Source organism: Rhizobium chutanense (assembly GCF_002531935.1).
Lineage (GTDB): Bacteria > Pseudomonadota > Alphaproteobacteria > Rhizobiales > Rhizobiaceae > Rhizobium > Rhizobium chutanense.
Window position 1 is genome coordinate 56,539 of record NZ_NWSV01000004.1, and the last position, 56,562, is coordinate 113,100.

52 protein-coding genes and 1 pseudogene (2 of these 53 cut by a window edge) are annotated in these 56,562 nt (G+C 62.0%); 29 read left to right on the top strand and 24 right to left on the bottom strand.

Annotated features, from left to right (window positions below; translation table 11 throughout):
- Positions 1–105, top strand: partial view of an IclR family transcriptional regulator gene (locus CO666_RS07590; RefSeq protein WP_097611469.1) — the 3' end only. Its footprint begins 735 nt before the window's first position; 105 of the gene's 840 nt are visible here — the last part of the coding sequence; its start codon lies beyond the left edge, outside the window; its stop codon occupies positions 103–105.
- Between the two features lie 22 nt (positions 106–127).
- Here the strand turns inward: CO666_RS07590 and CO666_RS07595 are convergent, their stop codons facing one another.
- The 4 genes from CO666_RS07595 to CO666_RS07610 all read right to left on the bottom strand — a co-directional run bounded on the left by CO666_RS07595 (position 128) and on the right by CO666_RS07610 (position 5,409).
- Entirely contained in the window at positions 128–1,336 is a 1,209-nt protein-coding gene (locus CO666_RS07595) for an amidohydrolase/deacetylase family metallohydrolase (RefSeq protein WP_097611800.1), read from the bottom strand.
- A gap of 128 nt (positions 1,337–1,464) precedes the next feature.
- Entirely contained in the window at positions 1,465–1,818 is a 354-nt protein-coding gene (locus CO666_RS07600; RefSeq protein WP_143540260.1) for a hypothetical protein, read from the bottom strand.
- Complete coding sequence (gene rhaI / locus CO666_RS07605) at positions 1,793–3,085, bottom strand: L-rhamnose catabolism isomerase (protein WP_097611471.1); 1,293 nt, start codon at positions 3,083–3,085, stop codon at positions 1,793–1,795. Before rhaI ends, CO666_RS07600 begins: the two co-directional genes overlap by 26 nt.
- A 227-nt stretch (positions 3,086–3,312) precedes the next feature.
- Positions 3,313–5,409, bottom strand: a complete 2,097-nt coding sequence (locus CO666_RS07610) for a bifunctional rhamnulose-1-phosphate aldolase/short-chain dehydrogenase (RefSeq protein WP_097611472.1) — start codon at positions 5,407–5,409, stop codon at positions 3,313–3,315.
- A 197-nt stretch (positions 5,410–5,606) separates the two neighbouring features.
- Here CO666_RS07610 and CO666_RS07615 point away from each other — a divergent pair, with 197 nt between their 5' ends.
- The 9 genes from CO666_RS07615 (at position 5,607) to CO666_RS07655 (ending at position 14,577) form a co-directional block, all read left to right on the top strand.
- Complete coding sequence (locus CO666_RS07615) at positions 5,607–6,419, top strand: DeoR/GlpR family DNA-binding transcription regulator (RefSeq protein ID WP_097611473.1); 813 nt, start codon at positions 5,607–5,609, stop codon at positions 6,417–6,419.
- A gap of 48 nt (positions 6,420–6,467) precedes the next feature.
- Complete coding sequence (rhaS, locus tag CO666_RS07620) at positions 6,468–7,463, top strand: rhamnose ABC transporter substrate-binding protein (RefSeq protein ID WP_097611474.1); 996 nt, start codon at positions 6,468–6,470, stop codon at positions 7,461–7,463.
- Between the two features lie 160 nt (positions 7,464–7,623).
- Positions 7,624–9,156 carry a sugar ABC transporter ATP-binding protein gene (locus CO666_RS07625; RefSeq protein ID WP_097611475.1) on the top strand — a complete coding sequence of 511 codons (1,533 nt, stop codon included), beginning with the start codon at positions 7,624–7,626 and terminating at the stop codon, positions 9,154–9,156.
- 10 nt (positions 9,157–9,166) lie between these two features.
- Positions 9,167–10,156, top strand: coding sequence for an ABC transporter permease (locus CO666_RS07630; protein ID WP_097611801.1), 990 nt, complete (start codon positions 9,167–9,169; stop codon positions 10,154–10,156).
- Complete coding sequence (locus tag CO666_RS07635; protein WP_097611476.1) at positions 10,153–11,163, top strand: ABC transporter permease; 1,011 nt, start codon at positions 10,153–10,155, stop codon at positions 11,161–11,163. The genes CO666_RS07630 and CO666_RS07635 overlap by 4 nt, the downstream gene beginning before the upstream one ends.
- Complete coding sequence (gene rhaM, locus CO666_RS07640; RefSeq protein ID WP_097611477.1) at positions 11,160–11,480, top strand: L-rhamnose mutarotase; 321 nt, start codon at positions 11,160–11,162, stop codon at positions 11,478–11,480. The genes CO666_RS07635 and rhaM overlap by 4 nt, the downstream gene beginning before the upstream one ends.
- Entirely contained in the window at positions 11,477–12,856 is a 1,380-nt protein-coding gene (locus tag CO666_RS07645) for an FGGY-family carbohydrate kinase (protein ID WP_097611478.1), read from the top strand. The genes rhaM and CO666_RS07645 overlap by 4 nt, the downstream gene beginning before the upstream one ends.
- A 78-nt stretch (positions 12,857–12,934) precedes the next feature.
- On the top strand, positions 12,935–13,693 hold the full coding sequence (locus tag CO666_RS07650; protein WP_097611479.1) for a fumarylacetoacetate hydrolase family protein: 759 nt from the start codon (positions 12,935–12,937) through the stop codon (positions 13,691–13,693).
- Positions 13,694–13,797: 104 nt separating this feature from the next.
- Positions 13,798–14,577, top strand: a complete 780-nt coding sequence (locus CO666_RS07655; RefSeq protein WP_097611802.1) for an ABC transporter ATP-binding protein — start codon at positions 13,798–13,800, stop codon at positions 14,575–14,577.
- A gap of 7 nt (positions 14,578–14,584) precedes the next feature.
- Here CO666_RS07655 and mmsB read toward each other — a convergent pair whose 3' ends face one another.
- From mmsB to CO666_RS07690, 7 genes are all read right to left on the bottom strand, one after another.
- Positions 14,585–15,466 (bottom strand): 3-hydroxyisobutyrate dehydrogenase, encoded by an 882-nt coding sequence (gene mmsB / locus CO666_RS07660; protein ID WP_097611480.1) that lies wholly within the window; start codon positions 15,464–15,466, stop codon positions 14,585–14,587.
- Positions 15,467–15,475: 9 nt separating this feature from the next.
- Positions 15,476–17,071, bottom strand: a complete 1,596-nt coding sequence (locus CO666_RS07665) for a GMC family oxidoreductase (protein WP_097611481.1) — start codon at positions 17,069–17,071, stop codon at positions 15,476–15,478.
- Positions 17,072–17,143: 72 nt separating this feature from the next.
- Positions 17,144–18,133 (bottom strand): branched-chain amino acid ABC transporter permease, encoded by a 990-nt coding sequence (locus tag CO666_RS07670; protein WP_097611482.1) that lies wholly within the window; start codon positions 18,131–18,133, stop codon positions 17,144–17,146.
- A 1-nt stretch (position 18,134) separates the two neighbouring features.
- Entirely contained in the window at positions 18,135–19,022 is an 888-nt protein-coding gene (locus CO666_RS07675; RefSeq protein WP_097611483.1) for a branched-chain amino acid ABC transporter permease, read from the bottom strand.
- Positions 19,023–19,026: 4 nt separating this feature from the next.
- Positions 19,027–19,728: an ABC transporter ATP-binding protein gene (locus tag CO666_RS07680; RefSeq protein ID WP_097611484.1), complete on the bottom strand. Its 702-nt coding sequence runs from the start codon at positions 19,726–19,728 to the stop codon at positions 19,027–19,029.
- Positions 19,728–20,510 (bottom strand): ABC transporter ATP-binding protein, encoded by a 783-nt coding sequence (locus tag CO666_RS07685; protein WP_097611485.1) that lies wholly within the window; start codon positions 20,508–20,510, stop codon positions 19,728–19,730. The genes CO666_RS07680 and CO666_RS07685 overlap by 1 nt, the downstream gene beginning before the upstream one ends.
- A 5-nt stretch (positions 20,511–20,515) precedes the next feature.
- Positions 20,516–21,721 carry an ABC transporter substrate-binding protein gene (locus tag CO666_RS07690; protein ID WP_097611486.1) on the bottom strand — a complete coding sequence of 402 codons (1,206 nt, stop codon included), beginning with the start codon at positions 21,719–21,721 and terminating at the stop codon, positions 20,516–20,518.
- 175 nt (positions 21,722–21,896) lie between these two features.
- Here CO666_RS07690 and CO666_RS07695 point away from each other — a divergent pair, with 175 nt between their 5' ends.
- Positions 21,897–22,850 (top strand): LysR family transcriptional regulator, encoded by a 954-nt coding sequence (locus tag CO666_RS07695; protein WP_097611803.1) that lies wholly within the window; start codon positions 21,897–21,899, stop codon positions 22,848–22,850.
- On the opposite strand, the gene CO666_RS07700 is transcribed toward CO666_RS07695, so the two are convergent.
- Positions 22,851–23,189: a cupin domain-containing protein gene (locus CO666_RS07700; protein WP_097611804.1), complete on the bottom strand. Its 339-nt coding sequence runs from the start codon at positions 23,187–23,189 to the stop codon at positions 22,851–22,853.
- Between the two features lie 190 nt (positions 23,190–23,379).
- Between CO666_RS07700 and CO666_RS07705 the strand changes: the two genes are divergently transcribed.
- Entirely contained in the window at positions 23,380–24,567 is a 1,188-nt protein-coding gene (locus CO666_RS07705; protein WP_097611487.1) for an acyl-CoA dehydrogenase, read from the top strand.
- A 41-nt stretch (positions 24,568–24,608) separates the two neighbouring features.
- Here the strand turns inward: CO666_RS07705 and CO666_RS07710 are convergent, their stop codons facing one another.
- On the bottom strand, positions 24,609–25,313 hold the full coding sequence (locus tag CO666_RS07710; protein ID WP_097611488.1) for a hypothetical protein: 705 nt from the start codon (positions 25,311–25,313) through the stop codon (positions 24,609–24,611).
- 206 nt (positions 25,314–25,519) lie between these two features.
- Here CO666_RS07710 and CO666_RS07715 point away from each other — a divergent pair, with 206 nt between their 5' ends.
- From CO666_RS07715 to CO666_RS07725, 3 genes are read left to right on the top strand one after another with little or no spacing between them, the layout of a single operon-like run.
- Positions 25,520–25,981 (top strand): DUF4126 domain-containing protein, encoded by a 462-nt coding sequence (locus CO666_RS07715; protein WP_097611489.1) that lies wholly within the window; start codon positions 25,520–25,522, stop codon positions 25,979–25,981.
- Positions 25,978–27,339 (top strand): FAD-containing oxidoreductase, encoded by a 1,362-nt coding sequence (locus CO666_RS07720; protein WP_097611490.1) that lies wholly within the window; start codon positions 25,978–25,980, stop codon positions 27,337–27,339. The genes CO666_RS07715 and CO666_RS07720 overlap by 4 nt, the downstream gene beginning before the upstream one ends.
- Before the next feature lie 41 nt (positions 27,340–27,380).
- A complete protein-coding gene (locus CO666_RS07725) occupies positions 27,381–27,944 on the top strand; it encodes a DedA family protein (RefSeq protein ID WP_097611491.1) in 564 nt (187 codons plus the stop codon).
- 11 nt (positions 27,945–27,955) lie between these two features.
- On the opposite strand, the gene CO666_RS07730 is transcribed toward CO666_RS07725, so the two are convergent.
- Positions 27,956–28,999 (bottom strand): NAD(P)-dependent alcohol dehydrogenase, encoded by a 1,044-nt coding sequence (locus CO666_RS07730; RefSeq protein WP_097611492.1) that lies wholly within the window; start codon positions 28,997–28,999, stop codon positions 27,956–27,958.
- Between the two features lie 501 nt (positions 29,000–29,500).
- Between CO666_RS07730 and CO666_RS07740 the strand changes: the two genes are divergently transcribed.
- The 8 genes from CO666_RS07740 (at position 29,501) to CO666_RS07780 (ending at position 38,852) form a co-directional block, all read left to right on the top strand.
- Entirely contained in the window at positions 29,501–29,860 is a 360-nt protein-coding gene (locus CO666_RS07740; protein ID WP_097611805.1) for a copper resistance CopC family protein, read from the top strand.
- Between the two features lie 307 nt (positions 29,861–30,167).
- On the top strand, positions 30,168–30,257 hold the full coding sequence (locus CO666_RS07750) for a K(+)-transporting ATPase subunit F (RefSeq protein WP_003547774.1): 90 nt from the start codon (positions 30,168–30,170) through the stop codon (positions 30,255–30,257).
- Between the two features lie 69 nt (positions 30,258–30,326).
- Positions 30,327–32,030: a potassium-transporting ATPase subunit KdpA gene (gene kdpA / locus CO666_RS07755; RefSeq protein ID WP_097611495.1), complete on the top strand. Its 1,704-nt coding sequence runs from the start codon at positions 30,327–30,329 to the stop codon at positions 32,028–32,030.
- Positions 32,031–32,095: 65 nt separating this feature from the next.
- On the top strand, positions 32,096–34,156 hold the full coding sequence (gene kdpB / locus CO666_RS07760) for a potassium-transporting ATPase subunit KdpB (protein WP_097611496.1): 2,061 nt from the start codon (positions 32,096–32,098) through the stop codon (positions 34,154–34,156).
- A 22-nt stretch (positions 34,157–34,178) separates the two neighbouring features.
- On the top strand, positions 34,179–34,748 hold the full coding sequence (gene kdpC, locus CO666_RS07765) for a potassium-transporting ATPase subunit KdpC (RefSeq protein ID WP_097611497.1): 570 nt from the start codon (positions 34,179–34,181) through the stop codon (positions 34,746–34,748).
- Between the two features lie 179 nt (positions 34,749–34,927).
- Entirely contained in the window at positions 34,928–37,636 is a 2,709-nt protein-coding gene (locus CO666_RS07770) for a sensor histidine kinase (RefSeq protein WP_097611498.1), read from the top strand.
- Complete coding sequence (locus CO666_RS07775; RefSeq protein WP_097611499.1) at positions 37,633–38,325, top strand: response regulator transcription factor; 693 nt, start codon at positions 37,633–37,635, stop codon at positions 38,323–38,325. Before CO666_RS07770 ends, CO666_RS07775 begins: the two co-directional genes overlap by 4 nt.
- A gap of 71 nt (positions 38,326–38,396) precedes the next feature.
- Positions 38,397–38,852 (top strand): PTS sugar transporter subunit IIA, encoded by a 456-nt coding sequence (locus CO666_RS07780; RefSeq protein WP_097611500.1) that lies wholly within the window; start codon positions 38,397–38,399, stop codon positions 38,850–38,852.
- A 57-nt stretch (positions 38,853–38,909) separates the two neighbouring features.
- On the opposite strand, the gene CO666_RS07785 is transcribed toward CO666_RS07780, so the two are convergent.
- Complete coding sequence (locus CO666_RS07785) at positions 38,910–39,926, bottom strand: porin (protein WP_097611501.1); 1,017 nt, start codon at positions 39,924–39,926, stop codon at positions 38,910–38,912.
- A 358-nt stretch (positions 39,927–40,284) separates the two neighbouring features.
- Here CO666_RS07785 and CO666_RS07790 point away from each other — a divergent pair, with 358 nt between their 5' ends.
- The 5 genes from CO666_RS07790 to CO666_RS07810 all read left to right on the top strand — a co-directional run bounded on the left by CO666_RS07790 (position 40,285) and on the right by CO666_RS07810 (position 45,208).
- Positions 40,285–41,310: a sulfate ABC transporter substrate-binding protein gene (locus CO666_RS07790; protein WP_085739890.1), complete on the top strand. Its 1,026-nt coding sequence runs from the start codon at positions 40,285–40,287 to the stop codon at positions 41,308–41,310.
- A gap of 8 nt (positions 41,311–41,318) precedes the next feature.
- Positions 41,319–42,176 (top strand): sulfate ABC transporter permease subunit CysT, encoded by an 858-nt coding sequence (gene cysT, locus CO666_RS07795; protein ID WP_085739889.1) that lies wholly within the window; start codon positions 41,319–41,321, stop codon positions 42,174–42,176.
- Positions 42,166–43,038 (top strand): sulfate ABC transporter permease subunit CysW, encoded by an 873-nt coding sequence (cysW, locus tag CO666_RS07800; RefSeq protein ID WP_097611502.1) that lies wholly within the window; start codon positions 42,166–42,168, stop codon positions 43,036–43,038. Before cysT ends, cysW begins: the two co-directional genes overlap by 11 nt.
- A gap of 10 nt (positions 43,039–43,048) precedes the next feature.
- Positions 43,049–44,089, top strand: coding sequence for a sulfate/molybdate ABC transporter ATP-binding protein (locus CO666_RS07805; protein WP_085739887.1), 1,041 nt, complete (start codon positions 43,049–43,051; stop codon positions 44,087–44,089).
- A 222-nt stretch (positions 44,090–44,311) separates the two neighbouring features.
- Positions 44,312–45,208 carry a cell wall hydrolase gene (locus CO666_RS07810; RefSeq protein ID WP_097611503.1) on the top strand — a complete coding sequence of 299 codons (897 nt, stop codon included), beginning with the start codon at positions 44,312–44,314 and terminating at the stop codon, positions 45,206–45,208.
- A gap of 31 nt (positions 45,209–45,239) precedes the next feature.
- Here CO666_RS07810 and pepT read toward each other — a convergent pair whose 3' ends face one another.
- The 9 genes and pseudogenes from pepT to CO666_RS35130 all read right to left on the bottom strand — a co-directional run.
- Positions 45,240–46,472 (bottom strand): peptidase T, encoded by a 1,233-nt coding sequence (gene pepT, locus CO666_RS07815; RefSeq protein WP_097611504.1) that lies wholly within the window; start codon positions 46,470–46,472, stop codon positions 45,240–45,242.
- A 92-nt stretch (positions 46,473–46,564) separates the two neighbouring features.
- On the bottom strand, positions 46,565–47,623 hold the full coding sequence (locus CO666_RS07820; RefSeq protein ID WP_097611505.1) for an ABC transporter ATP-binding protein: 1,059 nt from the start codon (positions 47,621–47,623) through the stop codon (positions 46,565–46,567).
- 6 nt (positions 47,624–47,629) lie between these two features.
- Entirely contained in the window at positions 47,630–48,460 is an 831-nt protein-coding gene (locus CO666_RS07825) for a carbohydrate ABC transporter permease (protein WP_097611506.1), read from the bottom strand.
- 4 nt (positions 48,461–48,464) lie between these two features.
- Entirely contained in the window at positions 48,465–49,400 is a 936-nt protein-coding gene (locus CO666_RS07830) for a carbohydrate ABC transporter permease (RefSeq protein ID WP_097611507.1), read from the bottom strand.
- Between the two features lie 247 nt (positions 49,401–49,647).
- Entirely contained in the window at positions 49,648–50,907 is a 1,260-nt protein-coding gene (locus CO666_RS07835) for an ABC transporter substrate-binding protein (protein WP_097611508.1), read from the bottom strand.
- Positions 50,908–50,942: 35 nt separating this feature from the next.
- Positions 50,943–52,115: a PLP-dependent transferase gene (locus CO666_RS07840; RefSeq protein WP_097611509.1), complete on the bottom strand. Its 1,173-nt coding sequence runs from the start codon at positions 52,113–52,115 to the stop codon at positions 50,943–50,945.
- Positions 52,112–52,834 carry a FadR/GntR family transcriptional regulator gene (locus tag CO666_RS07845; RefSeq protein WP_097611510.1) on the bottom strand — a complete coding sequence of 241 codons (723 nt, stop codon included), beginning with the start codon at positions 52,832–52,834 and terminating at the stop codon, positions 52,112–52,114. Before CO666_RS07845 ends, CO666_RS07840 begins: the two co-directional genes overlap by 4 nt.
- Before the next feature lie 377 nt (positions 52,835–53,211).
- Positions 53,212–54,363 (bottom strand): hypothetical protein, encoded by a 1,152-nt coding sequence (locus tag CO666_RS07850; protein WP_425352403.1) that lies wholly within the window; start codon positions 54,361–54,363, stop codon positions 53,212–53,214.
- Between the two features lie 571 nt (positions 54,364–54,934).
- Positions 54,935–55,762, bottom strand: a pseudogene (locus tag CO666_RS35130) (calcium-binding protein); the annotation flags it as partial.
- A gap of 668 nt (positions 55,763–56,430) precedes the next feature.
- Here CO666_RS35130 and CO666_RS07855 point away from each other — a divergent pair.
- On the top strand, positions 56,431–56,562 hold the beginning of the coding sequence (locus CO666_RS07855) for a PDZ domain-containing protein (protein ID WP_097611511.1). It continues 561 nt past the right edge of the window; 132 of the gene's 693 nt are visible here — the first part of the coding sequence; it begins with the start codon at positions 56,431–56,433; the stop codon falls past the right edge of the window.

Sequence of the window (56,562 nt, forward strand, 5' to 3'; positions counted from 1 at the left end):
GTGCTGCCGGAGCAGAAGGCCTTTTCCGACGAGAACCACTATACGGCGCATGTGCGCAGTTCGGCGGAGCGGATCGAAAAGCTGATGGGTTGGCGCAACCGCTGACCCCAGCCCTCTTCAGCGGAACCTATCTGTAGGAATAGCCGTGGCTGTGGCGCACGAGCTTACGCGCCCGCGGCACGTAGCGGCTGGCGGTGAAGGCATCGGCACCGATCACCGCAAAGCGCGGCTCGAACAGCTTGGTGAGCACCGAGACGTCGCCGTTGGAATCCGTTGCCTCGACCTCGGAATCGACAAGGTCGAAAATTGTGAATTCGGCCGGCGCGCCGACCGAAAGCCGGTTCTCCATCGCCAGCTTGATGACAGAGGCCGGCGCATGGGTGACGGCTTCCACCACCTTGTCGAAGGGCATGCCGACGCTGAGCAGCTTCGACATCGTCGTGGCGAGATCCCAGACCGGGAAGTTCATCGAATGGCCGTGCAGGTCGGTCGAGATCGAGAACGGCAGCAGCCCGCGCGCGATCGCCGCTTCGGCCACCTTGAAGGAGAAGGAGGCGCCGCCATGGCCGATGTCGAGGCGGATGCCCTCCGAGGCGCAGCGCTCGGCGAGATAGAAGAGATCCTCGTCCTCCATGATGCTCGAGCCGGCCTTGCCGTTGAAGCAGTGGGTGACGACATCGCCGGGACCGAGGATCTCCAGCACCTCGTCGTAGAGCGCCGGCGGCTCGCCGACATGGACCATCATCGGCACTTTCAGGATCTTTGCGATCTTCTTGCCGAGCTTGACGGGGGTGACACCCCAGGAGCCGGTGATGACGTGGCTGGCGCGCACCTTGATGCCGACGATATGGTCGCTGTTTTCGGCATAGACTTCGAGGATGCGGTCGAGATCGATATCTCTGATGTCCCTGAGTTCGGCGACGCGATTGCAGGCGACGAGGCCGATCGAGCCGAGGTTCAGGAAGGCCTTGATGCGCTCGCGCGCGGGCTCGATGATATATTCGCGGAAACCGTGGAAATTCGCCTCACCCGCCGAACCGGCATCGACCAGCGTGGTGACGCCGCGCTCGACGCCGCATTCGGAGGGGCGGATGGAAATATCGGTCCCGCCGTGCCAGATATGCACATGCAGGTCGATCCAGCCGGGTGAGACGAAAGCGCCCTTGCCGTCGATGCGCGTCACATCCTGGGAAACCGCGAGCGAAGCCCCGATCTCCGCGATCCTGCCGTCGCCATCGACGAGAATGTCGACCGTTCCATCAGGCGCACCGGCGCCGAAAGCCACAGGTCTGACATTGGCGAGCAGGAGCGGTTTCTTCGCCTGGTCCCCGGGCATGATATGCATTCCTTTCGAACTCTCGGATATGAATCGCTTCGCATTGCGGTGATCCGTCTGCTGGTCGTTGTGGAGGATGATGGAATCCTGGCGGTTCCGGGAATTCCATAATTATGGGATTCAAATCTTTATAGGAGAATATAGGCAGCAGCGTCTGTGTCAAGAAAAATGACGTATGATGACTGCGCAATAATGCCTGCGGGCGCGCTGTTTTCGGCAGCGCGCCCTCGTGCAAAGCAGTTGTTTTCGGTCGAGAAAACGGAACGGTCGAGGCAGACGAGATGGTCCGCATCGGCGAAGGCGTCGATCGCCAGGATCGTACCGTCGGCGTTGGCGAGCGCGACAACGACACGCTCTTCCGCTGGCGCCGGGCTGACTATCGCCCGCCGGATCGCCGTCGCCTGAAAGCCGTAAAGGGCAATTGCCGGCAGCACCCTGCGCTGCCGGCATTTAAATTCAGATGATGCCGCCGCCGCCGGCAACCGAAGCCGGGCGCTCGGCCGCCACTTTGTTGCGATAGCCGCTGGCGCGGTAGGCGGCGATCGGATCGATCGCGCCGCCCGCCCGGCGGCGGGCCTCGGCCAGGATCGGCTCGACATCGGCGCGATAGGCGCGCTTCAGCGTTTCCGATGCCATCAGCGCGTCATTGTCCTGCTGATAACCCTCGAGCGCCTTGCGGTCGACGAGCAGCGCCTGCGCGTAAGCGCGACGGATTTCGTTGGCGCTGTTGATCAGGCTTTCGATCGGGTCGGTGACATTGTGCGACTGGTCGATCATATGGGCCGGGTTGAAGTCGTTGACGCCACGCTGCTCGGCATCGACGAGCTCATTGAAGACCAGGAACAGACGGTAGGGATCGATCGCGCCGGCGTCGAGATCGTCGTCGCCATATTTCGAATCGTTGAAATGGAAGCCGCCGAGCTTGCCGAACTGGATCAGGCGGGCGACGATCATCTCGATATTGGTGTTCGGCGCATGGTGGCCGAGATCGACGAGGCAATGGGCCTTGGGGCCGAGCGTCTGGGCAATCAGGTAATTGGTGCCCCAGTCCTGGACGATCGTCGAATAGAAGGCCGGCTCGTACATCTTGTGTTCGGAGAACAGCTTCCAATCGTCGGGCAGCGCCTTGTAAATGTCCGCCATCGAGGCGAGGTAACGCTCGAATGCCTTGGTGAAATTGCTCTGGCCGGGGAAGTTCGAGCCATCGCCGATCCAGACCGTCAGCGCCTTCGAGCCGATCGCCTTGCCGATCTCGATGCATTCGAGATTGTGCTCCACCGCCTGGGCGCGTGTTGCCGCGTCGGTATGGCTGAGCGAGCCGTATTTGTAGGAATGGGCCTGGCCCGGTGCATCGGAAAAGGTGTTGGAGTTCATCGCATCGAAGCCGAGCCCGAGCGCATCGCCCTTGGCCCTCAACTCCCGCGCATCCGCCTTGTCCCAGGGAATATGCAGCGAGACACTCGGCGTCGCCTGCGTCAGCTGGTTGATGACGGCGCAATCGTCGAGCTTGTCGAAAATGCCGCGCGGCTCGCCGCTGCCCGGGAAACGGGCAAAGCGCGTGCCGCCGGTGCCGACACCCCAGGAGGGAACGGCGACGAAGAATTCGCCGACCCTGCGGGTGATAACCTCGATATCGACGCCGCGGCGCGCAAGTGTGGCGCCCAGCGCCTCGTAATCGGCTTTCAGCGCCGCTGCCCGCTTGTCGTTTTCGCTCGCGACCAGATCCTGCGCGATCCTCAGTTCAACCATGTCTTCCTCCCGACCTACATCGCGGTCCTGGACGCCCGCTGTTGCATTCCTCATTCCTGTGCTTGTCACAGGAATCCAGCCACGGCGCGTCTGCGCCGTGAATGACTCACATGTCGCGAGGATGATGTTCTCCCGCGCCCAAAGACTTGGGCGCACTGGATTCCTGTGACAAGCACAGGAATGAGGGAGGAGAGTAGCGTCCCCGCATCACTCCAAAGGCACGGTCGCTACCGTGTAAAACTCTGCACGTTGCCGGCGTCGACATTGATGATGTTGCCGGTCGATTTTGCCGAGAGGTCCGATGCGAGGAAATAGATCGCCTCGGCGATATCCTCCGGAAACACGTTGAGTTTCAGCATCGAACGCTTGCGGTAATGTTCCTCGAGATCGTCAACCTCGATCTTCGACGACGCCGCGCGCTGCTCGCGCCATTCGCCGCTCCAGATCTTCGAACCGCGCAGCACCGCATCGGGGTTGACGGTGTTGACGCGGATGCCGACATCCGCGCCTTCGAGCGCCAGGCAGCGGGCGAGATGGATCTCGGCGGCCTTGGCCGTGCAATAGGCAGAGGCGTTCGGCGAAGCGGCAAGACCGTTTTTCGAGGCGACGAAGACGATGTTGCCGCCGAGCGCCTGGCGGCGGAACAGGCGGAAGGCTTCGCGCGAGACGAGGAAATAGCCGGTCGCCAGAATATCGATATTGCGGTTCCAGGTCGAAAGCTCGGTGGCTTCGATCGGCGCGGAGGAGGCAATGCCGGCATTCGAGACGAGGATATCGACGCCGCCGAATTCGACCGACGCTTCCGTGAAGGAGGCGATCACCGCATCTTCCTTGGTGACGTCGAGCCGGACGCTGCGCACGGCGTCGGCGCCATATTTCTTGACGAAATCGGCTTCGGTGGCTTCGAGCGCCGCCTGGTCGATATCGGCAAGCACCACGCAGGCGCCCTCGCCGACGAGGCGGGCGGCCGTCGCCCGGCCGATGCCGCCGGCGCCGCCGGTGACGAAGGCGACGCGGCCGGCCAGGCTCTTCGGCTTCGGCATGCGCTGCAGCTTCGCCTCTTCGAGCAGCCAGTATTCGATGTCGAAGGCTTCCTGCTCCGGCAGGCCCTGATATTGCGAAACCGTCGAGGCGCCGCGCATGACGTTGATGGCATTGACGTAGAATTCGCTGGCGATGCGGGCCGTTGCCTTGTCGCGGGCAAAGGACAGCATGCCGACGCCGGGAACGAGGAAGATGACGGGATTGGCATCGCGCATGGCGGGCGAATTGTCATGCTTGCAGTCGTTGTAATAGCGGGCGTAATCGGCGCGGTAATCCTCCAGCGCCTGGTCGAGGCCGGCGACGATCGCGTCGACATCGGGCTTGGCCGGATCGAAATCGACGATCAGCGGGCGGATCTTGGTGCGCAGGAAATGATCCGGGCAGCTGGTGCCGAGCGCGCCGAGCGGGCGCAGATCCTTGGAATTGACGAATTCGAGCACGGCGTCCTGATCGTCGAAATGACCGAGCTTGCGTTCCTGCTTGCCGATCCGGCCGCGAATCTCCGGCATCAGCCGGGCGGCGATGGCGCGGCGTTCGGCAACGGGCAGGCTCTGCGTCAGCGCACCGCCGAAAATCGTCTTGCCTTCGGTCTTTTCGGCAAACCAGACGATCGCCTTGTTGATGATATCGAGCGTCAGCTCGTAGCAGGCCTTGGCGTCGTCAGCCCAGGTGAAGAGACCGTGGCTTTCGAGCACAACGCCCTTGGCGCTCGGGTTCGCCTTGACGAAGGCTTCGAGGTCGAGGCCGAGCTGGAAGCCCGGACGGCGCCAGGGCAGCCAGCCGATCTCGTTGCCGAAGATCTGCTGCGTCAATTCCCGGGAATTCTTCGAGGCGGCAATGGCGATGATCGCGTCGGGATGCATGTGATCGACATGGGTGAACGGCACGAAACCGTGCAGCGGCGTGTCGATCGAGGCAGCGCGGCCATTCAGGTTGAAGGTGCAATGCGGCAGGAAACCGACCATGCGGTCTTCATCCTCGACACCCCGGTAGATGCCCCTCAGCGATTCCAGCTTGTCCTGGTAAAGCGTCGCAAAACCGTCCAGCTTGATGGTGCCGACGTCGCCGCCCGAGCCCTTGACCCAGAGCACCTTGACCTTGCCGCCGGTCAACGGATCGGTTTCCATCACCTTCGCCGAGGTGTTGCCGCCGCCATAATTGGTGATGCGCTTGTCGGCGCCGAGCAGATTGGAGCGATAGAGCAGCTTGCCGGGCTCATCGAGGCCCGCCGCGTAACCATCATCCCACCGGTTTTCCAGAAGCCGGACGTTCGCCGCCATGTCATCCTCCCATATAGGCTTGTAAGGCGCAGCGATCAGCGCGCCCTTTCGCTCACGATATCGCGCATCAAAACGGCGCTTGTCAATCGAAAACGATCAAATTCGATTATTGTGCAGCGCAATATGAAAATTTATGATCGTTTGTGATTGACAGTCTTTAACGGATACGAAATAAATATGACAAGAGGAGGAGCCCAATGCACGAACGCGAACGTCATCGCATTATCTTGAGCGCCGTTCAGGAAAAGTCCGTCGTCACGATCCAGGACATTTCCGAATTGACGGAAGCTTCTGAAGCGACAATCAGGCGCGACATTGCGGCTCTTCACGTGCAGGGCAAGATCCGCCGTGTCCGCGGCGGCGCCGAAGCGGTGCATCCGCCCCAGCTCGGCAATCTCGCCGGCCGGCCCTTCCGGGTTTCAGAATCAGTCAATATCGATAAAAAGCGCGCAATTGCGCGTGCCGCCGTCGATCTCTGCGAGGCCGGCGACGCCATCATCATCAATGGCGGCACCACGACCTTCCAGATGGTGCATTACATGGCCGGCCACCGCCTGCAGGTGATGACCAACTCTTTCGCCATTGCCGAACATCTGGTGAAGCATTCCAAAAACACCGTGACGGTGCCGGGCGGCGCGATCTATCGCGAGCAGAGCCTGATCCTGTCGCCTTTCGACAATGACGCGATCCGCAATTTTTATGCGCGGCGCATGTTCATCGGCGCGCAGGGCATCGGCCCGCTCGGGATCATGGAGGCGGACGCCCTCATCATCCAGAGCGAGCAGAAGCTGATGCACCAGGCCGACGAACTCGTCGTCATGGTCGATTCAAGCAAATTCAATCGCCGGTCGAGCCTCATTCTCTGCGCGCTCGACCGTGTTTCTGCGATCATCACCGATGACGGGATTTCGGAAGAGGCGGCTCGCATGGTCGAGAATGCCGGCGTCCGGCTGATTGTCGCGAACCCGGTGGCGCAGATCGCGAAGGAGGATTCCTCGTCGGTCGCATGAGGCGCCGCCGAGGTGTGGAAGTCTAAATCTTAATGGGAGGAAAGTGACATGAAATTCGCAAAGACACTGGCGCTCGGCGCAGCGCTCGCCGTCGCCATGATGGCCGGCACTGCCAGCGCCAAGGACATCAAGATCGGCCTCGTCGTCAAGTCGCTCGGCAACGGCTTCTTCGACGCCGCCAACAAGGGCGCCCAGGAAGCCGCCAAGGAACTCGGCGGCGTCGAGGTGATCTACACCGGCCCGACCTCGACGACGGCCGAAGGCCAGATCGAAGTGATCAACTCGCTGATCGCCCAGGGCGTCGATGCCATCGCCGTTTCGGCCAACGACCCCGACGCGCTCGTTCCGGCGCTGAAGAAGGCGACCCAGCGCGGCATCAAGGTGATCTCCTGGGATTCCGGTGTCGCACCGGAAGGCCGTATCCTGCAGCTCAACCCGTCCTCCAACGAGCTGATCGGCAAGATGTGCCTGACGCTCGTCAAGGACCATCTCGACGGTGGCAAGGGCGACTTCGCCATCCTGTCGGCAACGACCACCTCGACCAACCAGAACATCTGGATCGACCAGATGAAGAAGCAGCTCAAGGATTTTGCCGGCCTCAACCTCGTCACCACGGTCTATGGCGACGACCTCTCCGACAAGTCCTATCGTGAAGCCGAAGGCCTGCTGAAGTCGAACCCGAACGTCAAGGTCATCGTCGCTCCGACGACGGTCGGCGTTCTCGCCGCTTCCAAGGTCGTCGAAGACAAGGGTCTCGTCGGCAAGGTCTACGTCACCGGTCTCGGCCTGCCGTCCGAAATGGCCGGCGCGATCAAGTCGGGCGCGACGAAGGAATTCGCCATCTGGAACCCGATCGACCTCGGCTACTCCGCCACCCAGATCGCCTATCGCCTCGTCAAGGGCGAGACCGACGGCAAGCCGGGCAGCGAAATCGCCGCCGGCCGCATGGGCAAGATCAAGGTCGGCGACAACGGCGAAGCCGCCATGGCCGATCCCTTCGTCTACAATGCTTCGAACATCGACCAGTTCTCCAAGGTCTTCTGATCGTTAAGACCCCCTCTGGCCTGCCGGCCATCTCCCCCACAAGGGGGGAGATAATCTGACGCAACGCCCCCGCCCATCGCGAGCCTCGGCATCGCGATGGGTCAAGCCCCTCCCCCTTGTGGGGAGGGGTTGGGGAGGGGTTTTCAAGGTGAAACGAACAATGCACGCCGCAACGCAAAAGCACGATGTCAGCCCCATGCCCGATACACCGGCCATTCTGGAAATGCGCGGCATCTCCCAGATCTTTCCGGGCGTGAAGGCGCTCGACAATGTCAGCATCGCCCTTCACCCCGGCACGGTCACCGCGCTGATCGGCGAAAACGGCGCCGGAAAATCGACGCTCGTCAAGATCCTGACCGGCATCTACCGGCCGAACGAAGGCGAGATCCTGGTCGACGGCCGGACAGTGACCTTCGCCAGCGCCCAGGCCGCGATCGATGCCGGCGTCACCGCCATCCATCAGGAAACCGTGCTGTTCGACGAACTGACGGTTGCCGAAAACATCTTCCTCGGCCATGCGCCGCGCACGCGCTTTCGCACCATCGACTGGCAGGTGATGAACAGCCGCTCGAAGACGCTTCTGACCGCGCTTGAAAGCAATATCGATCCGACGATCCGGCTGAAAGACCTCTCAATCGCACAGCGCCACCTGGTGGCGATTGCCCGCGCTTTGTCGATCGAGGCCCGCATCGTCATCATGGACGAGCCGACGGCCGCCCTCTCCCGCAAGGAGATCGACGACCTCTTCCGCATCATCAAGGGCCTGAAGGAGCAGGGCAAGGCGATCCTGTTCATCAGCCACAAGTTCGACGAGCTTTACGAAATCGCCGACGATTTCGTCGTCTTCCGCGACGGCCGCGCCATCGGCCAGGGCCGGCTCAAGGAAACGCCGCAGGATGAGATCGTCCGCATGATGGTCGGCCGCGACGTCGAGAACGCCTTTCCGAAGATCGACGTGGCGATCGGCGCTCCGGTGCTCGCGGTCGAAAAATACAGCCACCGCACCGAATTCCGCGATATTTCGCTGACGCTGCGCAAGGGCGAAATCCTCGGCATCTACGGCCTGATCGGCGCCGGACGGTCGGAACTGGCGCAGTCGCTCTTCGGCATCACCAGGCCGCTCTCCGGCCGGCTGACGCTCGAAGGCCGGGACATTTCGATCAACTCGCCGCACGACGCGATCAGAGCCGGCATCGTCTATGTGCCGGAGGAGCGCGGCCGCCACGGTCTGGCGCTGCCGATGCCGATCTATCAGAACATGACCCTGCCGTCCTTGGCGCGCACTTCGCGCAAGGGCTTCCTGCAGGCAGCGCAAGAATTCGCGCTCGCCCGCAAATATGCCGAGCGGCTCGACCTGCGCGCCGCCGCCCTCTCCGTGCCGGTCGGCACGCTCTCGGGCGGCAACCAGCAGAAGGTTGTCATCGGCAAGTGGCTTGCCACCATGCCCAAGGTCATCATTCTCGATGAACCGACGAAGGGCATCGACATCGGCTCGAAGGCGGCCGTCCACGGCTTCATCAGCGAGCTTGCCGCCGAGGGCCTCTCGATCATCATGATCTCTTCCGAACTGCCCGAAATCATCGGCATGTCGGACCGGGTGCTGGTGATGAAGGAAGGCCTGTCGGCCGGGCTTTTCGAGCGCGATCAGCTTTCGCCGGAAGCGCTGGTGCGCGCGGCGACCGGAAATGCGTGAGGTGATGAGCATGGCCAGACTGATCAGAAAACGTGAAACCCTGCTCTTTGCCATCATCGTGCTGATGATCGGCATCTTCTCGACACGGGCGGCCGATTTCGCCACACCGGATAATCTCGCCGGCATCTTCAACGACACGGCGATCCTGATCATTCTGGCGCTCGCCCAGATGACGGTCATCCTGACGAAATCGATCGATCTCTCGGTTGCCGCCAACCTCGCCTTTACCGGCATGGCGATCGCGATGATGAATGCCGCATTTCCCGGCCTGCCGCTGATCGTGCTGATCCTTGCAGCGATCGCAATCGGCGCCGCCCTCGGCACCATCAACGGCTTCCTCGTCTGGCGCCTCGAAATCCCGCCGATCGTCGTCACCCTCGGCACCCTGACCATCTATCGCGGCATGGCCTTCGTACTCTCGGGCGGGGCCTGGGTGAACGCTCACCAGATGACGCCGACCTTCCTCGCCGTCCCTCGTACGCCGATCCTCGGCCTGCCGGTGCTGGGCTGGGTTGCGATCGTCATCGTCGCGCTGATGTACATGCTGCTGCGCTACAGCCCGTTCGGCCGCTCCGCCTATGCGACCGGCGGCAATCCGACGGCGGCCGTCTATGCCGGCATCGATACCGGCCGGACGAAATTCCTGGCCTTCGTGCTGTCGGGCGCGCTTGCCGGCCTTTCCAGCTATCTCTGGGTCTCGCGTTACGCCGTCGCCTATGTCGATATCGCCAACGGCTTCGAGCTCGACAGCGTCGCGGCCTGCGTCATCGGCGGCATTTCCATTGCCGGCGGCGTCGGCTCGGTCGCCGGCACCGTGCTCGGCGCGCTGTTCCTCGGCGTCATCAAGAATGCCCTGCCGGTCATCGGCATTTCGCCCTTCACGCAGATGGCGATTTCCGGCACCGTCATCATCCTCGCCGTCGTCTTCAACGCAAGGCGCGAGCGCAATCGAGGCCGCATCATCCTGCGTGACCGCGCAGCAGCGGAGGTCGCAGCATGAGCACCCTTTCGTCAACACCCGAAAAACGGGTCATTCCCGATCGGCTCGGCACGCCGTTCAAGCGCATCATGTCGAGTTGGGAAGTGCTGCTCTTCGGTGTCGCCGTCCTGATCTTCATCTTCAATTCCGTGGCCTCGCCCTACTTCCTCGATGCCTGGAACCTCTCGGACGCGACTTTCAACTTCACCGAAAAGGCGATGATCGCCTTCGCCATGGCGCTGCTCGTCATCTCGGGCGAGATCGACCTCTCGGTCGCCGCGATCATCGCGCTCGCCTCGACGGCGATGGGCGCGGCAGCGCAGCTCGGTATCGGCACGCCGGGCCTGGTCGCGATCGGCATCGGCACCGGTCTTGCCTGCGGCATCTTCAACGGCGTGCTGGTCTCGGTGCTGAAACTGCCGTCGATCGTCGTCACCATCGGCACGATGAGCCTGTTCCGCGGCATTTCCTATATCGTGCTCGGCGACCAGGCCTACGGCAAGTACCCCGCCGACTTCGCCTATTTCGGCCAGGGTTATGTGTTCTGGGTGTTCTCCTTCGAATTCGTGCTGTTCTTCGTGCTGGCGATCGCCTTCGCCGTGCTGCTGCATGCGACGAATTTCGGCCGGCAGGTCTATGCGATCGGCAACAATGATTTCGCCGCCCGCTTCTCCGGCATTCCGGTCGAGCGTGTCAAATTCATCCTCTTCCTGCTGACCGGCGTGATGAGCGGTATTGCCGCCGTCTGCCTGACCTCGCGCCTCGGCTCGACCCGGCCGTCGATCGCGCAAGGCTGGGAACTCGAGGTCGTCACCATGGTCGTGCTCGGCGGCATCTCGATCCTCGGCGGCTCCGGCACGATCGGCGGCGTCGTCATCGCCGCCTTCGTCATGGGCCTCGTCACCTTCGGCCTCGGCCTGTTGAACGTGCCCGGCATCGTCATGTCGATCTTCATCGGCCTGCTTCTGATCATCACCATCGCCATCCCGATCATCGCCCGCCGCATCAAGCTCATGAGCTCCCGATGACCCTGGAAAAACACGCCTTCAAGATGCAGCTTCATCCCGGCATGGAAGCCGAATACCGCAAGCGGCATGACGAAATCTGGCCGGAACTGGTCGATCTCCTGCATCAGTCGGGCGCCAGCGACTATTCCATCCATCTCGACCGCGAGACCAACACGCTATTCGGCGTGCTGACGCGGCCGGCCGGTCACACGATGGCGAGCCTGCCGGACCATCCGGTGATGAAGAAATGGTGGGCGCATATGGCCGATATCATGGCGACCAATCCGGACAATTCGCCGGTGCAGAGCGACCTCGTCACCCTCTTCCATATGCCATGAGCACCGTCTCCTATCGCCGCATCGCCGTTCTCGACATCGGCAAGACCAATGCCAAGGTCGTCGTGCTCGACAGCGGGACCGGCGCCGAAATCGCCGTCCTGAAGCGGCCGAACGTGACGATCAAGACCGGTCCCTATCCGCATTACGATATCAAGGCGCTGTGGTCCTTCGCGCTCGATGCGCTGAAGAGCCTGGCGCGGGAACCGGGTTTCGACGCCATCTCGATCACCACCCATGGCGCCGCCGCCGCGCTGCTCGACCGGGACGGCGCGCTCGCCATGCCCGTGATCGACTACGAGCATGAATATCCTGAGGAAATCCGCGACGCCTATACGGCCTTGCGTCCCGCCTTCGGCGAGACATTCTCGCCGCGCCTGGCGATGGGCCTCAATGTCGGCGCGCAGCTGCACTACCAAAAGACCGCCTTTCCCGAGGAATTCGCAGGGGTTGCGACTATCCTCACCTATGCGCAATATTGGACGGCACGACTGACGGGTGTCGCCGCCAATGAGCTGACCTCGCTCGGCTGCCACACCGACCTCTGGAACCCGAAAACATCACGCTATTCCTCGCTCGTCGACCGGCTCGGCATCCGTGACCGGATGGCGCCGATCCGCCCCGCCTTCGATGCGCTCGGCCCGGTCCTGCCCGAGATCGCCGCCGAGATCGGGCTTTCAGCACCGGTGCCGGTCTATTGCGGCATCCACGATTCCAACGCCTCGCTGCTGCCGCATCTGGTTCATCGCGAAGCGCCCTTCGCCGTCGTCTCCACAGGCACATGGGTGATCAATTTCGGCGTCGGCGGCGATCTCGATCATCTCGATCCCAGCCGCGATGCGCTCGCCAATGTCGATGCCTATGGTCGCGCCGTTCCCTCCTCGCGTTTCATGGGCGGGCGGGAATTCGAGATCCTTTCGGCCGAAATCGGCCAAGTCGACGAGAAGGCCGCGCAGGCAGCGATCGGCGCCGTCATTGACAAGGGCATCATGCTGCTCGCCAATATCGCCCCCGGTTCGGGCCCCTTTCCCGGAAAGGCAAGCCGCTGGATCAATGCCGAAGAGGCAAGCCGCGAGGAGCGTTTTGCCGCCGCCTGCCTCTATCTGGCGCTGATGACCGATGCCTGTCTCGGGCTGATCGGCGCCAAGGGCCCGATCGTCGTCGAAGGTCCCTTCGCCCTGAACGGAACCTATCTCAAGCTGCTCGCCGCCCTCACCGGCCGCGAGGTCATGGCCGTTCCCGGCTCGACCGGCACCAGCCAGGGCGCCGCCCTGCTCACCGGCATCCGGCCGGTGTCGGGCGTAGAGACGCATGTCGCGCCGGCCGATATCCCGGCCCTGGCCGCCTATCGCACCCGATGGTTCGCGGCGATGGAATAGGAGCTTTTCCAAGAACGGCCCTTGTTCATGCCGGGCTTGCCGTTAGTGTGTCCTCGAAAATCAGCTCAAGGACACAGCATGACAGAAGCATTCGATCCGCGCGCGCTTGCAGCCAGGCTTCACAGCCTGCACCGGGCCGGCCGACAGGAGGAAACCGGCTCTTTCCCGTTGCCGGTCGATCTCCATCAGGCGATGGAAGCGCAGAATTTCCTCACGGCGGCCGACGGCGTGTCCAGCAATGCCTGGAAGGTGACGGTCTCGCCGCAGGGCCAGGCGGTCGCCGCGCCGCTGCATCCCTATGCCGAAGCCGTCTCCGGTGCTGATATTCCCTGGTATCCCGGCCTGAAATTCGAGACCGAAATCGCCGTGCGCCTCGGCAAGGACCTGCCGGTGCGCGTGAGCGCACCCTACAGCCGCGCCGACGTGGTGGAGGCGATCTCCGCCGTTTATCTCGGCGCCGAGCTGCTGGTCAGCGCCGTCAGGGAAGGCGGCAGCGTTTCCTTCCTGCTGTTTCTCGCCGACCGCCTCGGCAATAGTGGCTATGCGCTCGGCCCGCAGCTCGACACCAGCGTTGTCGACAGTGCCGGCGGCACGCCGCTCAAGGTCACCCATGCCGGCCGCACCATCTATGATGGTCCGGCCCAGCATCCGAAGGGCGACGTTCTCACCTGGCTGGTCGATTACGCCAATGACGGCTTGCGCCCCGAAACATCGCTGAAGGCAGGCGCGCTGATCACGACGGGCACGTTGAGCGGCGCGATCGAACTGGCCGAGCCCGGCGCGATCGACATCCTGTTCGGCGATGCCAGACTGAGTTTTTCGCTGTCGAAGGCATGATCGACGCCGGCTCTGGCAGAAAATGTTAAGTTGACAATCCAGGTTTAGTTTTGCAGGAACCGGATGCGGCAGGGAAGCCTGCCGCGCCGAACCGGGAGCAGACCATGCCTTCGCCTTTCCTTGCCCTGTCAGGAATCACCTATGCCATCGGGCCGAAGCCCATCCTGCATGGTATCGACCTGAGCCTCGAAAAGGGCCGTATCTACGGCCTGGTGGGGCCGAACGGTTCCGGCAAGAGCACGCTTTTGAAGATCATCGCCCGCCAGGTCGCGCCGCAATCCGGCGCTATCGCCTTCGCCGGCAAACCGGCGGCGGATTGGGGCGCCCGGGAATTTGCCCGGCACGTCGCCTATATGCCGCAATTCACGCCGGCGACCGAGGGGATGACCGTGCGCGAACTCGTGGCACTCGGCCGTTTCCCCTGGCACGGCACGCTCGGCCGCTTCACCGCGACGGACCGCGACAAGGTCGAGGAGGCCATTGCCCGCACCGAGCTCGAGGATTTTGCCGATCGTCTCGTTGCCCACATGTCCGGCGGCGAGCGCCAGCGCGCCTGGATTGCCATGATGCTCGCCCAGGACGCCCGCTGCCTGCTGCTCGACGAGCCGACATCGGCACTCGACCTTGCCCATCAGGCAAGCGTTCTCTCCCTGGTGCAGGAACTCAGCCACGAACGCGGGCTGACCGTCGTCATCGTGCTGCACGATATCAATCTTGCCGCGCGCTACTGCGACGCGATCGTCGCGCTGAGCCGCGGCCGGATCAAGGCCGAAGGCACGCCCGCCGAGATCATGCAGGCCGACACGTTGCACTCGATTTTCGGCGTCGGCATGGGCGTCTTCCCGCATCCGGTGCGAAACGAGCCGGTCAGTTACCTCTTATAGGCATCGCTCACGCCTTTTCGCGGAACATCTCGATGATGGCCGAAAAATCCCTTCCGCCATTCCCCAGCTTTTCGAAGAGCGCGAAAAGCTGGGCCGCCTCCGCGCCGAGCGGTGTCGAAGCGCCACTTGCGAGTGCCGCTTCCTGCGAGAGCCTGAGGTCCTTCAGCATCAGCGCCGCGGCAAAACCCGGCTTATAGCCGTTATTGGCCGGCGAGGTCGGCACGGGTCCCGGCACCGGGCAATAGCTATTGATCGCCCAGCATTGGCCCGATGAGGTGGAGGCGACATCGAACAGCGCCTGATGTGAGAGGCCGAGTTTCTCGGCGAGCACGAAGCCTTCGCAGACGCCGATCATCGAAATACCGAGGATCATGTTGTTGCAGATCTTCGCCGCCTGGCCGGCGCCGGCCTCGCCGCAATGGACGATCTTCTTGCCCATCGCCTCGAGGATCGGCTTCGCCTTGGCGAAAGCTTCGGCCGAGCCGCCGGCCATGAAGGTCAGCGTGCCGGCGCTCGCCCCGCCCGTGCCGCCGGAGACGGGCGCATCGAGCGACAGGCAACTGGCAGCCTTGGCCATCTCATGCGCCTTGCGGCTGCTTTCGACATCGATGGTCGAGCAATCGATGACAAGCGTGTCCTGCGCCGCCGTCTGGAGGATGTCGGTCCAGGCCGTCAGCACGTGTCTGCCCTGCGGCAGCATTGATATGACGATCTCCGCGTCCTTGACTGCCTGGCTCGCATGGCTTGCCGGCTTGACGCCGCTTTGCTCGGCCGCCTTCAGCACGGGAGCGGCGAGATCGAAGCCAAGAACGTCGTGACCTGCTTTGACGAGATTGGCCGCCATCGGCCCGCCCATGTTGCCCAATCCGATGAATGCGATCCTTGCCATGGTCTTCTCCTATCGATTGTCTTCGAGGATCATCGTGGCCGCCTTTTCGGCGATCATGATCGTCGGCGAATTGGTGTTGCCCGAGGTGATCGACGGCATCACCGAGGCATCGGCGATCCTGAGTTTGCCGAGCGCCCTAAGTTTCAGCCGGGGATCGACGACGCTGTCCCGGTCGGCGCCCATGCGGCAGGTGCCGACGGGATGGAAGATCGTCGTGCCGATATCGCCCGCCGCCCGCTCCAGATCGGCCTCCGTCTGATAGGAAGGCCCCGGCTTGAATTCCTCCGGCCGGAAACGGGCAAAGGAAGGCTGCGCGACGATCCTGCGCGTCAACCGTATGGAACGGACAGCTATGTCACGATCGCGCTGCGTCGAGAGGTATTTCGGGCTGATCGTCGGCTGGGCGGCGAAATCCGGGCTCGAAATATGCACCGAGCCCCGGCTTTCCGGCCGCAGATTGCAGACGCTCGCGGTGATCGCCGGGAAGGGGTGGACGGGATCGCCGAACTTATCCAGCGACACCGGCTGCACATGATATTGCAGATCAGGCGTTTCCCGGTCGGGGCCCGATCGGGTGAAGATGCCGAGCTGGCTCGGTGCCATCGCCATCGGCCCGGAGCGGCGCACGAGATATTCGAGCCCGATCGCCGCCTTGCCGATCAGCTTCGTCGCTTTCTCGTTCAGCGTCGGAACGCCCGTCACCTTATAGGCGAGACGCAGCTGCAGATGATCCTGCAGGTTCTCGCCGATACCCTTCACCTCGGTGACGACATCGACGCCGGCTTGGCTGAGAACCTCGCCCCTGCCGATACCGGACAGTTCCAGGATATGCGGCGAGCCGATCGAGCCGGCCGAAAGGATGGTTTCTTTCGCGGCATAGGCGCGTTTCGCCACGCCCTCGTGCTGGAATTCGACCCCGGCAACGGCCCCCTCCTCCACCAGCAGCCGCCGGACCTGCGCCTTGGTGAGCACCGTCAGGTTGGAGCGCTTCATCGCCGGGCGCAGGAAGGCTTTCGAGGTGTTCCAGCGAATGCCGGAACGCTGGTTGACGTCGAAATAACCGGACCCTTCATTGCTGCCGCGGTTGAAATCGGCGGTCTCCGGAATGCCCGCTTCTTTCGCCGCCTGCTGGAAGGCGTCGAGCACGGCCCAGCGCACCCGCGCCTTCTCGATGCGCCATTCGCCGCCGGCGCCATGCATGTCGTCTTCGCCGCGATAAAAATCCTCGGACTTGCGAAAGAAGGGCAGAACATCGTCCCAGCCCCAGCCGCTGCAGCCCATCTGCCGCCAGAGGTCGTAATCGCGGGCCTGGCCGCGCATATAGATCATGCCGTTGATCGACGAACAGCCGCCGAGCACCTTGCCGCGGGGATAGCTCAGCGCCCGGCCGTTCAGCCCCGCTTCCGGCGCGGTGGTGAAACACCAGTCGGTGCGCGGATTGTTGATGCAATAGAGATAACCCACAGGGATGTGGATCCAGTGGTAGTTGTCGCTACCGCCGGCTTCGAGCAGCAACACCCGGCTCCTGCCATCGGCGGATAAGCGATTGGCAAGCACGCAGCCGGCACTGCCTGCCCCGATGATGATGTAGTCGTAACGATCCATGTGCGCCCTGCACGAAACTCCAGATGCTTCCATTCCCCTCCCCGCAGCGCGGGGAAGGGAGAGGCCCGCCCGTTAGCGGCGATAGACGAAGCCCAGCTTCCGCCCCAGCCGCGACGCGTAGAATTCGCCGATGATGCCGCGGCGGAAGATCAGCACGCAGACCATGAAGACGATGCCGGTGATGATCGTTACCGGGAATTCCGAGGTAGCGAGGTAATTTTCCAGCGCCACCACCAGCCCGGCGCCGAAGAGCGGGCCGATCAGCGTGCCGATGCCGCCGAGCAGCGTCATCAGGATCACCTCGCCCGACATCTGCCAGGCGACGTCGGTCAGCGTCGCGAACTGGAAGACGATCGATTTCACCGCGCCCGCCAGCCCGGCAAGTGCTGCCGACATGACGAAGGCGCCGAGCTTGTAGCGCGCCACGGAATAACCGAGCGAGATCGCCCGTTGCTCGTTCTCGCGGATCGATTTCAGGATCATGCCGAAAGGCGAATTGATGAAGCGCCAGATGATCAGCACGCCGACGAGGAAAACCGCCAGCACGAAATAATACATGTTGGTCGAGCTGCTGAGATCGATGACGCCGAAGAGATGGCCGCGCGGCACCGATTGGATGCCGTCCTCGCCTTCGGTAAACTTCGCCTGCAGGCAGAAGAAGAAGAACATCTGCGACAAGGCGAGCGTGATCATCGCGAAATAGATGCCCTGGCGACGAATGGCGAAGAAACCCATGACCAGGCCGAGAAAGGCCGCACCCGCCACGCCGATCAGGATGCCGAATTCCGGCGGCAGGCCCCATGCCTTCACCGTATAGGCGGTGAAATAGGCCGCACCGCCGAAGAAGGTGGCATGGCCGAAGGACAGCAGGCCGGTATAACCGAGCAACAGGTTGAAGGCGCAGGCAAAGAGCGCGAAGCACAGCAGCTTCATCAGGAAGATCGGATAGAAGAAGAACGGCGCCAAGAGCAGGAGCAGCAGCCCCACCAGCAGGAAGCCTGCCTGCACCGAAAGGGCGGTTCGGCCTTTTTCCGTTCGGATGGTGTCGGTGATGTCAGCCATGTCAAGCATCCCGGCCGAAGAGGCCCGCGGGCCTGATGAGAAGCACGATCGCCATGATGACGAAGATCACGATGTTGGACGCCTCGGGATAGAAGACCTTGGTCAGGCCCTCGGCAATGCCGAGCACATAGCCGGTGATGATCGCGCCCATGATCGATCCCATCCCGCCGACCACGACCACGGCGAAGACGACGATGATCATGTTCGAGCCCATCAGCGGCGAGACCTGATAGATCGGCGCCGCCAGCACGCCGGCAAAGGCGGCAAGGGCCGCGCCGAGCGCGTAGGTGAACGTCAAGAGCACCGGGACATTGACGCCGAAGACCTGCACCAGCACGGCGTTTTCGGTGGCGGCTCTGAGATAGGCGCCGAGCTTGGTCCTCTCGATCAGCAGCCATGTGCCGAGACAGACGACGAGCGAGACGACGACCACCCAGCCGCGATAGATCGGCAGGAACATGAAGCCGATATTTGCCGCTCCTCCAAGAACGGCCGGTCCTGCATAGGGCTGGCCGGAAGAGCCGTAGAGATAGCGGAAGGTGCCTTCGACGGCGAGCGCTAGGCCGAAGGTGAAGAGGAGGCCGTAGAGCGGATCGAGATCGTAGAGCCGGCGCAGGAACAGCCGCTCGATGACGGCGCCGACAAGACCGACGATGACGGGCGCCAGGATCAGCGACGGCCAGTAACCGATGCCGGCATAGGTCAAGAGCAGATAGGCCACGAAGGCGCCGAGCATATATTGCGCGCCATGGGCGAAGTTGATCACCCGGAGCAGACCGAAGATAATGGCGAGGCCGAGGCTGAGCAGCGCGTAGAAGGAACCGTTGATCAGCCCGATCAATAACTGGCTGAGCAGCTTGTTTAGGGGAATGTCGAAGATCATCGTCATCTGGTCACACTCCCAGAACCCTATGCAGCGTATCCATGCGCTGCGGCAGTTCGCCGACCGGGAATTCCGACACCATCTGCCCATGATCCATCAGATAGAAGCGATCGGCAATACGGCTGGCGAAACGGAAATTCTGCTCGACGAGCAGGATCGTCATGCCGCGCTCCTTGAGTTTCTTCAGCACCTCGCCGATGCGCTGGACGATCACCGGGGCTAGCCCCTCTGTCGGTTCGTCGAGGATGAGCAGTCGGACGCCGGTGCGCAGGATCCGGGCGATCGCCAGCATCTGCTGCTCGCCGCCTGACAGTTTGGTGCCCGGGCTGCCGCGGCGCTCGTAGAGATTGGGGAAGAGCTCATAGATCTCGTCGAGCGTCATGCCGCCCTTCGCCACGACGGGCGGCAGCAGCAGGTTTTCCGAGACGGTGAGCGTGGAAAAGATGCCGCGCTCCTCCGGCACGAAGCCGATGCCGCGATGCGCCGTCTTGTGCAGCGGCACCTGCATCATGTCGCTGCCGGCAAAGCTGATCCTGCCCTTGCGGGCGCGCACGATGCCGGTGATGGTGCGCAGCGTCGTCGTCTTGCCGACACCGTTGCGGCCAAGAATGGTGATCGTCTCGCCTTCGCCCACCCGCATGTCGACGCCGTGCAGGACGTGGCTTTCGCCATACCATGCGTTCAGTCCCTGAACTTCGAGCAGAGCGGCCATCAATGCTCCTCCGTGCCCATGTAAGCCACGCGGACGCGCTCGTCCTGGCTGACAGTGGCATAATCGCCCTCGGCGAGGATCTCGCCGCGCTGCAGCACCGTCACATGCTGGCAGATATTGGCGACGACGGAGAGATTGTGCTCGACCATCAGCACTGCCCGGTCGCGGGCGACGTCACGGATGATCGCCGAGACGACGCCGACATCCTCCAGCCCCATGCCGGCCATCGGCTCGTCGAGCAACAGCACCTTCGGGTCGAGCGCCAGCGTCGTGGCGATCTCCAGCACCCGCTTGCGGCCATAAGAAAGGTCGGCGGCGATATGATCGCGCTCCTTGGATAGGCCGACGCTGGCAAGCAGCTGCTCGGCGCGCTCGTTCAGCCGGTCGAGGGCCGAAAGCGGCCGCCAGAACTGCGTGGAGAGATTGTTCGGCCGCTGCAGCGCCACGCGCACATTGTCGAGAACGGAGAGGTGCGGGAAGACCGCCGAGATCTGGAAGGAGCGCACCAGCCCCATCCGCGCCACCTTGTCAGGCGGCGTGTCGGTGATGTCGGTATCCAACAGGGTGATCGAGCCCGCCGTCGGCTGCAGGAACTTCGTCAGCAGGTTGAAGACCGTCGTCTTGCCGGCGCCGTTCGGGCCGATCAGCGCATGCACGCTGGCATCATGCACGTCGAGATCGACGTTCTTGACGGCGGTGAAGCCGCCGAAATCACGGCGCAGGCCGCGGGCGGATAGCACCACCCGCGGCTTTGCCTGAGTTTCAATCGCGGAAACCGCCATCGCGCTTACTTCACCAGATCGCAGCCGCTCTTGGCGGGATCGATATAGGCTTCCTTGCCGGGAATGGTGGCGAGAACGTTGAAGTAATCCCACGGCTCCTTGCTGTCGGAAGGCTTTTTGACCTGCAGCAGGTACATGTCGTGGATCATGCGGCCATTGGCGCCGACCGTGCCGCCGCGCCCGAAGACGTCGTCGACCGGCATGTCATGCAGCAGCTTGGCGACGGCATCGGTGTCGTCCGTGCCGGCCTTCTGCACCGCCTTCAGATATTGCGTCACCGCCGAATAGGTGCCGGTATGGATCATGTTCGGCATCTTGCCGGTGCGGGCGAAGAACTTCTTGGCGAAGGCGCGGCTTTCGTCGTCGCGGTTCCAGTAGAAGCCTTCCGTCAGCGTCAGCCCCTGCGCCGCCTCGAGACCGAGACCATGGACTTCGGCGAGCGTGAAGAGCAGTGCCGCCAGATGCTGGCCGCCCTGGGTGATGCCGAATTCGGCCGCCTGCTTGATGGCGTTCGAGGTGTCGAGGCCGGCATTGGCAAGGCCGATCACCTTGGCGCCGGATGATTGCGCCTGCAGCAGGAAGGAGGAGAAATCCTGGGTCGACAGCGGATGGCGGACGGCGCCGACGACCGTGCCGCCGCTCGCCTTGACATAGTCGGTCGTCTGCTGCTCCAGCGAATAGCCGAAGGCATAGTCGGCGGTCAGGAAGAACCAGCTGTCGCCGCCCTGCTTGACGAGGGCGCCGCCGGTGCCGACGGCGAGCGCATGGGTGTCGTAGGCCCAGTGGAAGCCGTAGGGCGAGCAGGCCTTGCCGGTCAGATCGGTCGTCGCGGCACCGGTGACGATGTCGATCTTCTTCTTTTCCTTGGCGATCGCCTGTACCGCGAGCGCCACCGACGAGGTCGTCAATTCCATGATCGCGTCGACCTGCTCGGTGTCATACCACTGACGAGCAATGTTGGAGGCGATATCCGGCTTGTTCTGGTGGTCGGCATCGACGATCTCGATCGGAACACCCAGCACCTTGCCGCCGAAATCCTCGACCGCCATCTTGGCGGCCTCGACGGAAGACTTGCCGCCAAAATCGGCATAGACGCCCGACTGGTCGTTCAGGATGCCGATCTTGACCTTGCCGTCAGTCGCGCTCTGCGCGAGCACCGCCGTGCTGCTCGCAAGCAGAAATGCTACCGATGCAATGAGATTCTTACGCATATTCTCTCCTCCCAGAGATGAGCCAAATTGCGGATCTGTTCAGATTTGGCCAGCCGCACTCCTCAGAACGGCCGACCCTCGCCTTACGATCACGGAAATTCCGCGTTGAAGCAACGGGTGGTTTACAACTAATTCCAAACAGTATCTGTTCGTTTTTGAACAGATGGGGACGGCGATGACCAATCCACCGCAGTTTACTTGGGATGATCTTCAGTTTTTTCTAGCCGTCGCCCGCACCGGACAGTTGTCGACGGCGGCCCGCCAGCTGCGTTCCAGCCATGCCACGGTTTCCAGGCGCATCGATCGCCTGGAATTCACCCTCAAGGTCAAACTGTTCGAGCGCAATCCGCGCGGCTATGTGCTGACATCAATGGGCACGCGCTTCGTCGAGACGGCCGAGCGGATGGAGCAGGAGACCGAGCGACTGCGCGCCGACCTTGCCGACGGCTCGATGGCGCAGCGCGGCCTGGTGCGCCTCAGCGCGCCGGAAGGTTTTGCCAATTTCTTCTTCGCGCCCCTGCTGCCGCGCTTTGCCGCCCAGCATCCGCATCTGTCGCTCGAACTGGTGACGATCCAGCAGATCATGTCGCTGTCGCGCAAGGAAGCCGATCTTTCCGTCGTGCTCGACGAGCCGAAGGGCGGGCCTTATTTCGCCGAGAAGCTGACCGACTACCACCTCTATGTCTACGGCGCGCGCGACTATCTGGCAAAGGCGCCCGACATCGCCAGCCGCGAAGACCTGCTCAACCATCCCTTCGTCAGCTATATCGAGGAGATGATTTTCGCGCCCGGCCTGGATTACCTCAGCGACGTGCACCCGCGCATCAAGCCGCAATTCCAGAGCTCCAGCATCTTCGCCCAGCTCACCGCCACGCGAAACGGTCTCGGCCTCTGCATCCTGCCCTATTTCTTCGCCAGCCGTTATCCCGAACTGCTGCGCGTACTGCCGGAAGAAATCGACCTCAAGCGCCACTACTGGATCACCTGTCACCGCGACCTGAAACAGGCGCCGCGGGTGCGCGCCGTCATCGACTTCCTGCGCGAGGCGGTGCGCGGCGAGGATGCTCGCTTCATGCCGCCCTATGTCACCGCCGCCGGTCCGGCGCGCCGGCCGGAAGCCGAAGGCTGACTATTTGAGGAACTCGGCCCGGTGCGGCGTGAAGCTATCGATCAGCCGGCCCTTTTCCAGCGCCTTGACGCCGTGGACGAGATTGGGAGGCACGATGAAGCTGCCGCCTTGGCGCAGCACCTCGGTGCGGCCATCGATCGTCACTTCGAAGCTGCCTTCGGCGACATAACTGGCCTGAATGTGCGGATGCGAGTGGGCCGCGCCGACGGCGCCGCTTTCGAAGGCGACTTCCACCAACATCATCTCGGGCAGATAGGTCATGATGCGCCTGGTAACGCCGGGCTCGGGATTGACCCATTCGGCGCCTTCGGCCGATACGAACAGATCGCTTGACGACATTTCCGTCTCCTCGTTCCAGAATCGATCGCGGGCAAAGTGGATCATGCGGATACATTTGAAAAGCCGCGCATTTGAAAAGATGGCGCGCCCCGCCTTTTCGATCGGATCGCCTTTGGTTGACGCGCTCGGCTGGCGGGTCTATGCGACCTTGATGAGGCAAGCCTGAATGCAGAGGTGAGGAGACGCCGATATGCAGCATACGCGCGAGGTTTTCGACTGGGCCGACCCGTTCCGGCTGGTGGAGCAGCTGACCGACGAGGAGCGCATGGTGCAGGATACGGCCCATGCCTATGCGCAGGAGAAGCTTGCGCCGCGGGTTCTCGACGCCTTCCGCCATGAAAAGACCGATCCCGAAATCTTCCGCGAAATGGGCGCACTCGGCCTGCTCGGTCCGACGATCTCCCCCGATTACGGCGGCGCCGGCCTCGGTTATGTCGCCTACGGCCTGATCGCCCGCGAGGTCGAACGGGTCGACAGCGGTTATCGTTCGATGATGAGCGTTCAGTCCTCGCTGGTCATGGTGCCGATCGAAACCTTCGGGTCGCAGGCGCAGAAGCTGAAATACCTGCCGAAACTTGCCACCGGCGAATGGATCGGCTGCTTCGGCCTGACCGAACCCGATCACGGTTCCGATCCCGGCTCGATGGCGACACGCGCCAGGAAGGTCGACGGCGGCTACAGCCTGACCGGCTCGAAGACCTGGATCTCCAACGCGCCGATCGCCGATGTCTTCGTCGTCTGGGCCAAGACCGAGGACGGCCTCATCCGCGGCTTCATCCTGGAAAAGGGCTGGAAGGGGCTTTCGGCCCCCGCCATCCACGGCAAGGTGGGCTTGCGCGCCTCGATCACCGGCGAAGTGGTGATGGACGGGGTCTTCGTGCCCGAGGAAAATCTTCTGCCCGGCGTGACCGGTCTCAAGGGACCGTTCACCTGCCTCAACTCGGCGCGTTTCGGCATCGCCTGGGGCGCACTCGGCGCCGCCGAGGATTGTTATGCCAGAGCCCGGCAATACACGCTGGAGCGCAAGCAGTTCGGCCGGCCGCTGGCCGCCAACCAGCTGATTCAGAAGAAGCTCGCCGATATGGCGGCGGAAATCTCGCTCGGCCTCCAGGGCTGCCTGCGGCTCGGCCGCATGAAGGAGGAAGGCCATCCGCCGGTGGAGCTGACCTCGATCCTCAAGCGCAACAGCTGCGGCAAGGCGCTCGATATCGCGCGGGCCGCCCGCGACATGCTCGGCGGCAACGGCATCTCCGACGAATTCGGCATCGCCCGTCATCTCGTCAACCTCGAAGTGGTCAACACCTATGAGGGCACGCACGACATCCACGCGCTGATCATCGGCCGCGCGATCACCGGCATCGCCGCCTTTGCGAATTAGGGTCTGTTGAGTTGTGAAACATTCGTTGGTCTGGCCTCACATCATCGGGCGGAGGCAGCGCCAGCTTTTGCGGCTCTGCGTTCAAGGGCGCGTTTTATTGCGTGATCACGACGGACCAAACTATCGAAGCTGAAATTGTCTTCCTCAGGCATGCTTTCACGAATGCTCGCAACCGATTCTCCGGCGCGAAGGCGCCGAGCGATTTCGATACCTCGTGCTGCACGCTTGCGCTCCGACTCCCGCCAAAATGCGATAGTTCCGGGATGCCTGCACTCATTCAGCATCGTACCGGCGCCGGCAAGGACTGCTTCCGAAAAGTGAGCAAACTTCTTGTCGTTGGCCACGACCGCCCAGAAGATCGTTTGCGCTCTGACGTAGAGATCGAGGTCCAGGAGGCAAGCGGCAAGACGATCGGCAATGGCATCGCTATAGAGCCCGGAGTTTGTCACATAAGCCACAAACCGCCATCGGCAGTTGCTCACCGGGTCATCGGCCAGCTTGATAACGACGTCCGCCATACGGTCCGCCGGCGGGTCAGCTTCATCAAGATACCACGCCCCGCACTCACGCTCGCTCGATTTCTCCGAGAGGAGAAGTTCGATGAGCGGTTCCAGGTCAATCCCCTTGCGCCATCGTTTAAACACGGCCCATAGCGCATTGTAAGCAAAGTCTTCCCCACGATCCTCTCCATCATTTCTCATTCGGAGCAAATCGCTGGTGGCGTATGCAGAAAAATCGGAACTCATCGAGAAAGCGGTGGTCGCGCCACACGCATTTTGGTTGATGCAGGTGATCTGCTTTGCTCAACAGCGACCCCTATGTCAATCCCGAGCGCGAAAATTCGACTGCCCTTGGGATCAACACGCTGTCTCCTGGCGACGAATTGCCACGCGCCTGACAATGTGCAACCTTCCCTGATTGCGGCGCGAAAGCCGGCAAAGAGGGGGATCGCATGTTTCTGCTTCTTGCATTGCTGATCGGTGTCATCTCGGGCCTTCGCACCATGACCGCGCCGGCCGCCGTCGCCTGGGGCGCAGCACTCGGCTGGTTCGACGTGTCGCAGACGCCGCTTGCCTTCATGGGCTATCGATGGACGCCGTGGATCTTCACGGCGCTTGCCATCGTCGAACTGATCGCCGACCAGTTGCCGTCGACGCCGTCACGCAAGGTGCCGATGCAGTTTTCCGCCCGCATCGTCTCGGGCGCGCTCTCGGGTGCCGCGATCGGTGCCGCCAGCGGCCTGCTGTTCGGCGGACTGATCGCCGGGGTGATCGGCGCCGTCATCGGCACCTACGGGGGCGCTGCCGTCCGCGGCCGGCTTGCCGGCGCCTTCGGCAGGGATTTGCCGGCCGCTCTCATCGAAGATGCCGTCGCCGTCATCGGCGCGGTGCTGATCGCGGGGGCCGTGTCATGAAGAGCTTCGACGCCATCGTCATCGGCGCCGGCCAGGCCGGCCCGTCGCTTGCCGCCCGCATGGTCGAAAAGGGCATGAAAGTGGCGCTGATCGAGCGCAAATTCCTTGGCGGCACCTGCGTCAATGCCGGTTGCATGCCGACGAAGACGCTGGTTGCCAGCGCCCGCGCCGCTTATGTCGCGAGAACCGGCGCCGCCTATGGGGTCAATATCCCCGGCGAGATCGCCGTCGACATGAAGGTGGTCAGGGCGCGGGCCGAAACGGTGACGATGAATGCCCGCAACGGCCTGATCGGCTGGCTCGGCGGCATGGACGGCATGAGCGTGATCTACGGCCATGCCCGTTTCGAAGGCCCGAAGACCGTCAGCGTCAACGGCGAGACGCTGACCGCGCCGCGTATCTTCCTCAATGTCGGGGCGCGGCCCGTCATTCCCGAGCTGCCTGGTATCGATGAGATCGACTACCTCACCAGCACCTCGATCATCCAGCTCGACACGCTGCCGCGGCATCTCGCCGTGATCGGCGGCAGCTATATCGGGCTGGAATTCGCGCAGATGTATCGCCGCTTCGGCGCCGAGGTCAGCGTCATCGAACACGGTCCGAAGCTCGCATCGCGCGAGGACGAGGATATATCGGATGCGATTGCCGATATCCTGCGCGCCGAAGGCATTGGCGTCCATACCGACGCCGGCAACATCGCCTTCGCCAGAAACGGCAGCGGGATCAGTGTCACCGCCGGCTCGGCGAAGATCGATGCGAGCCACGTGCTGATCGCCACCGGCCGCAAGCCGAACACCGACGATCTCGGCCTCGATGCTGCCGGCGTCGCCACCGATCAACGCGGCTACATCACCGTCGACGACCGGCTCGCCACCAATGTCGAGGGCATCTTTGCCCTCGGCGACTGCAACGGCCACGGCGCCTTCACCCACACCTCCTACAATGATTTCGAGATCGCCGCCGCCAACCTCATCGACGGCGGCGACCGCAAGCTGTCGAGCCGCATCCCGGCCTATGCGCTCTACATCGATCCGCCGCTCGGCCGCGTCGGCGTGACGGAGAAGCAGGCGCGCGCCTCCGGCCGCAAGATCATGGTCTCGACCCGGCCGATGAGCCGCGTCGGCCGGGCCAACGAGCGCGGCGAGACCAAGGGCTTCATGAAGGTGATTGCCGATGCCGAGACCCGGGAAATCCTCGGTGCGGCGATCCTCGGCATTGAAGGCGACGAAGCGATCCATGGCCTCATCGACGCGATGAATGCGGGCACGACCTATCCCGCATTGCAATGGTCGGTGCCGATCCACCCGACGGTGTCGGAACTGATCCCGACGCTGCTCGGCGATTTAAAGCCGGTTTAAGTACGAATGGAGGCTTCGAGAGTCGAGGCCGGAGACTGCTGGTGTCTATCGAACTGCTGATCGAGAATTACGGCCTGGTGGCGATCTTTCTGGGTGCGGCCTTCGAAGGCGAAACCGCCGCCTTCCTCGGCGGCGTGGTTGCCCATCGCGGGCTGCTGACCTATTGGTCGGCCGCGCTCGCGGCGACCGCCGGCTCCTTCGCCGGCGATCAGATGTGGTTCTTTGCCGGTCGTTATGCCGCTCAATGGGGCTTTGTCCGCCGGCTGATGGAAAAGCCGGCGCTGGCACGCGTCACCCACCTTCTGGAAAACTATCCCACAGGCTTCATCCTGGCCTTTCGTTTTCTGGTCGGGCTGCGGACGATCAGCCCCGTCGTCATCGGAACGACGCGCATACCGACCGGAAAATTCGTCGTCCTGAACGCCGTCGCCGCGCTGGTCTGGGGGCAATTGTTCACGGCGCTTGGTTATCTCTTCGGGCATGGAATCCAGCAGATGTTGGGCCACCTTCCCCTTCACCGCCACCTGCTGATCGCCGTTGCAGCCGCGGCTGTCGTCGCCGCAGCAGCCCTTGCCTTTCGCAAGATGAGACCGAGTGCTTCGTAGAAGCGGGCGCCCTACTCCATGACGATCTGCAGCTTCACATCGCTCGGCCGCGCCTCGACGGCGCGGTCGAACGCCTTGATCGAATCTTCGAATTTGAAGGTCTCGGATATCAGCGGTTTCAGATCCACTCTTCCGGAACCCAGTAGTGCGATCGAGCGCTCATACTGATGCGCGTAGCGGAACACCGTCTCGATGCGGATCTCCTTGGTGGACGCCGTCGAGACGTCGAAGCCGACCGGATTGACCGGCAGGCCGACGGCGACGATGACGCCGCCCGGGCACGGCAGCGCCATGATCGTTTCCCAGGCCTTCGGCGAACCGGAGCATTCGAAGACGACATCGGCGCCCCAGCCCTCGGTCAGCCGGCCGACTTCCTCGATCAGGTTCTTCTCGCGGATGTTGACCGGGATCACCCCCTGATACTGCGCTGATATATCGAGCTTCGGCTGGGCGAGATCGGCAACGATCGCCCGGGCGCAGCCGCCAGCAAGGGCCGCAATCGCCACCATCGTGCCGATCGGCCCGGCGCCGAGGACGACGGCGGTATCGCCGGGCGTTATCTTCGCCTTGGCTGCCGCCTGCATGCCGACGGCGAAGGGCTCCACCATCGCGCCTTCGGCGAAGCTGACATTGTCGGGCAGCTTGAAGGTATAATTGGCCGGATGCACGACCTCTGATGTCAGCACGCCATGGATCGGCGGCGTCGCCCAGAAAGTCACGGCTGGATCGATATTGTAGAGGCCAAGCCGGCTTGCCTTGGAATTCGGATCGGGAATGCCGGGCTCCATGCAGACGCGGTCGCCGACCTTCAGATGGGTGACGCCGGCCCCGACCTCGACCACCGTGCCCGCCGCCTCATGGCCGAGCACCATCGGCGCGTTGACGATGAAGGGGCCGATCTTGCCGTGCGTGTAATAATGCACGTCGGAACCGCAGACACCGACCGTATGGATCTTGATCTTCACTTGGCCAGGGCCGGTTTCGAGCGGCAGATCGATATCGCGAAGCGCAAGCTCATGCTGGCGTTCCAGCACCAGCGCACGGACTGTGGTCATGATCGGTTTCCTTCCCTATGGCCCCCGTAATTCATCGAGCGCCGTTGACGGGACTATAAGACCGTAAGGGGCAGCAATTCAATCGCATCAATCAAGCTTTTGCCCACAATCCGATGAAATGCCCGTTTTCCATAACCCGAAAGATTCCCGTCTCAAGACCTCTGGATGATTTCAGCCGAGGCCACGGAGGAGTACATTATCAAGTCTAGATCGCCATCAATGAAGAAAGATAAAGAGATGAACCACGATAACGATAATATCGTCAGTAATATCTCTCGCGGTGCGACGATATCAAAGCAACTCCGGCATCTCTGGCGCCGGTTCGTGGACAACTGTATCGCAGCGCTCGACGAAGACCGCTCGCCGAAGCCGGTGCGCGTTATTGTCAAGCCAATGGATCGAAATCGTCCCATACAGCGTTAATAGCAGGCGGCGGCTTGGCGTCGCGGGGACATGACGGCTCCCGGCACCACGCGGATCGGCAAGAGAAGGAAGACCATCATGACGTTGATCGTGTCAGCTTGCCTGTTCACATCCCTTCTCTTTGCCGCAAATGGAGCGTCCGCGGCGATCGAGCAAGCATCGCTGCCGCCGCAGCAAGAAGAAAAGCTGGTACCGGCCAATCTCGAACTCACCTTCCCCGGCCCCGTCGATCTCGCCCGCTCAACGGCCATTCTGCTGGATGCCCAGGGAACGGCGCTTCCCACAGGCCAGCCATTTCTCTCCGGTCCCGAAGGATCGATCTTCAAGATTCCGCTCGACCCCTCCATGGCGCCCGGCCTCTACACCCTCGACTGGCGCGTGCTCTCGATGGACGGCCGTAGCGCCGAAGGCCAATACAAGTTCCGGGTCGATCCTTAGCCTTGGCGCTTCGGCGGCATAAAAGCATTTATAAGATTTTTATATTGATGCCGCTCCGGCCGTCTCGAACCTTTATGCGCTTCGGCTCCATAGTGATCTTCGAGAGATCGAAAAGATTATCTCCACGCCAGAAAGCATGAAAGGCGGCCACCGAGGTGGCGCGCCCTTTATCTTGTCTGACTCCAACAAGAACAACAGGAGTCACGATCATGATGGATATTATTCTACTCGCCACGGCGATCCTATTCTTCGCCCTGTGCTTTGCCTACACCAGAGCCTGCGACAGGCTTTGACCGGAGAACCGACGATGACCCTCGACTATGTCCTGAGCGGTGCCGTGACCGTGTTTCTCACCGTCTATCTCACCTACGCTCTCCTTCGCCCAGAACGCTTTTGAAGAGAACCGGCGCTTGTAGGGCCGCGCAGGCGCGGCGGACAAGCGGCCGGCTATTGAAAGTCTACCCCCATGACCCTCAACGGATGGCTTCAGATCCTGCTCTATTGCGGGATCGTCCTCGCGCTCGTCAAACCGCTCGGCGGCTACATGACGCGTGTCTATAACGGCGAGCGCACACTCCTGTCGCCGGTCCTCGTTCCGATCGAACGGGGACTTTACCGCATGGCCGGCACCAGCGAAGGCGAGGAGCAGCACTGGACCTCCTATGCCTTCGCCATGCTGATGTTCAACCTGCTCGGCGTCCTTGTCCTCTACGCGCTGATGCGCCTGCAAGGCGTTCTGCCCTACAATCCGGCCGGCATGGCTGCCGTCCCGCCGGAACTTTCCTTCAACACCGCCGTCAGCTTTCCCACAAACACCAACTGGCAGAACTACGGCGGCGAAAGCACGATGTCGTATCTGACGCAGATGGCCGGCTTCACGGTGCAGAATTTCCTCTCCGCCGCCACCGGCATGGCCATCGCCGTCGCCTTCATCCGTGCCTTCGCACGGGCGTCCGGCAAGGCGATCGGCAATTTCTGGGTCGATATGATCCGCGGCACGCTCTACATCCTGCTGCCGATCTGCATCGTGCTGACACTGGTCTTCGTCTATCTCGGCGTCCCGCAGACGCTCGGACCCTATGTCGATGCCACGACGCTGGAAGGCGCCAAGCAGACGATCGCGGTCGGCCCCGTCGCCTCGCAGCTTGCCATCAAGATGCTCGGCACCAATGGCGGCGGCTTCTTCAACGCCAATTCCGCCCATCCCTTCGAAAACCCCGATGCGATCTCCAACCTCATCCAGATGGTCTCGATCTTCGCGATCGGCGCCGCTTTGACCAACGTTTTCGGCCGCATGGTCGGCAATCAGCGCCAGGGCTGGGCGATCCTTGCCACGATGGGCATTCTCTTCATCGTCGGTGTCGGCATCACCTATTGGGCTGAAGCGGCCGGCAACCCGCTGATGCATGCCTTCGGCCTTGGCGGCGGCAACATGGAAGGCAAGGAAGTCCGCTTCGGCGTCGCCCTGTCGTCGCTGTTTGCGGTCATCACCACGGCCGCCTCCTGCGGCGCAGTCAATGCCATGCATGGCAGCTTCACCGCGCTCGGCGGTCTCATTCCGCTGATCAACATGCAGCTCGGTGAAATCATCGTCGGCGGTGTCGGCGCCGGTTTCTACGGCATCCTGCTGTTCATCATCGTCGCCGTCTTCGTCGCCGGCCTGATGGTCGGCCGCACGCCGGAATATCTCGGCAAGAAGATCGAGGCCAAGGAAATGAAGATGGCCGTTCTCGCCATCCTCTGCCTACCGCTCGCCATGCTGGTCTTTACCGCAATCGCAAGCGTGCTTCCGAGTGCCGTCGCTTCGGTCGGCACTTCGGGCCCGCACGGCTTCTCCGAAATCCTCTATGCCTATACCTCGGCTGCGGCCAATAACGGCTCGGCTTTCGGCGGCCTCACCGGCAATACGCCCTGGTACAACGTGACGCTCGGCATCGGCATGCTGATGGGCCGCTTCCTGGTGATCATCCCGGCCCTTGCCATCGCCGGCTCGCTGATCGCCAAGAAGACGGTTCCGGCCTCGGCCGGCACCTTCCCGACCGACGGCCCGCTCTTCGTCGGCCTGCTCATCGGCACGATCCTGATCGTCGGCGGCCTGACCTTCTTCCCGGCGCTGGCCCTCGGTCCGATCGTCGAGCATCTGGTCATGATCGCCGGCCAGACCTTCTGAGGTGATGTCGTGACGCTCCGTCATAGGTTTCCATCACCATCCTCGTTTCAAAGCTGGAGTCTCTTATGAGCCAGGCAAAATCCGCGAGTATCATGGATTCTCGCATCCTCATTCCGGCGATCGGTGCCGCCTTCCGTAAACTCGACCCGCGCGCCCTTGCCAGAAACCCGGTCATGTTTGTCGTAGCCACCGTTTCCGTGCTGACCACCGTGCTTTTTCTGCGCGACCTCGCGGTGGGCAACGGCAATCTCGGCTTCTCCTTCCAGATCAATCTCTGGCTCTGGTTCACCGTGCTCTTTGCCAATTTCGCCGAAGCCGTCGCCGAAGGCCGCGGCAAGGCGCAGGCGGATTCGCTGCGCAAGGCGCGCACCGAAACCCAGGCCAAACTGCTGACCGCCAATAATGGCAGCGACTATCGCCTGGTGCCGGGCACCAGCCTCAAGGTCGGTGATATCGTGCTCGTCGAGGCCGGCGACATCATCCCCTCGGACGGCGAAGTCATCGAAGGTGTCGCCTCCGTCAACGAGGCTGCAATCACAGGCGAATCCGCCCCGGTCATCCGCGAATCCGGCGGCGACCGTTCGGCGGTCACCGGCGGCACGCAGGTGCTCTCCGACTGGATCCGCGTGCGCATCACCGCGGCCGCCGGCTCCACCTTCCTCGACCGGATGATCTCGCTCGTCGAAGGGGCGCAACGCCAGAAGACGCCGAACGAGATCGCGCTCAACATCCTGCTCGCCGGCATGACGCTGATCTTCGTGCTGGCGACGGCGACGATCCCGAGCTTTGCCATCTATGCCGGCGGCTCGATCCCGATCATCGTGCTCGTCGCGCTTTTCGTCACGCTGATCCCGACGACGATCGGCGCGCTCTTGTCGGCGATCGGCATTGCCGGCATGGACCGCCTCGTCCGCTTCAATGTGCTCGCCATGTCCGGCCGCGCCGTGGAAGCTGCCGGCGACGTCGACACGCTGCTGCTCGACAAGACGGGCACGATTACCCTCGGCAACCGCCAGGCGACGGCCTTCCGGCCGGTGCGCGGCATCTCCGAACAGGATCTCGCCGATGCCGCCCAGCTCGCCTCGCTGGCCGACGAAACGCCGGAAGGCCGCTCCATCGTCGTGCTTGCCAAGGAAAAATATGCGATCCGCGGCCGCGACATGGCAAGCCTCAGGGCGACTTTCGTGCCCTTCGCCGCCCAGACCCGCATGAGCGGCGTCGATCTCGAAGGCTCTTCGATCCGCAAGGGTGCGGTCGATGCGGTGCTCGCCTATGTCAATGGCGACGCCTCCTCGAAAAACGGCAGCGAGGTCGTACGCGAACTGCAGTCGATATCGGACGAGGTCGCCAAATCCGGCGGCACGCCGCTGGCGGTTGCCCGCGACGGCAGGCTGCTCGGCGTCATCCAGCTGAAGGATATCGTCAAGGGCGGCATCCGCGAACGCTTCACCGAGCTGCGCCGCATGGGCATCCGCACCGTGATGATCACCGGCGACAACCCGCTGACGGCCGCCGCCATCGCCGCCGAAGCCGGGGTCGACGACTTCCTCGCCCAGGCGACGCCGGAGATGAAGCTGGCGCTGATGCGCGAGGAACAGTCGAAGGGCAAGCTCGTCGCCATGTGCGGCGACGGCACCAACGACGCGCCCGCACTTGCCCAGGCCGATGTCGGCGTCGCCATGAACACCGGCACGGTCGCCGCCCGCGAGGCCGGCAACATGGTCGATCTCGACTCGGACCCGACGAAGCTCATCGAGATCGTCGAGATCGGCAAGCAACTCTTGATGACGCGCGGCGCGCTGACGACGTTTTCGATCGCCAACGACATCGCCAAATACTTCGCCATCATCCCGGCGATGTTCCTGACCTTCTATCCGCAGCTGGGCGTCTTGAACGTCATGGGGCTGTCGACGCCGCAAAGCGCCATCCTCTCGGCGATCATCTTCAACGCACTGATCATCATCGCGCTGATCCCGCTGTCGCTGAAGGGCGTGCGTTACCGGCCGATCGGCGCCGGCGCGCTTCTGTCGCGCAACCTGCTGATCTACGGCCTTGGCGGCATCATCGTCCCCTTCATCGGCATCAAGGCGATCGACATGACCGTCGCAGCCCTCGGTCTCGCCTGAAACGCTCCAAGGAGTAAGAACAATGTTGAAAGAATTTCGTCCCGCAGTCGTCATGATCGTCGCCACCACGGCCATCACCGGCCTTCTCTACCCGCTCGCCATGACGGGTGCGGCACAGGCCCTCTTCCCGGCCCAGGCGAACGGCAGCCTGATCGAGAAGAACGGCCAGGTGATCGGCTCGGCACTGATCGGCCAGGCCTTTACCAGCGACAAATATTTCCACGGCCGCCCGTCGGCTGCCGGCGACGGCTATAATGCCAGCGCCTCCAGCGGCTCGAACCTCGGTCCGACCAGCCAGAAGCTGATCGACCGCGTCAAGGGCGACTACGAGGCCGCCAAGGCTGCAAATCCAACGGCTGACGTGCCCGCCGACCTCGTCACCGCTTCGGGCAGCGGCCTCGATCCCGATATTTCGCCAGAGGCCGCCTACTTCCAGGTGGCCCGCGTCGCCAAGGCACGCAACATCGACGAGGCGAAGATCAAGGCGCTGGTCGACGGCGCCGTCCAGGACCGCGAACTCGGCATTCTCGGCGAGCCCACCGTCAATGTTCTGGCGTTGAATCAGAGCCTTGATGCTTCTATGACTGAGTGAAGGTTGCGGGCTACAACCTCTCCCTCATTCCTGTGCTCGTCACAGGAATCCAGCCACGCGAAGTCCTTCGCGTGAAAGGAGTCCTAAGCGTCGCAGACGCGACGCTGCTGGATCCCTGTGACGAGCACAGGGATGAGGGAAGGTGGAGCAAGCCTCCCCGACAGGAAAGACCGAACCGCATGCCAGACGACAATCGCGACCAGGCCGGCAGGCCCTCGCCCGATGCGCTTCTTGAAAAAGCCCGGGCGGAGACGCGCGGCCGTCTGAAGATCTTTCTCGGCGCCGCCCCCGGCGTCGGCAAGACCTATGAGATGCTGATCTCCGGCCGTGCCAAGATCGCCGACGGTCTCGATGTCGTCATCGGCGTCGTCGAGACCCACGGCCGCAAGGAGACCGAGGCGCTCGTTGCCGGTTTCGAGATCATTCCCCGTGTCGAAATCGACTACAAGGGCCGGCCGCTCGCGGAAATGGACCTCGACGGCATCCTCGCCCGCCAGCCCGATCTCGTGCTGGTCGACGAACTCGCCCACACCAATGCCGAGGGCAGCCGTCACCCGAAACGCTATCTCGACGTCAAGGAACTGCTCGATCGCGGCATCGACGTCTATACGACGCTGAACATCCAGCATGTCGAAAGCCTGAACGACGTCGTCTCGCAGATCACCCGCATCCGCGTGCGCGAGACGGTGCCGGACTCGATCATCGACCTTGCCGACGATGTCGAGATCATCGACCTGACGCCCGACGACCTGATCAAGCGGCTGCATGACGGCAAGGTCTACATGCCGCGCACCGCCGAGCGGGCGCTGACCAATTATTTCACGCCGGGCAACCTGACGGCGCTGCGGGAGCTGGCGCTGCGCAAGACCGCCCAGCGTGTCGACGACCAGCTGCTCACCCACATGCAGGCCCACGCCATTTCAGGTCCCTGGGCGGCGGGCGAGCGCGTCCTCGTCTCGGTCGACCATCATCCGCGTTCCGCCTCGCTGGTCCGTTACGCCGCCCGCATGGCCTCGCGGCTGCGCGCGCCCTGGGCTGCCGTCTATATCGAGACCAACCGCTCGATCAATCTGAGCGAGGCCGAGCGCGACACGGTCGCAGCGACCTTGCGGCTGGCCGAACAGCTCGGCGGCGAAGCATTGACCATTCCCGGCCGCGAAGTAGCCGAAGAGCTCGTCCGCCATGCCAGCGCCAACAACGTCACCCACATCGTCATCGGCGCCCCGAAGAAGCCGACATGGCGCGACTGGTGGAGCCGTTCGGTCACCGACGAGCTGATCCGCAGGACCGGCGAGATCAGCGTCCACGTCATATCGGGCAATGAGAAGGACGGCACCGTCGCGCGCGGCGTCAGGGCTGCGGCCACCGCACCGCCGCTGGATTTCAGGGCCTATCTGCTGGCGACCGGTTATGTCGCCATCGCGCTCGCCGTCGGCGTCGTGCTCGATCAGGTGCTCGACGTGCGCAACCTCGCCCTCGTCTTTCTGATGGCGGTGCTGACCTCGGCGGTCATTCATGGCCTGCGGCCGGCGCTCTACAGCTGCATTCTCGGCGCGCTCTCCTTCAATTTCTTCTTCCTGCCGCCGCGCTACACGCTGACGATCAGCGATCCGGAAAGCGTGCTGGCGCTGTTCTTCTTCCTCGGCGTCGCCATCATCGCCAGCAACCTGACCGCAACCGTGCAGCGCCAGGCCGCCGCCGCCCGGCAGCGGGCGCGCACGACCGAGGATCTCTATCTCTTCTCCAAGAAACTCGCCGGCACCGGCACGCTGGACGACGTGCTCTGGGCGACCGCCTTCCAGCTCGCCTCGATGCTGAAGGTTCGCGTCGTGCTGCTGCTGCCGGAGGAAGGCAGCATCGCCGTCAAAGCCGGTTATCCCCCCGACGACACGCTCGACGATGCCGATATCGCCGCCGCCCGCTGGGCCTGGGAGCACAATCATGCCGCCGGCCGCGGCGCCGATACGCTGCCCGGCGCCAAACGCCTCTATGTGCCGCTCAGAACCGGGCGCACCGCCGTCGGCGTCATCGGTCTCGACAGCGACCGCCGCGACGGACCGCTGCTGACGCCGGAGCAGCAGCGGCTGCTCGATGCGCTGGCCGACCAGGCGGCCCTTGCCATCGAACGCGTCCAGCTTGTCGCCGATGTCGACCGGGCAAGGCTCGCGGCCGAAGCCGACCGGCTGCGCTCGGCCCTGCTGACGTCGATCTCGCATGATCTGAAGACGCCGCTTGCCGCCATTCTCGGCGCCGCCGGCACGCTGCGCGACTATTTCACCGCCATGCCGGAGGAGGATCGCAGCGACCTGCTTTCAACGGTCGTCGACGAATCCGAGCGCCTCAACCGCTTCATCGCCAACCTGCTCGACATGACCAAGATCGAATCCGGGGCGATGGAGCCGAATTCTGCGCTGCATTATGCCGGCGATATCGTCGGCAGCGCGCTGGCCCGCGCCGCCAAGATTCTCGAGCACCACAAGACCGAGATGAGGATTCCCGCCGACCTGCCGATGGTGCGCGTCGATCCGGTCCTGTTCGAGCAGGTGATCTTCAACCTGCTCGACAATGCCGCGAAATACGCGCCAGAGGGATCGGTGGTTCAGATCGAGGGCTGGGCCGATGCCGACTACGTCGTCGTGCAGGTCTCGGATGAAGGTCCGGGCATTCCGCCAGCCGATCTCGCCCGCGTCTTCGACACCTTCTACCGGGTGCGCAAGGGCGACCAGGTGCGCGCCGGCACCGGCCTCGGCCTTTCCATCTGCCGCGGCTTCATCGAGGCGATGGGCGGCACGATCACCGCCGGAAACCGGATGGCCGGCCAGGGCGCCGTCTTCACCATCCGCATGCCGAAACCCAACGACATTCCGAAACTGGACGAACTTCCATGACCGGTTCAGCCGTCACAATCCTCGTCGTCGACGACGAGCCGCCGATCCGCAAGCTGCTCCGCGTCGGCCTGACCGCGCAGGGCTATGAGGTGCGGGAAGCGCCGAACGCGAGCGCCGCCCGTCAGTCGGTCGCAGACGGCATGCCCGATCTCATCGTGCTCGACCTCGGCCTGCCCGACACATCGGGCCATGACCTGCTTCAGGAGTGGCGTGAAGAAGGGCTTTCCACACCCGTCATCATCCTCTCCAGCCGCACCGACGAGGCCGGCATCGTCACGGCGCTGGAAAGCGGCGCCGACGACTACGTCACCAAGCCCTTCGGCGTCAACGAACTCGGCGCCCGCATCCGCGTGGCGCTGCGCCACCGCCTGCAGCAGCAGGGCGAAAAGGCGATCTTCCAGACCGGTGGGCTGTCGATCGATCTCGTCAAGCGCATCGTCAAGGTCGACGGGAGCGAGATAAAATTGTCGCCGAAGGAATACGATATCCTGCGTGTCCTCGCCCAGCACGCCGGCAAGGTGCTGACACATCAGTTTCTTTTGAAGCAGATATGGGGACCGGCCGCCGATGTGCAGTATCTGCGCGTCTACGTCAGGCAGCTGCGACAAAAAGTCGAGAAAATTCCCGACCAGCCGCACTATATCACCACCGAGACCGGCGTCGGCTACCGGCTCAGGGAACCGGACTGACTCCCCTCGCGCTGCCCGAACGCACCAGCGTCCCGCCCAACAGCATCGAACCAGATAATATTGAGAATGACATGAACCTTCCCAACATCATCCGGCCGGAACACACTTTCATCGGTGTGTCGGCGCCGACGAAATGGCGCGCGCTGCAGCTTATAGCGGACAAGGCCGCCAAGGCTTTCTCCGCCGACGGCCAGGCCATTCTGAAGGCGCTGGAAGAGCGTGAGAAGCTCGGCTCCACCGGCATCGGCAACGGCATCGCCATTCCACACGCGGCGATCGACGGCATGAGCAGCCCGCGCGGCCTTCTGCTGCGCTTTGCCCAGCCGCTGGATTTCGAAGCGATCGACGATATCCCGACCGACATCGCCTTCGTGCTGCTTTTCGGCGAAAACAATCGCGGCGAATATCTGAACGTACTGTCCGCCATCGCACGGCGCCTGCAATCGGACGGCACGCTTGCCGCCATGCGCAAGGCACGGACGGTCGACGAATTTTATTCCGATTTCATCGCCGATTCCCGGGTATGAAAAAGGCGCGGCCCAAAGGCCGCGCCCGCTCGTCTGCGTTCACGCGCTCAGGCGATCTTAGAAATCGCGCTGGAAGCGGAGGAAGCCGAACACTTCGTCGTCGCCTTCGTCCTCATCGTGATATTGCACGCTGAGCTTGGTGCGGAGGTCGTCGACGATGCGGTAATCGATCGTGACGCCTGTGGTGTAGGCGCTGCCGCCGCTGAAGCCGTTGCCGTCAGCGTCGAGCGAGATGTTTTCGAAGTACTGGAAGCCGGGGGTGACCGACCACTTGTCGTTGATCTTCAAGGCGTATTCTGCTGCGATCGTCCATTCGGACTCTTCGTAGTAGTAGTTGGCGCCGCTTGCCCAGACGCCGGCAATGCCGAGCGTGCCCGGGCCGATGTCGGCATAGACGATGCCGCGGACAGCGACTTCGCTGGTGTCGGTGTCATAACCGGCCAGCAGGTAGGCGCTGATGGCGCCGGCCTTGTAGGAGACCTGGCCTGCGACACCGTAGTTGTTCGGGCCTTCGCCCGGCTTGGTGGCGTAGTCGTCTTCCAGTTCGTCGACCGAAAGGCCGGCCGTGAAAGCACCCGACTCGTACTGATAACGGATCGAGTTATGGGTCGTTTCGTTGCTGGCGAGCGTATCGGTCTCGCCGCTCATGTCGTCATCCCACCAGCTGTAGAGCTTACCGACGCGGAAACCGGCAATGTCGATATAGCCTTCGTCAAGCAGCGCTTCCTGGTCGGAGGCGCTGTCGGCATTGTAGCGCAGCGTGATGACGCCGGTCAGTGTACCGTACTCGGTGTCGTTCTTGGCCTGGAAGGTGACCTGACCGCGAGTCCAGAAGTTTACGTCGGAATCGCCGGAGATCTGATCACCGAAGCGCACCTCGGTACGGATGTAACCGCCGATCGAAAGGCATGTTTCCGTCCCCGGAATATAAAAATAGCCGGTCCCGTAGGCGTCGCAAACGCGAACATATTCCACGGGCTCGGGTTCCGCCGCCACGATGGCATCGGCGGCACGGGCTCCGGAGGCCGCGGCAAGGGCGGCAACGGAGGCAAAAAGGATCGTTCTGATATTCATTTTGAATTGCCCTAACAGGTTTGGAATGCGAGGCGCATTTCAAGGGATGCCCCCGCGTAGCGGCCGGTGAATACGACCGCACGGGAGGCGATATAGGAATCCGCAAGTGTCATCGTGGCAAAAACCCGGCAAAAATCCGCATGACCGTGTCCCTTTCATGGAGGAACTGTGGCCAAAAAAACACAACCCTGCGGCGGGGGCGCGGTTGGCCGATTGGCCGCGGCCAACTCCGGCACGTCCATTTCAAAATCGGCCATCAAATGGAATGACATTCTAACGACCCCGGCGGAACCGGAAGAACCTTCGTTTCATTATACGACTGACTTGATAGAGTTAAGACAGAAAACAGGAGGGTTCCATGCAGACACAACGGCTCACCAGGCTCATCGCAGCGGCGGTCATGGCAGGCAGCTTCGCGATCGGGGGCATCGCTCCGGCATTCGCCGATCAGACGCTTCTCAACGTTTCCTATGATCCGACTCGCGAATTGTATAAGGATTTCAACGCCGCCTTTGCCGCCAAGTGGCAAAAGGATACCGGTGAAGCCGTGACGATCCAGGCATCGCATGGCGGCTCCGGCGCCCAGGCCCGCTCCGTCATCGACGGCCTCGATGCAGACGTCGTCACCCTGGCCCTCGAAGGCGATATCGACGCCATCGCCAAGAAGACCGGCAAGATTCCGGCCGACTGGAAGACCAAGCTGCCCAACAATTCGACGCCCTATACGTCGACGATCGTCTTCCTCGTTCGCAAGGGCAACCCGAAAGGCATCAAGGACTGGGGCGACCTGGTCAAGGACGACGTGCAGGTCATCACCCCGAACCCGAAGACCTCGGGCGGCGCCCGCTGGAACTTCCTGGCTGCCTGGGCATGGGCCAAACAGGCGAATGGCGGCGACGACGCCAAGGCGCAGGACTATGTGACGAAATTGCTGCAGCACGTTCCGGTTCTCGATACCGGCGCGCGTGGGGCAACGACGACCTTCGTCCAGCGCGGCCTCGGCGACGTGCTGCTTGCCTGGGAGAACGAAGCCTATCTTTCGCTCGAGGAACTCGGTCCCGACCAGTTCGAGATCGTGACGCCGACCTTCTCCATCCGCGCCGACCCGCCGGTCGCCGTCGTCGACGGCAATGTCGACAAGAAGGGCACGCGCAAGGTCGCCGAAGCCTATCTCAACTATCTCTATTCCGACGAAGGCCAGAAGATCGCCGCCAAGCATTATTACCGGCCGATCAAGCCTGAAGCCGCCGATCCGGCCGATATCGCCCGCTTTCCGAAGCTGACGCTCGCCACCATCGACGACTTCGGCGGCTGGAAGGAAGCCCAGCCGAAATTCTTCGGCGACGGCGGGGTATTTGACCAAATCTACAAGCCGGCACAATAATAGACTTCATGAAAGCACATAGCCCCACGCGGTGGCGGTTCAAGCGGCCGAGCGTCATTCCGGGTTTCGGAATGGCGCTCGGTCTCACATTGACCTGGCTCACCCTTCTGATCCTCATCCCGCTCTCCGGCCTTGCCGTCCGGTCGAGCGCGCTCGGCTGGGAGAAATTCTGGTCGATCGCGTTCGATCCACGCATATTGAACGCGCTGCGCATCAGCTTCGGCAGCGCCTTCATCGCTGCGATCATCAACGCCGTCTTCGGCATCATTCTCGCCTGGGTGCTGGTACGCTACCGTTTCCCCGGCAAGCGCGTCATCGACGCCATGGTCGACCTGCCCTTCGCGCTGCCGACGGCCGTCGCCGGCATTGCATTGGCGACGCTCTACGCGCCGAACGGCTGGATTGGCCAGTTCCTGACCCCGCTCGGCATCAAGATCGCCTTCACGCCGGCCGGCATCGTCGTGGCGCTGATCTTCGTCGGCCTGCCTTTCGTGGTGCGCACCGTGCAGCCCGTCATGGAGGAAATCGACAAGGAAGTGGAAGAGGCCGCGGCAACGCTCGGCGCCAACCGCCTCCAGACGATTTTCCGCGTGCTGCTGCCGGGGCTGGCGCCGGCCGTGCTCACCGGCTTCGCGCTCGCTTTTGCCCGCGGCGTCGGCGAATACGGTTCGGTCATCTTCATCGCCGGCAACCTGCCGTTCAAATCGGAGATCGCGCCGCTGCTGATCGTCATCAAGCTCGAAGAGTATAATTATGCGGCAGCGACCGGCATTGCGGCGATCATGCTGGTGATCTCGTTCGCCATGCTGCTGGTCATCAATCTCATCCAGAGCTGGAGCAGGCGGAGGTACGGCCATGGCGCTTGATGCGACCGTTCAACCAGCAAAGCTGCGTTCGGTGACCACCGAACACAGGTTTGCACGCTTCAGCCTGATCGCCCTATCGCTGGTCTTCCTGCTGCTGATCCTGCTGCTGCCGCTCGCCGCCGTCTTCGTCGAGGCCTTCCGCAAGGGACCGGGTCCCTTTCTCCAGGCGCTCGGCGATCTCGAAACCTTCTCGGCGATCAGGCTGACGCTGATCGTCGCCGGTGTCAGCGTGCCGCTCAACCTCGTCTTCGGGGTTGCCGCCGCCTGGGCGATCGCCAAGTTCGAGTTCAAGGGCAAGGCGTTCCTGACGACCCTGATCGACATGCCGTTCTCGGTCTCGCCTGTGATTTCAGGCCTGGTCTTCGTGCTCTTGTTCGGCGCCAATACCTGGCTCGGCCATTGGCTGAGCGCCCACGACATCAAGATCCTGTTCGCCGTGCCGGGGCTGATCCTGGCGACGATGTTCGTCACCTTCCCCTTCGTCGCCCGCGAACTGATTCCGCTGATGCAGGAGCAGGGAACGGCCGATGAGGAGGCAGCTTTGTCGCTCGGCGCCAGCGGCTGGCAGACCTTCTGGCACGTGACGCTGCCGAACATCAAATGGGGCCTGCTCTACGGCGTGCTGCTCTGCAATGCCCGCGCCATGGGCGAATTCGGCGCCGTCTCGGTGGTGTCGGGCCATATTCGCGGCCAGACGAACACCATGCCGCTGCAGGTGGAAATTCTCTACAACGAATATAATTTCACCGGCGCTTTTGCCGTCGCCACGCTTTTGGCCTTGCTGGCGCTCGTGACTCTTGTTTTGAAGACGCTGCTGGAAATGCGCTATAGCGCTGAGATCTCCGCCAGCCGGCGGCATTGAAGGATTTGGAATGGAAGTACGCGTTCAAAACATCCGCAAGGAATTCGATCGTTTTCCGGCGCTGCACGATGTCTCGCTCGGCATCCGCTCCGGCGAGCTGATCGCCCTGCTCGGCCCTTCCGGCTCCGGCAAGACGACATTGCTGCGGCTGATCGCCGGCCTGGAAAGCCCGACCGAGGGGCAGATCTTCTTCGGCGACGAGGATGCCTCGAAGAAGACCGTGCAGCAGCGCAATATCGGCTTCGTCTTTCAGCATTATGCCCTGTTCCGTTATATGACGGTGCTCGACAACGTCTCCTTCGGCCTGAAGGTCAGAAAGGGCGCGCGGCGGCCTGCGAAGGCCGATATCCGCCGGCGGGCGCTGGAACTGCTCGAACTCGTGCAGCTTTCCGGCCTTGAGAAACGCTATCCGGCACAGCTTTCCGGCGGCCAGCGCCAGCGCGTGGCGCTCGCCCGCGCCATGGCTGTCGAGCCGAACGTGCTGCTGCTCGACGAACCCTTCGGCGCGCTCGATGCCCAGGTGCGCAAGGACCTGCGCAAATGGCTGCGCGAGATCCACGACCGCACCGGCCACACCACCGTCTTCGTCACCCACGACCAAGACGAAGCTCTGGAACTCGCCGACCGCGTCGTCGTCATGAGCCAGGGTGCGATCGAACAGGTCGGCACGCCTGACGAGGTCTATGACAACCCGAATTCTCCGTTCGTCTTCGGCTTCATCGGCCAGTCGAACTGCCTGCAGGTCGAAATCTCGGGCGGCGACATCCGCTTCGACGGCCGCTCGCTCGGCCTCAATGCCGACGGCGAGCCGGACGGCCCGGCGCAGCTCTATTTCCGCCCGCATGACGTCAGGCTCTGCGAATCGGCTGAAAACTGCATCGCCGGCCAGCCGGTCTCCAGCCGCCGCGTTGCCGGCACGCGCCATATCGAATTGGATATCGGTAATGACCGACCGCATATCGAGATCGAGCTGCCGCCGAGCGAGGCCGACAGACTCGACCGCAACCGCGTGGCGTTCAAGCCGACTCGCTGGAAGCTGTTTCGCAGCTGATCGGCGCAAACGGCGCTGTAACGCATTGAGTTGCTGCATAATTCCTTAATTTTTGGGAATTATGCAGCAGATGCCTCCGGGCGCATCGCCGGAATCGTATTTGGCGAGAGTCCCTCAGGATTTTTGTTATCTAAGGTTGTTTGTATTTCAATCATATGACGAGTAAAAGATTTTGCGCGTTAATCATAAAGGGCTGGACTCATTCCTAGGAGGCACCTGGCGTTGAGGGCGGAGATTTCCTTTGGAAAATCCCTGATCGGGATTTTGTTCGCAGGACTGGCGGCCACCGGCTGCACGACGACATCGCAACCGGCAGCAACGCCGGCAAAGACCAAGACGAAGCAGGCGCAAGCGGCGAAAGTCACCTTCAATTATACGGCCAAGGATCGCGACTGCCTGAAGCGCGCGATGTATTTCGAATCGCAGCATTCGGATGAGGACGGCTATATGGCTGTCGGCACCGTCGTCATGAACAGGCTCACCTCAGGCGCCTATCCTCCGTCCATCTGCGGCGTCGTCGCCCAGGAAAAGCAGTTCGCCCCCGGCGTGATGACGCGCGAAGTCAAACCACAGGCCGAACCGGAGCTTGCCACCGCCGCCGATGCGATCCTCCTGAAAGGTGCGCGCCATCCCGCAGTGAAGGATGCGATGTTCTTCCACACCGACGGGCTGAAATTCCCTTACGGCAACATGCATTATGTGACGGTCGCCGGCGGCAACGCCTTCTACGAGAAGCGCGACTCCAACGGCATGCTTCAAACACCACCGCCGCTGCCCTCCTATGAGGTGGCGATGAATTATGTGCCCGGCGAAAGCATGTTGCCGCCGCAGTTCGAGGCGCTGATCCCTTCGGCGGTTCCCGTTCCCCTCCCGTCACCGGACCCGATGGCGACGGCGAGCACGATGTCCGCGGTCAATATGGCGCCCACGGCACGGATGGCGCCCATCGCAAACCCCATACCGATGCCGATGCCGATGCCGATGCCGATCACCGCGCCGGTGACCTCGCCGGCAACCGCGATCGAGCCTGAGCCTGGAATGCCGATTGCGATCCCCATACCCCGCCCTGCCTATGACAGCGTGATGCTGCGCGGGGCGATCCCGGCAAACGGCGGCTGAGGTTCCGGTTTTTGAATGAAGAAGGCGCGCGTTAAGCGCGCTCTTCCCAGACCCTCGCGAGTTCCACGATCGTTCTGACGGCCTTTTCCATATCCTGGCGGCTCACCCATTCGAGCGGCGAGTGGAAGGCATGGCCGCCGGCGAAGATGTTGGGGCACGGCAGCCCCATGAAGGAGAGGCGCGAGCCGTCCGTGCCGCCGCGAATGCTACCGCGCACCGGCGTCATGCCGGCCCGGCGCACGGCTTCGACGGCGTTGTCGACGATCTCGGGGTGACGGTCGAGCACCACTTTCATGTTGCGGTACTGTTCCCTGACCTCAAAACGATAGGTCGAGCCGGGATAGGCCGATATCACCTCTTTCACGATGGCTTCGAGCAAGCTCTCCTTTTCCACGAGCCCCTCGTCGGTGAAGTCTCGGATGATGAAGCTCAGCGACGCCTTCTCCATCGAGCCGGTCACGCCCACCGGATGGATGAAGCCCTGCTTTCCCTCGGTGGTTTCGGGCGCAATCGCCTTCGGCAGCCGGTCGATGACGGCACCGGCGATCTTGATGGCGTTTTCCATGCGGTCCTTGGCAAAACCCGGATGGATCGCCACGCCGGATATGGCGATCTCGACACCGTCGGCCGAGAAGGTCTCGTCCTCGATATGGCCAGCCGTCTCGCCGTCCATCGTATAGGCGAAATCGGCGCCGAGCTTCTTCAGATCGACCTTGTTGACCCCGCGCCCGACTTCCTCGTCCGGCGTGAACAGGATCTTGATCGTCCCGTGCCGGATCCCGGGATTATCGACGAGAAACCGGGCTGCGGTCATGATCTCCGCCAGCCCCGCCTTGTCGTCGGCACCGAGCAAGGTCGTTCCGTCGGTCGTGACGATGTCGTTGCCGATCTGGTTTTTCAGCTCGGGATGCTCGGAAACACGGATCACCCGGCTCGGATCGCCGATAAGCGTGATATCGCCGCCGGCATAATTCCGAATGATCTGCGGCTTGACGCCGGTGCCGCTGAAATCGGGCGCCGTATCCATATGCGAGCAGAAACAGATGACCGGCACCGCCTTGTCGCTATTGGCCGGAATGGTCGCATAGACATAACCGTGTTCATCGAGATGCGCATCCGCAAGCCCGATCGTCAGCAGTTCCTCGACCAGAAGCCGTCCGAGATCCTTCTGTTTGCTTGTCGTGGGCTGCGTCGAGGAGGAGGGATCGGATTGGGTGTCGATTACGACATAACGGAGAAAGCGGTCGAGAACAGTGTCGGTCATGGCATCCACTCCAGCAAGATCACGCAAGGATATAACCCTTGCGGGCGATGCGGCAAAAGATTTTCAGCGCGCAGCGCGTGAGGATTGCCCGTTCAATCCAAGCGTTGTCCCTCGCCGTCGAACACATGCAGATATTGAGCCGGGAAAGCCACAGTGACCTTCGGACCCGCCTTCAGCGCTTCGCGGTTAAGCGTGAAGATCTTGAACGGCAGGCCATGCAGGGCAAGGTGCAGGATGATGCCGAAGCCCGTCGGCTCGACAAGCTCGACATCCGCGGTCAGTCCGGCGCCGCTGTCGCTCATCGTCACATGCTCCGGCCGGATGCCGAGCGTCACTTTTGCCCCCTCGGAAAGCGGCAGCGGTTTTGCCAGCGGCACGACCGTTCCGTCCTGCAGCTTCACGCCGCCTGTGACGTAGCTTGCCTCGAGGAAATTCATCCCCGGCGAGCCGATGAAACCGGCGACGAAAAGATTGGCGGGGCGGTCGTAGAGTTCCAGCGGACTGCCGACCTGCTGGACGACGCCGCCATGCATGGCGACGATCCGGTCCGCCAGCGTCATCGCCTCGATCTGGTCATGGGTGACATAGATCGAGGTCGCCTTCAGCTCGCCATGCAGTTTCTTGATTTCGGCGCGCATCTGTTCGCGCAGACGCGCATCGAGGTTGGAGAGCGGCTCGTCGAACAGGAAGGCCTTCGGCTGGCGCACGATGGCGCGGCCCATGGCGACGCGCTGGCGCTGGCCACCCGAGAGCGCCTTCGGCCTGCGTTCGAGCAGCGGATCGAGGCCGAGCTTGGCGGCGGCTGCCGCCACTGCCCTTGCAATCTTCTCCTTCGCCGTCTTCCGGAGTTTCAGGCTGTAGCTCATATTGCCGGCGACGTTCATATGCGGGTAGAGCGCATAGGACTGGAACACCATGGCGATGTCGCGATCCTTGGGATGCAGCTCGTTCACCCGGCCGCCCGCAATGCGGATCTCGCCTGACGTGACGTCCTCCAGCCCGGCAATCATCCGCAACAGCGTGGACTTGCCGCAGCCGGAGGGGCCGACGAGCACGACGAATTCGCCGTCCCTGATTTCGAGGTCGACGCCGTGCAGCACCTGCACGTGGCCATAGGCTTTGCGGATATTCTGGATATCGATCGATGCCATTTCTGTTTAACCCTTGACCGCGCCGGCCGTCAGGCCCTGGACGAGATAACGCTGGATGAGCAGGAAAAAGAGGCCGGCCGGAATGAGCGCCATGACGCCCGCCGCCATCATCTGCCCGAAATCCACCGAGAATTTCGAAACGAAAGTGAGAAGCCCCACAGGGAAGGTCGCCGCGTCATTGCCGTTGATCAGCATCAGCGCGAAGAGCAGCTCGCTCCAGGCGGCGGTGAAGACGAAACCGAGCGTCGCGGCGATGCCCGGCAATGTCAGCGGCAGGATGATCTGGCGAAACGCGGTAAACTGCGTCGCCCCGTCGATCATCGCCGCCTCTTCCAGATCCCTGGGGATGCCGTCGAAGAAGGACTGCATCAGGAAGGTGGCGAAGGGCACGTTGAAGGCGGTGTAGACGATGACGAGCCCGGTCAGGCTGTTGGTCAGATGCAAGGGTGACAGGATCTTGAAGATCGGCGCCACCAGCATGACGAGCGGGAACATCTGGGTCAGCAGCATCAGCGCGACGATCCAGTATTTCGCACGGAAATTGAAGCGCGACAGCGCATAGCCGGAGAGCGAGGCTGAGATCGTCACCGTCACCGCCGTCGAGGCCGAGACGATCAGGCTGTTCTTGAAGAAGGTCGGGAAGGCGCTGTGCTGCAGGACGAAGGCATAGTGATCCCAGGTGGCGCGCGACGGCCACATGCGCACGCCTTCGCTATAGAGCAGGTCGTTCGGCGTCACCGAGACCTTGAGCAGCCAGAACAGCGGGAAGAGCGCAAAGGCGATATAGCAGAGGATCGCCAAGCGATGCGCGATCGTGGGAAGGACGGATCGTCTCATGGTCTCAATCCTTGTTCAGCAGCGTCTGCCGAAGCAGGATGATCAGCATCGAATAGGCAAGCAGCAGCACGAGCAGCACCAGCGCGATCGCCGAGGCATAACCGAAATCGAGCCGCTTGAAGGCCGTCGTGAAGATGTAGCTGGCGACGATCTGTGTCCGGTCGGCCGGCCCGCCATTGGTCATGACGACGATGAGATCGGCGAAATTGGAAATCCACACGGTGCGCAGCAGCACGGTGATGGCGATGGTCGGCGCCAGGAATGGCAGGGTGATCGAGCGGAAACGCTGGAACCAGCCGGCGCCGTCGATCGAGGCCGCCTCGTAGAGGTCGCGCGGGATCGCCTGCAGGGCGGCAAGCAGGGTGATGGCGAAGAAAGGAATGCCCCACCAGACATTGGCGGCAATCGGCCCCCACATCGCATAATCGGGATCGGACAGAATATTGCCCGGCTCATGCATCAGCCCGAGGGCGAAGAGCCAGTGCGGGATCGGCCCGATGACCGGATTGAACAGCCAGGCCCAGTTCAGGCCGGCGAGAAAGGACGGCACCGCCCAGGGCAGGAAGACCAGTGCCTGCGCGATCGCCCGGCCCGGGAACGGCTTGTCGAGCAAGAGCGCCAGGATGAGGCCGAAGACGAATTGCAGCACGACGGAGGCACCGGTCCACCAGAGCGTATTCCGCAGTGCGCCGTAGAAGGCGGCATCGCTTGCAAGCTCGCGGAAATGATCGAGGCCGATGAAGCCGCCGGAAAACGGATTGAGCAGCTGGATATCGCGGAAGGCATAGGAAATCCCGACCGTCAGCGGCACCAGCATCACCGCGATGATCAGGATCAGCGACGGAGCGCTGTAAAGATAGGGCTCCGAAGCATCGGCAAGACGACGCAGCCACGGCCTGCGGTCGCGACGCATGTCGAGCATATCGGCGGAAATGGTCATCGGATTGCGGTTTCCATTGTCTTAGTCAGAGGATTCTTGCCCGGGTGATACTTCTGAAGCAGGAGGTCGGGGCCCCCTCATCCGCCTGCCGGCACCTTCTCCCCGCTGGGGAGAAGGGGATATGCCGCAACCTCTCCGTTCCCTTCTCCCCAGCGGGGGTCCGAAGGACGGGTCGAGACCAGCGGCTCGACCCCGGTTGGTGGCCCGAAGGGTCGGATGAGGGGGCTCCGGACTCAGAGCCCGCCAATTACTTTTTGGCGAGGAACTTCTGCTGCGCCTTGGTCAGGTAATCCGCCCACTGGTCGGCCAGATCCTTCGCCGAGATGTCGCCGAGCAGGGCCTGCTGCGAGGTCTTGATCGCCAGCGAATCCTTGAAGAAGGCGAACTCTTCCAGATAAGTCGGCATAACCGTCGGCACCGTGTTCGGGTCCGCCAGTTCCTCGAACCAGCCCTTGAACTGGTCACCGGCGTAGAAGGGATCCTTCTCGGCCGCCGTATAGGCCGGCAGGGCGCCGATGCGCTTGTTCCACTCGATATTGCCTTCCGGCCCTTCGAGGGTGGCGATCAGCTTCCAGGAGAGATCCTTGTTGCCGCTGGTCGAAAACATCGACCAGCCGCCATAACCGATGGTCGGGAAGGACTTGCCGTCCGGGCCCTTGGGCAGCGGCATGACGCCGAAATCTTCCTTTTTCATGCGTTCGGCAATGGCGATCAGCGCATCCGGATCCTGGTCGAGGAAGGCGCAGGTGCCGGAATAGAAGCCGGCGACGACTTCGTTGAAGCCCCAGTTGACGCTGTCCTTCGGCGCGTAGCCCTTCTTGTAGAGATCGACCATCCATTCGATGCCCTTGGCCCAGCCGGGGCTGTTCATCGTCGAGGTGCCGTCTTCCTTGAAGTACTTGTTGTCGCCGGCCATCGAGGCGGCGAAGATCATCCAGCCGTTGAGGCCGCCCGGTCCGCCGCGCATGCAGTAGCCGTATTTGCCGGACAGTTTGGAGACCTTTTCCGAGGCGGCGGTGAACTCTTCCAGCGTCTTCGGCGGCGCTGCGACCCCGGCTTCCGAAAGCAGTTTCTTGTTGTAGAACATCGCCCGGAGATAGAAGCCGTAGGGCAGCATATAGGCGGTGTTCTTGACGTCGCGGCCGAGTTCGAGCGCCCGCGGCGTCAGCTCCTTGGTGTGCTCCCACTTTTCAAGATAGGGCTCGAGGCTTTCGAGCATGCCGTTATTGGCATAGAGCGACAGCCAGGTATCCGGCATTTCCATCACGTCGGGCACATCGCCGGCCGAGACCATGGTCGCGAACTTCTGGAAGGCTTCGTTCCAGGGCAGCGAGATGATGTCGACCTTGGTGCCGGGATTGGCGGCCTCGAACTTGCCGACGATCGATTTCAGCGTTTCGGTGCGCTCCGGGCTGGTGATGACTTCGACAAGCTTGAGCGTCGTGTCGGCGAAGGCCGTGCCCGCCATCATCGAAGCAAAGAGCGTTGAGATTATTAGCTTTTTCATGGCTCAGTTCCCCCTTGTTAGGTTTCTCTCAGGTTTCAGGATTGTGAGGCGGCGGCGAGCGCCTCCTCGATGTCCCTCCACAGGGCCTCGGTTCCTTCGAGGCCGACATGGAGGCGTACGGATCGCGCATGGATGCCGAATGTTTGCGCGGAATTCGGCTGTGCCTTCTGCTGAAGCACCACCTCGCCCGGTACGATCAGGCTTTCATGTCCACCCCAGCTCACTCCCAGTTTGAAGAGCTTGAGGTGATCGGCGAAAGCGCGGATATCGACGCCTTCGCGGAAGATGAACGAAAACAGGCCCGAGGTGCCGTTGAGCCCGGCGGGCAGACGGTTGGCAAGCCCCGGGTGGCAGACCGCCTCCACCACATCGAGCTTCTGCAGGCGCCTAGCGATTTCAAGCGCCGAGGCCTCATGGGCTTTCATGCGCAGCGGCAGCGTGCGCAGGCCGCGGATCAGCAGCCAGGCGTCGAACGGCGAAAGCTTGCCGCCGAGATAAGGATAGGCCTCGGCCTTGATGCGCGCAATCATCGCCTGCGAGCCGGCGACGATCCCCGCCACCACATCGCTGTGGCCGCCGAGATATTTCGAGGCCGAATGGATGACGAGATCGACGCCGAGCGTCAGCGGCCGCTGGAAGAACGGGCTTGCCCAGCTGTTGTCGATCATCGAGACGACGCCGTGTTGTTTGGCAAGGGCTGCGAGCGCGCCGACGTCATGCGCCTCCATCACCCAGCTCGTCGGGCTTTCCAGGTAGAGAAGCTTGGCGCCGGGCAGCGCGCGAGCGACCGCCTCCTCATCGCGCCCGTCGACATAGGTCACCTCGATCTTCATCCGTTTCAGGATGGTGCCGAACAGGCGGAAGGCATCGGGATAGACGTGCCGCACGGCGACGATGCGGTCGCCCGGCTCGACGAAACTCAGCACCGCCGACGAGATCGCCGCCATGCCGCTCGCAAAGCCCAGCGCGTCCTCCGCACCCTCGAGCTTGGCCAGCATTTCCTCGAAGGCGCGCACCGTCGGGTTCAGCCCGCGCGTATAGGTCGGCCGCACCTTCTCGCCGCGATAGACGGTGATCATCTCGTCATAATCGGAAAAGGTGAAAAGCGAGGTCTGGAAAATCGGCGGCACGACGGCGTCGGCGAAGTTGCCGTCGTCATGGGCGGTGATGAGGGAAGCAAGATCGAACGGGTCGGCGCCGTTGCTCATTTGGACATTTCCTTGATGTCTTCCTCGACGATATCGAGAATTTTCAATGTTTCCGCCCGCGCCGCCTCGGCATCCCGGGCAACGATCGCGTTGAAAAGCGTGCGGTGAAAGGGAAAGGACCGGCGGGCGAAATCCTGCCGGTCGAACGGATGTTCCCAGAAGCGCTCGAAGGTCTCGCGCATCTGCTCGAGCAGCTGGCGAAACAGCGGATTGTGGGTGGCGTCGTAAACGGCGAGATGGAAGGCCAGATCTTCCGGGCCGGAGGTGCCCTTCTCCAGATGCACCCGCTCCATCTCGTTGAGTTTCTCCTCGATGATGACGAGGTCCCCCGCCGTGCGCCGCCGGGCCGCGACCATGCCCGCCTCGCATTCGATGCCGCGGCGAACCTCCAGCGTCTGTAAGAGAGCGTCGCGCAGGTGCACCGCATCGAACGACAGCGGCATATGGATCGTCGCCCGGGACACCGGCTTCAGCAGGTAGGTGCCGCTGCCCTTGCGCGTCTCGATGACGCCGAGCGCCTGGAAATGACGGATCGCCTCGCGAATGGTCGAGCGGCCGACGCCAAGGGCCGCCATCAGCTCGCGCTCGGCCGGCAGCCGGTCACCCGCCTGCAACCGTGCCTCCTCGACATAATCCGCCAGCGCATCGGTCACCTGACGCGCGCGGTCCATGACCGGAAGCGGCCGGATCACCGGCCTGTCGCTACGATTTGCCTTCATGGTTCCCCATTTTCTTATCAGGCAGTCAGGCTTTTAAATTGGTCTGACATCTTAGCATTTCTCAAAGATGGGAATGCGTCAAGGGGTGTTTTGCGACGGTTTAAGGACCCCTTGCATGGCCCAGACCAGGGTTTGGGTGTCCCAAAAGAAGGTCTGACGCGGCCAAAATGGTTTTCGGCAGCTGGAAAGGGAAATTAGACGCGTTGCATTCAGCGGAAGTGTTGTGAGGATTTTGCCGTTTCGTCTCTTGCAAGCTCGTGAAGCATTGTCTGTGAAACCAGCAAACTACGCCCCACCCTGAACCTGTTCCACGATGGCCGGACCGGTTCCCCGAACTCAGCCAGAGACCAGCTATGTCATGTCCGCCAACTCCCCGGCTATCGCAACTTAAATCCCCAAGCTTCGGGATCGAGATATTCTCGAGGCGGCTGCATTTCGTTCATGTCAACGGGCCGACGGGTGAATTTCACCGTGTCAAAGCTTTCGACCGCGCTCCAGCCGGACCAATAGTCGTCTTTCAAAGGAATACCGTCGGAAGTGATGCACTGCTTTTGGCCTGCATCGGCCATGTTCGGCGTCAGGTCATACCATGTGCAATTCTCGCCTAGAAACTGGTCCTGCTTGCCCAGATTTTCCATTCCCCTTGACATGCCGAAGTCCATGAAGGGACGCTTCGGGTCCACGGGAGAACGGGCAGCCTCGATCCTACGCTGCCCCTTTGATGACGAATAAGAAATTCCCTGGTTTTCAAGCTCGTTCCAAACCGTGAACTGGATCGATCCGTCCTTGCCCGTCCGTTGACGAAGCCACCAAGGATAATGTCGCAACAAACGCACTTCAGACGTTCTGTCTATCGACGGATTCTCAGACGCCCTTGCGACTAATTTCGCTTCGAAGTCGGTGGCATTCGGAGGGCGATCCGGGTAATTGCGAAGAGGCTTGAACCATGTGCTGGCGTCAAAAAGGCGGCGGGGCGGCGTCACCTCGGCTTCCGGCACCGGGCCGCGCTTGATCTCGGTCAGTCGCGCCTCGGACATCACGTTGCCCTGGGAGAAGAGAACTTTTGTTGCGACTTCGATCCCGTCGCTGGTCAAGCAGGCCAACCAAATGGGGCTTGGCGGAGGGGCTCGAACTATTTGTCGCCAGCGACACTCCTCGCCGCCTACTGTTTCGACATCATCCGTTTCTTTGATCTCCTTGATGCCGAGATATTCGCGCGACGGATCGGCCTGATTGATAGTGAAGCGATTTATCTCCTCCCCGTCCTTCTTGCCTGTCGACAGAACAATGTTCCGGAAGAAGTGCCCGTACCAGATATGTGTCTCGTCACGTTGCGTCTCCTCAACGCGCGTCCAGCCGTTGTGATGTTTCACGACCCTCCAGTTGTCTTTACCATCCCCGTAAGTCTCCCGCACAACCATCGTCGCCGTGTAGTCTGGGACGTTGGTATTGGGGAAAAATGGTACTTGGTCTGCGTGCGCGGTACCTGTCGCTAGCGCAACAGAAAAGAAGACGGTCAGTCGGTTCATTAATTAAACCCTCGTCACTTCGTACCAACAGAGTATCGGCATCGAAGGATCGTTGTGCGGATTGCCACAATTCGAAGCCGTCCGTCGAAGACGGATTAGCTATCAGTTGCTCCTCTGGTTCCGGGAGGCTCGGGAAGACGCATAGAATTTTTTTTGCATCGTTCACTTCCGTGTAGACCACGAAGAAATCGTCCACCATTTTCCCGAGGACGTCTTCCTGGAACGATCCCCCGCCGGTATTGAAGGTGGCTGATCCGAAAAGATATGGGGCGCCATTATAGCCACTAAGGGCAGCGGCCACCATTCCACTTGTCAGTGCATAGTTGGCCCATACGTTATCCTGAACAATTTGAATGTTTGCGACAAAGTCGTTGTCGCTCTTATCAATCCAGTCTGATTTTTCAATTGCATCCCAGGTAATTTGACTACCCTGGACTGCGCCGTAGTATCCCTCGGTGGCGAAGATGTAGTACGTATCGAAGCCATCGCCCCCCCTGAGGAAATCTACCTCGCCATCATACCACTCAGAATGAAGCGTGGAGAGATTTAACTGATCTGGATTACCCGCTCCGCCGATCAGGATATCGTTGTCCGCGCCTCCCAAAATGTAGTCGCTACCAGCCTCCCCAAAGAGCTTGTCGGAATACGAATTTCCCGAAAGAAAGTCATCGCCGTCTCCACCGAACAAAGTGTCGCTACCCGTGCCTCCGTACAGATAATCGTCCCCAGAACCAGAGTGGATTAGGTCATCACCGCTAAGGCCAATTAATAAGACCGGGTCCGAGAAGTCCCTTGTGTCGATCTCATTCCCCCCGCGTATTCCCCCCTCTCCTAGATCATCAACAAGCACCAATCCGGTCAGATCACTCAAGCTGTCCCCGAACAGATCAAGCGTCGCTAGTTGGTCCTCTGAGAGCGTCGAATGATAGGACGCGCGCTCAACGAACAGAGGATCGTAATAAGAGTCCTTGGACATTTCACCAGCAATAATCTGCTCAACTTTGACTGTGGCGCCCACGTAGTCAAAATCACTGTTCTGCAGAAAGTTCGGGGGAACCCCCCGATTCAAACCGTCCGTATAGCCCATGACGCCATGTATAATCTCGTGCATGAGCGCCTGTTCGAAGGAGTAATGTGATACTGTCCCCTCGGTATCGATAACGTACTTGCCGTCCACGACCTGCGGGTCGTACTTGACCAACAATGAGTTTTCTAGAGAACCCATCGCATCGCGAACGTGCTCGAAGGTAAGGATTTTGCCAGCTGCCACGACATCGAAAATACTCTGGGCCGTTGGGGAAATTCTGTACAAATCGGTTATCAGCGCTTTGATGCGCGCCTCCTCCCCAGGGAGGGCATCAACGAAATTAAGGTTGTTCAGAACCTCTTGAATTCCCATCAGGGTTTCTCCTTTGACGTGATGGATCCAGTATCGAGAAACGAACAGGCGCGTCACCACCGGATAACAAGGGCTCGGCTTCCTCGAGCAAATCTAAGTTTAATTTAGCTATGGCGTATCTGCAGCAGGCACACGGCCAGGATCGGCGAAATATAAATCTCGGCGTAACGATGCAATAACGGTCTCCCTACCTCATTTTTCTTGCCCCTAAGATAAAGCTCTAAAGAGCTGGGAGCCTGAGCTTCCGCTCCATGCTCCGACTGAGCATCTCGGCTATCTGGACAGGATCGCCTTCGATAATCGCCCCAAATTACACCCCCATAAGTATCATTTATATATGATGTAATGCGATAGTTGCATATAGTGCAAGCTCATTCGACGAACCAACGAAGGGAATCTTAACAGTCGATTGAGCTGCGCGACCATTCCTTCTGACCGCGACGTGTGATGATGCCCACTCGGCGTCGCTCTGGCCGGAGTCAGGGACGTTGATCAATAACTGAATCTCGTCTTCGGATGCTTCCTCATAAATCACCGGTACAGTTTATCGAACACGCTTCCGCAAGAGGATCATGTTACGCTCGCCCAATAAATTAGAGATATATTAAAACCAGACTGCTATTCCTCGCACTCTATGCAAATCCAGCAGCATAGGGTGGAGAAAAACATTGAAGACCTCATATAACGCGCTACGCGCATTGCTTATCATTGCCAACATTACATCGCCGTTGACCGGATATTCCGCCGCCTATGCTGCGACGCCGCCGGCGCATGGGCTTCCTTCGCCTCAGATTTCCAAG

What these genes read in the sequence shown, in the direction of transcription:
- CO666_RS07610 (WP_097611472.1), bottom strand. Translation starts at nt 5,409, where the DNA reads ATGGCGGCGAACGTCCGGCTTCTGGAAAACCGGTGGGATGATGGTTAC.
- rhaI (WP_097611471.1), bottom strand. Translation starts at nt 3,085, where the DNA reads ATGGTTGAACTGAGGATCGCGCAGGATCTGGTCGCGAGCGAAAACGAC.
- CO666_RS07835 (WP_097611508.1), bottom strand. Translation starts at nt 50,907, where the DNA reads ATGAAAAAGCTAATAATCTCAACGCTCTTTGCTTCGATGATGGCGGGC.
- CO666_RS07685 (WP_097611485.1), bottom strand. Translation starts at nt 20,510, where the DNA reads ATGGCGGTTTCCGCGATTGAAACTCAGGCAAAGCCGCGGGTGGTGCTA.
- CO666_RS07715 (WP_097611489.1), top strand. Translation starts at nt 25,520, where the DNA reads ATGTTTCTGCTTCTTGCATTGCTGATCGGTGTCATCTCGGGCCTTCGC.
- cysT (WP_085739889.1), top strand. Translation starts at nt 41,319, where the DNA reads ATGAAAGCACATAGCCCCACGCGGTGGCGGTTCAAGCGGCCGAGCGTC.
- CO666_RS07645 (WP_097611478.1), top strand. Translation starts at nt 11,477, where the DNA reads ATGAGCACCGTCTCCTATCGCCGCATCGCCGTTCTCGACATCGGCAAG.
- kdpC (WP_097611497.1), top strand. Translation starts at nt 34,179, where the DNA reads ATGTTGAAAGAATTTCGTCCCGCAGTCGTCATGATCGTCGCCACCACG.
- CO666_RS07720 (WP_097611490.1), top strand. Translation starts at nt 25,978, where the DNA reads ATGAAGAGCTTCGACGCCATCGTCATCGGCGCCGGCCAGGCCGGCCCG.
- CO666_RS07615 (WP_097611473.1), top strand. Translation starts at nt 5,607, where the DNA reads ATGCACGAACGCGAACGTCATCGCATTATCTTGAGCGCCGTTCAGGAA.
- CO666_RS07805 (WP_085739887.1), top strand. Translation starts at nt 43,049, where the DNA reads ATGGAAGTACGCGTTCAAAACATCCGCAAGGAATTCGATCGTTTTCCG.
- kdpA (WP_097611495.1), top strand. Translation starts at nt 30,327, where the DNA reads ATGACCCTCAACGGATGGCTTCAGATCCTGCTCTATTGCGGGATCGTC.
- CO666_RS07595 (WP_097611800.1), bottom strand. Translation starts at nt 1,336, where the DNA reads ATGCCCGGGGACCAGGCGAAGAAACCGCTCCTGCTCGCCAATGTCAGA.
- CO666_RS07705 (WP_097611487.1), top strand. Translation starts at nt 23,380, where the DNA reads ATGCAGCATACGCGCGAGGTTTTCGACTGGGCCGACCCGTTCCGGCTG.
- CO666_RS07830 (WP_097611507.1), bottom strand. Translation starts at nt 49,400, where the DNA reads ATGACCATTTCCGCCGATATGCTCGACATGCGTCGCGACCGCAGGCCG.
- CO666_RS07630 (WP_097611801.1), top strand. Translation starts at nt 9,167, where the DNA reads ATGGCCAGACTGATCAGAAAACGTGAAACCCTGCTCTTTGCCATCATC.
- CO666_RS07670 (WP_097611482.1), bottom strand. Translation starts at nt 18,133, where the DNA reads ATGGCTGACATCACCGACACCATCCGAACGGAAAAAGGCCGAACCGCC.
- rhaM (WP_097611477.1), top strand. Translation starts at nt 11,160, where the DNA reads ATGACCCTGGAAAAACACGCCTTCAAGATGCAGCTTCATCCCGGCATG.
- CO666_RS07775 (WP_097611499.1), top strand. Translation starts at nt 37,633, where the DNA reads ATGACCGGTTCAGCCGTCACAATCCTCGTCGTCGACGACGAGCCGCCG.
- CO666_RS07665 (WP_097611481.1), bottom strand. Translation starts at nt 17,071, where the DNA reads ATGGATCGTTACGACTACATCATCATCGGGGCAGGCAGTGCCGGCTGC.
- CO666_RS07740 (WP_097611805.1), top strand. Translation starts at nt 29,501, where the DNA reads ATGACGTTGATCGTGTCAGCTTGCCTGTTCACATCCCTTCTCTTTGCC.
- CO666_RS07690 (WP_097611486.1), bottom strand. Translation starts at nt 21,721, where the DNA reads ATGCGTAAGAATCTCATTGCATCGGTAGCATTTCTGCTTGCGAGCAGC.
- CO666_RS07695 (WP_097611803.1), top strand. Translation starts at nt 21,897, where the DNA reads ATGACCAATCCACCGCAGTTTACTTGGGATGATCTTCAGTTTTTTCTA.
- CO666_RS07785 (WP_097611501.1), bottom strand. Translation starts at nt 39,926, where the DNA reads ATGAATATCAGAACGATCCTTTTTGCCTCCGTTGCCGCCCTTGCCGCG.
- CO666_RS07790 (WP_085739890.1), top strand. Translation starts at nt 40,285, where the DNA reads ATGCAGACACAACGGCTCACCAGGCTCATCGCAGCGGCGGTCATGGCA.
- CO666_RS07650 (WP_097611479.1), top strand. Translation starts at nt 12,935, where the DNA reads ATGACAGAAGCATTCGATCCGCGCGCGCTTGCAGCCAGGCTTCACAGC.
- CO666_RS07750 (WP_003547774.1), top strand. Translation starts at nt 30,168, where the DNA reads ATGACCCTCGACTATGTCCTGAGCGGTGCCGTGACCGTGTTTCTCACC.
- CO666_RS07700 (WP_097611804.1), bottom strand. Translation starts at nt 23,189, where the DNA reads ATGTCGTCAAGCGATCTGTTCGTATCGGCCGAAGGCGCCGAATGGGTC.
- CO666_RS07625 (WP_097611475.1), top strand. Translation starts at nt 7,624, where the DNA reads ATGCACGCCGCAACGCAAAAGCACGATGTCAGCCCCATGCCCGATACA.
- CO666_RS07770 (WP_097611498.1), top strand. Translation starts at nt 34,928, where the DNA reads ATGCCAGACGACAATCGCGACCAGGCCGGCAGGCCCTCGCCCGATGCG.
- CO666_RS07825 (WP_097611506.1), bottom strand. Translation starts at nt 48,460, where the DNA reads ATGAGACGATCCGTCCTTCCCACGATCGCGCATCGCTTGGCGATCCTC.
- CO666_RS07780 (WP_097611500.1), top strand. Translation starts at nt 38,397, where the DNA reads ATGAACCTTCCCAACATCATCCGGCCGGAACACACTTTCATCGGTGTG.
- CO666_RS07635 (WP_097611476.1), top strand. Translation starts at nt 10,153, where the DNA reads ATGAGCACCCTTTCGTCAACACCCGAAAAACGGGTCATTCCCGATCGG.
- CO666_RS07840 (WP_097611509.1), bottom strand. Translation starts at nt 52,115, where the DNA reads ATGAGCAACGGCGCCGACCCGTTCGATCTTGCTTCCCTCATCACCGCC.
- CO666_RS07845 (WP_097611510.1), bottom strand. Translation starts at nt 52,834, where the DNA reads ATGAAGGCAAATCGTAGCGACAGGCCGGTGATCCGGCCGCTTCCGGTC.
- CO666_RS07850 (WP_425352403.1), bottom strand. Translation starts at nt 54,363, where the DNA reads ATGAACCGACTGACCGTCTTCTTTTCTGTTGCGCTAGCGACAGGTACC.
- CO666_RS07710 (WP_097611488.1), bottom strand. Translation starts at nt 25,313, where the DNA reads ATGAGTTCCGATTTTTCTGCATACGCCACCAGCGATTTGCTCCGAATG.
- CO666_RS07730 (WP_097611492.1), bottom strand. Translation starts at nt 28,999, where the DNA reads ATGACCACAGTCCGTGCGCTGGTGCTGGAACGCCAGCATGAGCTTGCG.
- pepT (WP_097611504.1), bottom strand. Translation starts at nt 46,472, where the DNA reads ATGACCGACACTGTTCTCGACCGCTTTCTCCGTTATGTCGTAATCGAC.
- CO666_RS07675 (WP_097611483.1), bottom strand. Translation starts at nt 19,022, where the DNA reads ATGACGATGATCTTCGACATTCCCCTAAACAAGCTGCTCAGCCAGTTA.
- mmsB (WP_097611480.1), bottom strand. Translation starts at nt 15,466, where the DNA reads ATGGCAAGGATCGCATTCATCGGATTGGGCAACATGGGCGGGCCGATG.
- CO666_RS07680 (WP_097611484.1), bottom strand. Translation starts at nt 19,728, where the DNA reads ATGGCCGCTCTGCTCGAAGTTCAGGGACTGAACGCATGGTATGGCGAA.
- CO666_RS07820 (WP_097611505.1), bottom strand. Translation starts at nt 47,623, where the DNA reads ATGGCATCGATCGATATCCAGAATATCCGCAAAGCCTATGGCCACGTG.
- cysW (WP_097611502.1), top strand. Translation starts at nt 42,166, where the DNA reads ATGGCGCTTGATGCGACCGTTCAACCAGCAAAGCTGCGTTCGGTGACC.
- rhaS (WP_097611474.1), top strand. Translation starts at nt 6,468, where the DNA reads ATGAAATTCGCAAAGACACTGGCGCTCGGCGCAGCGCTCGCCGTCGCC.
- CO666_RS07655 (WP_097611802.1), top strand. Translation starts at nt 13,798, where the DNA reads ATGCCTTCGCCTTTCCTTGCCCTGTCAGGAATCACCTATGCCATCGGG.
- kdpB (WP_097611496.1), top strand. Translation starts at nt 32,096, where the DNA reads ATGAGCCAGGCAAAATCCGCGAGTATCATGGATTCTCGCATCCTCATT.